Genomic DNA, 46,691 nt, shown 5'->3' with positions numbered 1-46,691 from the left:
AGGTTGCAGTCGATCCCTTCGGCCTGCAGCTGGCGCGCCGCTTCCACGCCTTCCCAGGTTGCCGCGATCTTGATCAGCACCTTGCTGCGCGGCACGCCGGCCGCTTCGTACATGGCGATGAACTGGCGCGCCTTGGCCACCGTGGCCGCAGTGTCATGCGCCTGGTCGGCATCGACCTCGGTCGAGACCCGGCCCGGCACCAGCGTGCTGAGCAGGGTGCCCACGCCCACGGTCAGGCGATCGGCCACCGCGTGCACGATGGTCTCGCGCTCACCCGTCTGCTCGCGGCCCCAGGCCAGCGCGCGCTCGATGAGATCGGCATACACCGGCAGGTCCAGCGCTTTCTTCACCAGGGTGGGGTTGGTCGTGCAGTCGACCGGCTTCAAACGTTTGATCGCCTCGTAGTCGCCGGTATCGGCGACCACCACGGACAGATCACGCAGCTGGGAGAGTTTGGACAGCGAAACGGTGCTCATTGCAACTCCTGGGACGAAACGGTGGAACCTGCGCGGATCGCAGCAGGCAGGGTCAGGCGTGGGGCTGGTGATGGACGGCGGTCACCCGCAGGCGCAGCTTGCGCCCGCCCGGTGCCACCCAATCCATGGTCTGGCCGATCGACAGGCCGAGCAGGGCGGTGCCCACCGGTGCCAGGATCGATACCTTGCCCTGTTCAACATCGGCTTCACGCGGATAGACCAGCGTCAGAACGTGCTTTTCGTTCTGCAGCTCATCTTCGCACTCTACGCGCGAATGCATCATGACGGTGCCCTCGGGAACCTGGTCCGGCGCCACAACGGTCGCGCGGTTGAGTTCCTCGGCCAGGGCAATCCCGGCGGGGGTCTGGCTGACGGCGGGAGACTCGAGCATGGCATCCAGGCGGTCCATGTCGTGGCTTGAAACGATGATCGAAGGGGGCAGTCCGCTGGAAGTGGACATGGTGTAGCTCCTTGCGTTTGTGGAAGACCCATGCAAAAAGGCGGCGCCTGCTGGCACCGCCTCGTTCTATTGTGCTGACAATCGTAGTCGGATGCGACCCGTCCGGCATATCGGCCCCGCCGGCCGGTTCAGCCAGGCTCAGCCGGCGCGTGGAAGCGGCGTGGCCGCGACCGCCGGGACATCGGTCGACTCCAGTGCGAACAGGCCCTGCGGCAGCCGTTTGAACTGCTGGGCCAGTTGCTCCAGGAAGCCGGTCATCGCCGAACTGCGGCGCCAGGCCATCGCGATGCGGCGGCTGGGACGGTCATCGCCACTGAAATCCAGCAGGCGGATGTTGTCCGAGCGCGGCACCGGCGGCTTGACCGAGAGTGTCGGCAGCAGCGTGATACCCACATCGGCGGCCACCATCTGCCGCAGCGTCTCCAGGCTGGTCGCGCGGAACTCCGATTTTTCGTTGGCACCGAACAACCGGCAGACCGCCAGCGCCTGGTCGCGCAGGCAGTGCCCGTCTTCCAGCAGCAACAGCTTCTGCGAGGACAGTTCCTGTACATCCAGATGCTGGCGGCGTGCCAGCGGGTGCTGCTGGGAGACCGCCAGCAGGAAGGGCTCTTCGAACAGGAACTCGGCGTGCAGCTGATCATCATCCAGCGGCAGTGCCAACAGGGCGGCATCCAGCTTGCCCTCGCGCAGGCGGGTCAGCAGCTCGTCGCTTTTTTCCTCGACCAGCAGCAGTTCCAGTTGCGGGAAGCGTTCGCGGATGTTGGGGATCACATGCGGCAGCAGGTACGGCCCCAGCGTGGGGAAGATCCCCAGCCGCACCGTGCCGGCTTCCGGATCGCGACTGCGCCGCGCGGCTTCTTTCATCTGCTCCACCTCGGCCACGATGGTGCGGGCACGCGCGGCCGCTTCCACCCCGGCCGGGGTGAGCATGACCTTGCGCGGTGCACGCTCCACCAGCGGCAACCCCAGCTCGTCCTCGAGCTTGCGGATCTGGGTGGACAGGGTGGGTTGGCTGACGAAGCAGGCGGCGGCCGCCTTGCCGAAATGGCGGTGGTCGGCCAGCGCCACCAGATACTTCAAATCACGTAGGTTCATTTCCTTGGACCTCTAACGGTAATGGACCGGGTGATGGCGTGGCTTACCCAGCAGACAGACAAGGTTCCCGGCGAACCGGGAACCGGACGTTTCAGGCAGCTTCGGCGACAGCGCCGCTGCTCTTGGGAACGGAGGTGCGGATCAGGTGATCAAAGGCGCTCAGTGCCGCAGTGGACCCGGCGCCCATGGCGATGACGATCTGCTTGTACGGAACGGTCGTGCAATCGCCTGCGGCGAAGACACCCGGCACGCTGGTCTGGCCGCGGTCGTCGATCAGGATCTCGCCACGCGGTGACAGGGCCACCGTGTCCTTCAACCATTCGGTATTCGGCAGAAGACCGATCTGCACGAAGATGCCTTCCAGTTCCACCCGGTGCGAATCGCCACCGACGCGGTCCTGGTAGACCAGGCCCGTCACTTTCTGGCCATCGCCCAGCACTTCCTGGGTCAGGGCGCTGGTGATGATGGTGACGTTGCCCAGACTGCGCAGCTTCTTCTGCAGTACTTCATCGGCCCGCAGTTTGTCATCAAATTCCAGAAGGGTCACATGCGTCACAAGACCCGCCAGATCGATCGCCGCTTCCACGCCGGAGTTGCCACCGCCGATCACCGCCACGCGCTTGCCCTTGAACAACGGACCGTCGCAATGCGGGCAGTACGCCACGCCCTTGTTGCGGTACTGATCTTCGCCGGGCACGTTCATCTGGCGCCAGCGCGCACCGGTGGACAAGATGACCGAGCGCGACTTCAGTGACGCGCCATTCTCCAGGGTGATCTCGACCAGGCCGTCATCGCCGGCGGGCACCAGCGCGGTGGCGCGCTGCAGGTTCATGATGTCCACGTCGTACTCGCGCACATGCTGTTCCAGCGCCGCGGCCAGCTTCGGACCTTCGGTTTCCTTGACGGAAATGAAGTTCTCGATCGCCATCGTATCCAGCACCTGGCCACCGAAACGTTCAGCGGCCACACCGGTGCGGATGCCCTTGCGTGCGGCATAGATCGCCGCGGCTGCACCGGCCGGACCACCGCCCACCACCAGCACATCGAACGGGGCCTTGGCGCTCAGCTTTTCGGCATCGCGTTTGCCAGCGCCGGTGTCCAGCTTGGCCACGATCTGCTCCAGCGTCATGCGGCCTTGATCGAACACCTCGCCGTTGAGGTACACGGTCGGCACGGACATGATCTGGCGCGCTTCGACCTCGGCCGGGAACAGGCCGCCATCGATCGCCACGTGCTGGATGCGCGGGTTCAACACCGCTGCCAGGTTCAGTGCCTGGACCACGTCCGGGCAGTTCTGGCAGGACAGCGAGAAATAGGTTTCGAAGCGGTACTCGCCCTCCAGATTGCGCACCTGCTCGATCAGCTCGGCGGTGGCCTTGGACGGGTGACCACCGACCTGCAGCAGCGCCAGCACCAGCGAGGTGAACTCATGGCCCATCGGCAGGCCCGCGAACACCAGATGGATGTCCTGACCCGGCGTGGTCAGTGCGAAGGAGGGCGTGCGCTCGTTGCTGTCGCGACGCACGTCCAGGCGGATCTGCGTGGAGAGCGTGGTCAGCGTGTTCAGCAGCTCGAGCATTTCCTGCGACTTGGCGCCGTCATCCACGTGCGCCGTGATCTGGATCGGACGGGTGACACGTTCCAGATAGGTCTTCAGCTGGGACTGGAGGTTGGCATCCAACATCGAAAAACTCCTTGAATCAGGCAAGGTGGCAGCGTCGACGCACCCCGCGGGTGCATCTGCGCGACATGGGGGTGAACCGAAACCGGCGCGTGGGGCACCGGCTTGGGTTCACCCCCATCCCCGGCGGGCGGGGATGGGGATGAGGAGCGGCTTAGATCTTGCCGACCAGGTCCAGCGACGGGGTCAGGGTCTTTTCGCCTTCCTTCCACTTCGCCGGGCACACCTGGTTCGGGTTGGCGGCGGTGAACTGGGCAGCCTTCAGCTTGCGCAGGGTCTCGGAGACGTCACGGGCGATCTCGTTGGAGTGGATCTCCAGGGTCTTGATCACGCCTTCCGGGTTGATGATGAAGGTGCCGCGCAGGGCCAGGCCTTCTTCCGGAATGTGCACGCCGAAGGCGTTGGTCAGCTGGTGGGTCGGATCGCCGACCAGCGGGAACTGGGCCTTGCCGACGGCCGGCGAGGTTTCGTGCCACACCTTGTGCGAGAAGTGCGTGTCGGTGGTGACGATGTAGACCTCGGCGCCGGCCTTCTGGAACTCGGCGTAATGATCGGCGGCGTCTTCAATCTCGGTCGGGCAGTTGAAGGTGAACGCGGCCGGCATGAAGATCAGCACGGACCAGTGACCCTTCAGGGTGCTGTCGGAGACCTTGATGAACTCGCCGTTCTGGTAGGCGTTGGCTTCGAACGGCTGGATCTGGGTGTTGATGAGCGACATCGTTGTTCCTCTTGGTGAAGGGGGTGGGTGAAGCGACCAACACAGGTTAGCGGCTCCGTTCCCATAAGAACAATCCATTGATTGCATCTATGCGATAGTCATAGGCTATCAAAGTGGTCTGATCCTGCGATGAATGATGAGGGCCAGATCCGTTAGAACCGTTGCAGCGCAATGACCAGGGCGCCGGAACGTGTGATCAGTGCAATAGCTTCTGCATATTCGTTGTGGGGGAAAGCTGAACGATCGCAGGCGACGCGGTGCCGATCCGGCCCGATGTCAGGCGGAAATCGATAGTGCACATGCATGTATATGTGAGTTGCCATGCTTGGATTCAATCAAGCTGCCGGTCGCGGACGGCCGGCGCGCGCACCCGGGGCGCAAGGGCCGGTGCACTACACTGCGCGCCCCGATGTTGCTCCCTCCCGCCATGACCGCCACCCCGCCACCTGTCCGCCAGCTGCTCGCCGACGCCGCCACCCGATTGCCCGGCGTGGAAGGCCGCCATGAGGCCGAACTGTTGCTGCTGCAGGTGCTGGAACGCGAGCGCAGCTGGCTGTTCGCGCATGCCACCGATCCGGTCGAGCCGGCGCAGGTGGCGGCGTTCGAGGCGCTGCTGGCCAAACGCCTGGCCGGTGAGCCGGTGGCGTACCTGCTGGGCCGCCGCGGCTTCTGGACCCTGGATCTTGAGGTCAGCCCGGCCACCCTGATCCCGCGCCCGGAGACCGAGCTGCTGGTCGAGCTGGCGCTGGCACGGTTGCCCGACGCTACCGCCTTGCGGGTCGCCGACCTTGGCACCGGCAGTGGCGCGATCGCGCTGGCGCTGGCCAGCGAACGCCCGCAGGCGCAGGTAGTGGCGACCGACCTCAGCGAGGCGGCCCTGGCGGTGGCGGCACGCAACGCGCAGCGCCACGCACTGGGCAACGTCCAGTTCCGGCAGGGTGCGTGGTACGCGCCGCTGGCGGGTGAGCGTTTCGATCTGATCGCCACTAATCCCCCGTACATCGCCAGCGACGACCCGCACCTGGCCCAGGGCGACCTGCGCTTCGAACCGGCCACCGCGCTGGCCGCCGGTCTTGATGGGCTGGACGACATCCGGCTGATCATCGCCGGTGCAGCAGCACACCTGCTTCCCGGCGGCTGGCTGCTGATCGAACACGGCTGGGACCAGGGCGAGGCGATCCGCGCGCTGCTGCGGGACGCCGGTTTCCAGTCGGTCGCCACTGAGCACGATCTGGAACAGCGTGACCGGGTGAGCCTGGGCTGTCTGCCCGCCTGAGTGCGTGCCGGCCCTGCGGCGACCCCGAGGCTAGAATGGCCTGTCCACCGGGCCGCCGCGCAGCGTGATGCGGCGACTGTCATTCCACATGGAGTTCCTGTCATGCGTACGCTGTATCCCGCCATCACCCCTTACGACGTCGGCACCCTGAAGGTCGATGACCGCCATACGCTGTACTTCGAGCAGTGCGGCAATCCCGACGGCAAGCCGGTGGTGATGCTGCACGGTGGCCCGGGCGGCGGCTGCAGCGACAAAATGCGCCAGTTCCACGACCCGGCCAAGTACCGGATCATCCTGTTCGACCAGCGCGGTGCCGGCCGTTCCACGCCGCACGCGGACCTGGTCGACAACACCACCTGGGACCTGGTCGCCGATATCGAGAAGCTGCGCGAGCACCTCAAGGTGAATCGCTGGCAGGTCTTCGGCGGCAGCTGGGGCTCGACCCTGGCGCTGGCCTACGCGCAGACCCACCCGCAGCGCGTGACCGAACTGGTCCTGCGCGGCATCTTCATGCTGCGCCGCTGGGAGCTGGAGTGGTTCTACCAGGAAGGCGCCAACCGCCTGTTCCCGGATGCGTGGGAGCACTACCTCCAGCCGATCCCGGCCGTGGAGCGCCACGATCTGATCTCGGCCTTCCACCGCCGCCTGACCAGCGACGATGAAGCCACCCGCCTGGCCGCGGCCAAGGCGTGGAGTGTGTGGGAAGGCGCCACCAGCTTCCTGCACGTGGACGACGACTTCGTGAACAGCCATCAGGATCCGCAGTTCGCGCTGGCCTTCGCCCGCATCGAGAACCACTACTTCGTCAACGGTGGCTTCTTCGAGGTGGAAGAACAGCTGCTGCGCGACGCGCACCGCATCGCCGATATCCCGGGCGTGATCGTGCATGGCCGCTACGACGTGGTCTGCCCGCTGCAGAGCGCGTGGGAGCTGCACAAGGCGTGGCCGAACTCGACGCTGGAGATCAGCCCGGCCTCGGGTCACTCTGCCTTCGAAGCGGAGAATGTCGACGCGCTGGTGCGGGCGACGGATCGTTTCGCGGGTTGATGGAGGCGTGCCGACCAACGGTCGGCACCTACCGTGTTACCCCTGACGTCGCGCGGTAGATCACGACCGTTGGTCGTGATGCGGCGGGTTACCAATCCCCGCCCAACAACGCCTCCGCCAGCACCTGCAGCTTCGGCGAGGCCTGCCGCGAGGGGGGATACACCAGTGACAGCACCCGGCTGCGGCCCTCGAAGGGCTGCAGCACCCGCTGCAGCCGCCCGTCGGCCAGCGCATCGGCCACCGCGAAATCCATCACCTGCACGATGCCGATCCCGGCCAGCGCCCCTTCCACCAGCGGGTCGCCGCTGTCGAACACCGTCCGCGCCGGCGGGGTGAACTCGCGCAGCTGGCCCTCTGCCTCGCGGAACTGCCAATCCACCAGCCGCCCGCTGCGCAGATTGCGCACCGCCAGGCAGGCGTGATCGTGCAGCGCATCCACCGTGGCCGGTTCCCCGTGCTGCGCGATGTAAGCCGGGGAGGCGACCGTGACCCAGTTCAACGGCCGCAGGGGGCGGGCCACCATCCGCACGTCGCTGATCGGCCCGGTGCGCAGTGCGGCATCGAAGCCTTCTTCGACCAGATCCACCAGCCGGTCGTTGAGCACCAGCTCGAACTGCAGCTGCGGGTGCGCCGCCATCAACTGCCCGGCCAGCGGCACCAGCACTTTGCGCCCGAACATCGAGGGCGCCGTCAGCTTCAACACGCCCGAGGGTGTGGAGGGGCGATCACCCAGCCGGCGCTCGGCATCCTCCAGCCCACTCAGCAGCGGCGCGCAGTGCTCGACGAACTGGCGGCCATCCGGGGTCAGGCTGACGTTGCGGGTATTGCGGTGAAGCAGCCGCACACCCAGGGCACTCTCCAGCCGGCTGATCGCCCGTGACAGCCCGGATTGGCTGATCCCCAGCTGCCCGGCGGCGACGGTGAAGCTGCGCGCGTCGGCCACCTGCACCAGCATGCGCACGGCATTGAGGTCCATGGATGTCTCCGATTCATGCGGATATGCATGACAGATATCGAAGTATCCGGGTTTATTTCTGCAGCGTCATCAATGAGACTGCCCACCTTCTTACGCAGTACCGAGTCGGCATGACCTCCCCCCTGTCTCCCGCTGGCGCGCCGGCGCCCGCATTTCCTCGCCTGGCCCTGGCGTTGCTGGCCACCGCCCAGCTGATCATCGCGCTGGATTCCACGATCATCTTCGTCGCCCTGCACGAGATGGGCGCGCAGCTGCGCATCAATGCCCAGCAGCTGCAGTGGATCGTCAGCGGCTACACGGTGGCCTTCGGCGGGTGCCTGCTGCTGGGCGGCCGGGCGGCTGATCTGCTCGGTCGCCGCCGGGTCTATCGGCTGGGCATGGCGCTGTTCGCGCTGGCCTCGCTGGTCGGTGGTTTCAGCAACAGTGCGTGGCTGCTGATCGCGGCCCGCGCGGTGCAGGGCATCGGCGCGGCGTTGCTGTTCCCGGCCACGCTGGCGCTGATCAACACGATCTACGCCGAAGGCGCGCCGCGCAATCGCGCGCTGGCGATCTGGTCGATGGCCAGCGCCGGCGGCCTGGCCTTGGGCACGCTGCTCGGCGGCGTGCTGACCCAGAGCTTCGGGTGGGCCTCGGTACTGCTGGTGATCGTGCCGTTCGCCGGTGGCTGCGCGCTGCTGGGCGGCTGGTGGCTGCCGCGCGATCCTGCGCCGCTGGCGAGCCGCTCGTTCGATCTGGCTGGCTGCGTCACCGTGACCCTCGGCGGCAGCCTGCTGGTGACCACCCTGGTGCAGGGCCCGGAATGGGGCTGGTCGGCGCCGCTCACGCTGATCTGCCTGCTCGTGTCGGCAGTGATGCTGGCCGCCTTCGTGCAGATCGAACGCCGCAGCCGCGACCCGCTGATGCAGTTCTCGCTGCTGCGCCTGCGCAGCCTGCGTGCGGCGATGCTGCTGACGATGCTGTTCATGAGCAGCTACGGCGTGCAGTACTACTTCCTGGCGCTGTACTACCAGGATGGCTACGGCTGGAGCGCGCTGCAGGCGGGCCTGGCGTTCCTGCCGCCGACCCTGGTGTGCACCTTCGGCATCCGCATCGCCGAGCGCATGCTCGCGCAGCGTTCGCCGCGCCAGGTGCTGACGGTGGGCATGCTGGCCGGCGCGATCGGCATCGCCGCGGTCGCCGTCGCGCTGCCGTACGGCGCGACCTACTGGGCGCTGCTGCCGGGCATCGTGGTGCTCAGCCTTGGCCAGGGCATCACCTGGACGGCGATGTGGATCGTGGCCGGGCAGGGCGTGCCCGCCGCGCAGCAGGGCGTGGCTTCGGGCATGGCTGCCACGGCGCAGCAGATTGGCGGCGCGCTGGGCCTGGCGCTGCTGGTGATGGTGGCCAATGCCGGTCGTGGCAGTGCCGGCGCCAGCAGTGAGGGGGCGCTGCAGGGCATGATCCATGCGCAGTACGGTGCAGCGTTGTTCGCGCTGCTGGGTGTGGGCGTGGCGCTGTGGCTGCGGCCGCAGCCGGAGGCCGTGCCTGTCAGGCCGTGCCTCGAATGAACCCGCGCGGGTGGGCGCGCAGCCGGCTGACGGCCGGCATCACCCAGGCGGCAAGGCGACCAGCTGCGGCTGCAGGGCGGTGAAGATGCGGGCCAAGCGCTGCGCCCAGGCCAACTGGCCGGCGGCATCGGCAATCAGGTCCTGGCGGATCTCCAGCTCCACGTGCACCAGCCCGCGGCCTTCGCCATGCACCGGCACGGCATAGTCGCTGGTGCTGCTGACCGCGTAGGGCTGGTTGTCGCCCACCACGAGGTCGCCTTCTTCGCGCAGCGCCTGCAGCAGCGCAAGCGCAAAGCGCGTGTCCCGGTGGTACAGCACGCCGGCATGCCAGGGCCGCGCGGCATCATTCATCGCCGGGGTGAAGCTGTGCATCATCACCAGCAGCGTTGGCCGGGCCTGCGCCTGGCGGGTGTCCAGCTCGGCATCGATGCGTGCATGGTAGGGCGCATGGATCGCCTCGATGCGCTGCTGGCGCTGCAGCGCTGACAGGCGCTGGTTGCCGGGTACGACGGTGAGGTCACTGACCGCCGGCATCAGCGTGGGCGACGCCAACGGCCGGTTGCAATCGATCACCAGCCGCGAGTAGGTCTGCGTGATCGCCCACGCATCGAGCAGGCGCGCCAGTTCAACCGTGACCCCGGCGATGCCGATGTCCCAGCCGATGTGGCGGTCCAGCTCGTGCTGCGGCAGGCCGAGGCCGGCCAGTGACGCCGGCACCTGCTGGCCGGCATGGTCGGCGATCAGCAGATAGGGCGAGCGGCCCTGCGCCTGATGCACGGTGAACGGCGCCGGGTCGGCCGGCCCCAGCAGTGATGCCCCGGTGTGCGGAGGGGTGAACGCATCAGCCACGCGGGGTGCCGTCCAGGTGATGTTCGATCATCCACAGGCCGGCCCACAGCTTGGCGTCCAGCTCATAGCCCTGGCCCATCTTCTCGACCAGCCAGGCGGCGGCGCGGGTGCGCGGAATCGCGTGCACGGTGATGTCTTCGCTGGCATCGCCACCGCCCTCGCCGACCTTGCGCAGGCCGGTGGCACGCACGAAGGCGATCTTTTCGCTGCTGGCACCGGAGGAGGTCGGGCCGATCATCAGCACCTCGGCGTGATCGGCGGTCCAGCCGGTTTCTTCCTCCAGCTCGCGCACGGCCGAGACCTCGATCGACTCGCCGGCATCGATGTCGCCGACCAGGCCGGCCGGCATTTCGATGGTCCTGGCCTGCAGCGGCACGCGGAACTGTTCGACGAACAGCACCGTGTCGTCCGGGGTGACTGCGATGATGATCGCGGCCAGGCCGCCGGCGTGGGTGCGCTCGCTGTACTCCCACGTGCCGCGCACCACCATGCGCTGGTACTTGCCTTCAAAAACGACCTTCGGGGCTTGCGTATTGGGGCTCATGCGAACTCGCTGGCAACGGAAGAGGAATCGGACAGGCCGGCGGCGGTGAACAGGCGGCGGCGGGTCAACGGCCCGAACCGCAGTGCATCGCACAGGCCCTGCAGCATCTGTGCATCGGCCACGCCCCGGCTGAAATCGACGGCGGCACCGTCCAGCGGCGCATCCAGCGCGATGGTGGTCAGCTGGCGCCACAGCAGCGCATGCTCGCGCTGTTCGCGCAGCCGCACTGCCATCTGCGCCGCGCCGCGCAGGCGCAGGAAGGGCACTTCATCCAGGCGCTCGTACAGCACGTCCAGGCTGCCGAAATGGGCCAGCAGCACCGCAGCGGATTTAGCCCCCACCCCGGTCACGCCCGGGATGTTGTCGACCGCATCACCGCACAGGGCCAGGTAATCGGCGATCTGGTGCGCATGCACGCCGTGGCGGGCTTTGACACCGGCCATGCCCCAGCGCTGGTTGCGCGCGTAATCCCACTGTTCGTCATGCTCGAACAGCAACTGCGACAGATCCTTGTCGGCGGAGATGATCACCCCGCGCATGCCGGCATCGCGGCGTGCATGCAGGGCGCTGCCGATCAGGTCATCGGCCTCGTACTCGTGGTGGGCCAGCACCGCCAGGCCGAGCGCGGTGCACAACGCCTTGCAGTGGGCGAACTGGCGGCGCAGCGCGTCCGGCGCGGGATCGCGGTTGGCCTTGTAGGCCGCGTAGATCCGGTGCCGGAAGCAGCTGTCCAGGGCTTCATCGAAGGCGATGGCGATGTTGGCGGGGCGTTCGCGGTCGAGCAGGTCGAGCAGGAAGCGCGCGAAGCCGTGCACGGCATTGGTCGGCCAGCCCTGCTGATCCTGGAACTCATCGGGCATCGAATGCCACGCGCGGAACACGTACAGACTGGCATCGACCAGGTACAGCGGCGCACGCAGCGGCGGCGGCGCCATGCCGGGGCCGGCGGGAAGGGCGGACATCTCAGCCCTCCCAGTCCTGCAGCAGCGCGGCCGGGTCGGGGCGCTCGCGTTCGGGGACCGCGGTCTTCGGCGTGCCGATATGGATGAAGCCGGCGATCTGCTCACCCTCGGCCAGGCCCAGGTGGGCGTGCACCGCCGGGTCGAAGGCCATCCAGGCGGTCAGCCACTGCGCGCCGAAGCCAAACGCCTGCGCGGCCTGCAGCAGGGCGAAGCAGACGCAGCCGGCGGTCATCAGCTGCTCGGCCTCCGGCACCTTGGGGTTCGGGCGCGGGCTGGCGATGACGGTGATGATCAGCGGGGCGTGGGAGAAGCGTTGGCGGTCTTTGTCCAACTGGGCCGGTGAGACCTGGGGGTCGCGCTGGACGGCGCGCTGGGCCAGGAAGGCGCCCAGACTGTGACGTGCATCGCCGGCAATCCGCAGGAAGCGGTACGGCACCAGCTTGCCGTGGTCCGGCACGCGTACGGCCGAGCTCAGCATCCGCATCAGGGTCACCGGGTCGGGCCCGGGTTCACCCAGTTGCTTGGCGGGGACCGAACGGCGGGCGTCCAGGGCGTGCAGAGCGGGGGGGACGGACATGGGCTCTCAATCTGGCTTCACGGTGCCCCGATTATAGTCGCGCCCGTTTGTGACACGGCCTTGGGCGATCTCGGTGCAATTTGCGACAAAACGTGATGAACATCACCTAATCAGCGGACTTCCTTCACGTGGCTGTACTCGCTTCCACGGCCTGCTCCGCTTACGATACAAAGCCTGCCGGGCCACCGGTAACGAGGTTTAAAGTGTCGACTGTTTCACTGTCTCTGACCGGTCGGCCGGCCTACCATCCGAACGTGGGCGCATGGGGTGCGCCGGCGTTCGTTGTATCCATGTTGTACTCAGTGCCTGCGAGGGTGGGGAGCCTTTTCGCATGATTGCCACGCCCAATGTAGGGGGGCACCCGGGCCGTGACCCGGCGTTGTTGACGATGGCCCGTGAGGCCGTGCTGCCGGGGCTGGTCGAGTCGTTCTCGACGGTGCTGGCGCGCTTCGATGACGTGCTGTTTGACCGTGCCGGTACCGCCGGCGCGTCGCAGTTGCTGTTCCTGGATGGCATGCGCGAGCTGCGCCGCCGCCGGGACGACATCGTGGCTGGCTTCCGCGCCCACCTGGCCCAGGCCTGGGAGGCGCTGGAGCGGGGCGAGCCGCTGTCTGCCGAGGCCACCCTGGCCGGCCAGATCGAGGATGGCCTGAGCCTGGTGCCCGAACACGTGCTGGAGTCCCGGCTGGCGGTGCGCAATTTCGCCACCGTGCTGCTGCGTGACTTCAAGCCGGTACTGTCGCGTCTGGACCGCCGCCTGGGCATGATCGCCGGGGGGCTGGAACTGCAGGCCGATACCAATCCGATCAGCCCCGAGCACCTCGGTGTGGCGATCCACGAGGCTTTCGCCGATTGTGAATTGGCCCCGGAAGTGCGGCTGGTGCTCATCAAGTTGTGCGAGCGCGATCTGCAGCAGCCGATCGGCAAGCGTTACGAGTACCTGGATGAACAACTGGCCGCAGCGGGCGTGATGCCGCAGATGGCCGCGCGCCGGCCTGCCGCGCGCGCGCCATCGCCGCCGCGCGAGGACCGCGATGCCTTCGAGGGTGTTGAGCCCGAGAGCAGCATGGGATCGGCGGGCGAAGAGGGCCAGGCACCGGCCTGGGCCCGTCGCTTCGCCGACCGCTGGGCCGAGAGCCGTGGCCGCCTCCAGGGCGGACCGCATGCAGCACATGAAGGCCCGGGCGAGGGCGGTGACAGCCTCGGCGGCAACCAGGGCATGCTGCTTGATGCCCTGCACGAATTGCTGCAGCAGACCCGTCATGTACGCGAGGACGCCACCTCGGCGGCCAGCGTCGCGGTCGGCCAGCAACGCCCGCTGAGCCAGCGCGAAATGATGTCGGTGCTGTCGCTGCTGCAGGCCACGCCCAGTGCGACCCTGCGCGCGGCGATCGGTGAAGACGGTGAGTCGCTGGCACAGCGGTTGAAGAGTGAAGTGCTGTCCGGCGCGACCCGGCTCGGGGTCGATCCCGCGCAGGCGCGGCTGGACCCGCAGGATGAAGACGCGATCGATCTGGTCGGCATGCTGTTCGACGTGATGCTCGATGAGCGCGACCTGGAGGGCCGCTCGCGCGAGCTGATCGGCCGGCTGGTGGTACCCTTCGTCAAGGTGGCCATGCTCGACCGCCGCATGTTCGTGCAGAAGACCCACCCGGCGCGCAAGCTGCTCAACTCGCTGGCCGAGGCCTGCGAAGGCAACACCGGCGAAAGCCAGGCCGAGCGCGTGCTGATGGGCAAGGTCGAGGAGATCATCGAGCGCCTGGTGGCCGAGTTCAACGAGAACCTGGCGATCTTCCTGACCCTGGAAGAAGAATTCCGCGAGTTCCTGACCCAGCACCGGCGCCGGATCGAGATCGCCGAGCGCCGTGCCGCCGAGACCCAGCGCGGCCAGGAAAAGCTCGAAATGGCGCGCCAGCGGGCCAGCACCGAGCTGGACCGGCGGATTGGCGACACCACCTTGCCGCAGGCGATCGGTGAATTCCTGCGCCAGCCCTGGCAGCACCACCTGACCCTGACCGTGCTGCGCGAAGGCGAAGACGGCGCCTCGGTCGGTGAGGCACTGGGCCTGGCCGATGGGATGCTGGATGAGGTGGCCGAGGCGCGCCGGCATATCGTCGGCAAGCCGTGGCTGCAGGCCTGGCACCCCGCGCTGCGCAAGGTCTTCGCCAGTGTCGGTGTGCATGCCGACGCGGCCACCAGTGCCATCGACGCGCTGCACGACACCCTGCAGGGCATCGCCGAATCGCGCCCCGAACTGGAACGCGCGCTGCCCGAGCTGCCGCAGGTGGCCTTGCCTTCGCCGCCGGCGCAGGAATCGGCGGCGGTGCAGCTGGGCAGCAAGGTGGATGTCAGCGATTTCGACAATGCCGATGCCGACCGCTTCCGCGGCCTGGAGATCGGCAGTTGGCTGGATTTCGTCGACAAGGACGGCAAGGTCCAGGCCGGCAAGCTGTCCTGGGTGAGCCCGATTTCGCAGCGCCTGCTGTTCGTCAACCGGCGCGGGGTGCGGTTCTGCGTCGCCTCGCCGGAAGAACTGGCCGTGATGGTGCGCCTGGGCCGCCTGCGCGCGCATATCGACGATGGCGCCTTCGACAGTGCCATGCAGGGTGTGATCGATCGCCTGGATACCAAGAACGCCACCGTGCATTGACCCCGGGGGCCACTCTGGCCGGACGATCAGGTTACGATCAGCCCACATTCCGCTGATCGTCGGGGACAGGCATGGCTGTCGAGGTGTTGGTGGTAAAAGAACATGCGCCGGGGGAACGGCGCGTGGCGATGACGCCGGAAACGGCGCGCAAGTTGATCGCGCTGGGGGCGAGCGTCGCATTCGAACCCGGTGCCGGGCTGGCGGCGGGCTTCCCCGACGCGGTGTATCAGGACGTGGGGGCCCAGCCGGCCGATGACAGCCGCCTGGCCCAGGCCGACATCGTGCTGTGCGTGCAGCCACCGTCCAATGACCGCCTTGCCCGGTTGAAGTCCGGTGCCAGCCTGATCGGCATGCTGCACCCGCAGGCCGATGCCGAACGCGCGGGCCTGATCCAGTCACGTGGCCTGCAGGCGTTCCCGCTGGAGCGTCTGCCGCGCACCACGCGCGCCCAATCGATGGATGTCCTCAGTTCGCAGGCCGGCATGGCCGGTTACAAGGCCACCCTGATCGCGGCCCAGCGCGCGCCGCGCTTCTTCCCGATGCTCACCACCGCCGCCGGCACGATCCGTCCTTCCAAGGTGCTGGTGGTCGGTGCCGGCGTGGCCGGCCTGCAGGCAATTGCTACCGCCCGCCGTCTTGGCGCGCAGGTAGAAGGCTTCGACGTGCGCCCGGAAACCCGCGAGCAGATCGAATCGCTGGGCGGCAAATTCCTGGATCTGGGCGTGAGCGCGGTCGGCGAAGGTGGCTACGCGCGGCCGTTGACCGATGAAGAGCGTGCCGAGCAGCAGCGTCGCCTTGGCGAGCACCTGCGCACCGTGGACGTGGTGATCTGCACCGCGGCGGTGCCCGGGCGGCCAGCGCCGAAAATCGTCAGTACCGCGATGGCGCGTGGGATGAAGCCGGGCAGCGTGATCGTCGATCTCGCCGCCGAAACCGGCGGCAACTGCGAAGCCACGCAACCGGGCGAGGTAGTGGATCTGGACGGTGTGCTCATCGATGGCCCGCTCAACCTGGCCAGCCAGGGCGCGGTCCACGCCAGCGAGATGTACGCCCGCAACGTCTACAACTTTGTCGCGCTGTTCCTGAAAGACGGCGCGGTCACCTTCGACTGGGACGACGAACTGCTCGCCAAAACCCGCTGGGTCGCCGCCTGAATTAACAGGGACGGAGGTAGTTAATAATCCCCTCCGTCCCCGTTAACGCCGTTAACGGTCCCCGTTAACGCTCAGCGCTTCGGCGGCGGCGGTGCTGGGTTGGCCTTGAGCCAGGCCTTGCGTTCGTCCGGGGTCATCCGCGCCCAGCGGTCGCGCAGCGCCTGCCGCTGCTCCGGCGTCATGCTGCGCATCTGGCCGAACAGTGCGCGCGCCTGCTCGCGCTGCTCCGGCGTCATGTTCTCGAAGCGATGGCGGCCCCGGTGCGCCTGCGCGCGCTGCTCCGGGGTCATGGTCAGCCAGCGCTGGCCGTGCTGCAGCATGCGCTCGCGTTGCGGCGCCGGCGCGTCGTTCCAGCGGTCACGCACGGGCGCGATCAACGCTTCGCGCTGCTGGGGGCTGAGTGTGTCCCAGTCCGGCAGCGGGGCGGTCTGCGCCCAGCCGGCCGCACTCAGCGTCAGCAACATCAGCCCCAGGGACAGTCGCAGTTTCATCATCACTCCATTGCCAGGTCGGTACTGCCCAGCCACACATACAGATCGGGATTTTCGTCGAGAACGTCGCTGCCGTCATCGGCCGCGCTCGCCACCACCGGTGCCGGCGGGGCGGTCGCTTCGCCGAGGAGGAAACTGTAGCCCAACGCGAGCGCGACCACCGCCGAACAGGCGGTGGCCATCCACCAGGACGGCGCATGCCGCTTGGCCGGCGAGGCCGCATGGCGCGCGCTGCGCAACCGCGCCAGCGTGGCCGGCGAGAGCGTATCCAGCGCCTGCGCATGCAGCTGCCGCAGGGCGGCATCGTCATGCATCGAAGGGGGCAGTGGGCGGTTCACAGGGCGATCTCCAAAGACTGCTGCAGCGCCTGGCGGGCGCGCGAAAGATGGGTTTTGACCGCGCCTTCGCTGCAGCCCATGGCCTTGGCCGTGGTGGCGCCGTCCAGGTCCTGCAGCACGCGCAGGGTGAAGGCCTCGCGCTGGCGCGCGGGCAGCTCCCGCAGCGCCTGCACCAGTTGTGCGTACTGATCGCGCTGCTCATGGGCCTGGGCCGGGCCGGGCGCGTGGTCGGCCCAGTCGATGTCATGCTCGGCGCCGGCCTCGTCGCTGCTGCGCCAGAACTTGAGGCGGAAGCCACGGCGGCGCTGCAGATCCACGACGCGGCGGCGCAGGATGCTCCAGAACAGCGGTGCCCACTCGGCGGCGGGTTTGTCGCGGTAGCCGAGCATCTTCAGCATGCTGTCCTGCACCGCATCCAGCGCGTCCTCGCGCTGGCGCAGGCCGGCCTCGGCGAAGCGGAACGCGCGCGGGCCGATGCCGGCCAGGAAGGCATCCAGCGACACCGGCAGCGCCACCTCGGCAGTGGCGGGCAGGTCGGCATCCGTCGACGGTAGGGGAGAGCTCACCAGCACAGGGTAGCGGTCCGGCAGGGGGATACCGTGAGAACGCCCCAGGGCGGTCGCGGTTGACCGGCCCGCCCGATTGGTTCAGCGCATGGTTATGATGCAGGGGACGGGATGACCGCCTGGGAGAGTGACTGCAATGAGCGACGGGTTCGTGGCGTTGTATATCTTCATGCTGGCCGCCATTGCCGGCCACGTGATCATTTCGCGGGTGCCGGTGATCCTGCATACCCCGTTGATGTCCGGCTCCAACTTCATCCACGGCATCGTGCTGATCGGGGCGATGGTGGTGCTGGGGCATGCGCAGACCCCGCTGGAGAAGATCATCGGCTTCATCGCGGTGGTGCTCGGCGCGGGCAATGCGGCCGGCGGCTACGTGGTGACCGAACGCATGCTCGACATGTTCAAGCCCAGCGCCAAGCGCGACGCCGGGGAGAAGACGCCTTGAACGTGACCACCGCGCAACTGCTGCAGTGGCTGGTCCAGGTGAGCTATCTGGTCGCCGCCACCCTGTTCCTGCTGGGCCTGCAGCGCATGGCCTCGCCGATGACCGCGCGCAGCGGCATCCGCTGGGCCGGGCTGGGCATGCTGATCGCCACGGTGGCGACGTTCTTCCTGCCCGAGCTGCACAACATCCCGCTGATCCTGGCGGCGGTGGCGATCGGCACCGGCGTGGCGTGGTGGTCGGCCAAGCGCGTGGCGATCACCGACATGCCGCAGATGGTGGCGCTCTACAACGGCATGGGCGGCGGCTCGGCGGCGGCGATCGGTGCGGTGGAACTGCTGCGCTTCTCGTTCCTGACCAACCGCGATACCACGCACTGGAGCGAGCAGGCGCTGGCCGACCTCGCCGCGCGCCAGCCGTCGGCGACGGTGCTGGCGCTGGCCGTGATCGGTTCGGCGATCGGCGCGGTGTCGCTGTCCGGCTCGATCATCGCCTGGGCCAAACTCGATGGCCGGCTCGACCGCCGCGTCACCTTCCCGGGGCAGCAGGTGTTCAACCTGCTGGTCGCGCTGGCGATGGTGGTGCTGGGCATCTGGGCTGCGGTCACCCTGAGCCCGGTGGCGATCATCAGCTTCTTCGTGGTCGCACTCGCGCTGGGCGTACTGATGACGCTGCCGATCGGTGGCGCCGACATGCCGGTGGTGATCTCGCTGTACAACGCGTTCACCGGCCTGGCCGTGGCCTTCGAAGGCTATGTGCTCGGCAACGAGGCGCTGATCATCGCCGGCATGATGGTCGGCGCGGCGGGCATCCTGCTGACCCGCCTGATGGCCAAGGCGATGAACCGCCCGATCAGCGGCGTGTTGTTCTCCAACTTCGGCGGCGGCGGTGTCGCGCAGGAAATCAGCGGCGCGCAGAAGCCCATCGAGGCCAGCGATGTGGCGGCGATGCTGGCCTTCGCCGAGCGTGTGGTGATCGTGCCCGGTTACGGCATGGCCGTGGCCCAGGCCCAGCACAAGGTGTGGGAGCTGGCGCAGCGCCTGATCGATCGCGGCATCAAGGTGAAGTTCGCGATCCACCCGGTGGCCGGGCGCATGCCGGGGCACATGAACGTGCTGCTGGCCGAAGCGGGCGTGCCCTACGACCTGATCGCCGACATGGACGACATCAACCCCGAGTTCCCCAACACCGACGTGGTGCTGGTGATCGGCGCCAACGACGTGGTCAATCCGGTCGCGCGCACCGACCCGGCCAGCCCGATCTACGGCATGCCGATCCTGGACGTGGTCAACGCCCGCAACGTGGTGGTGATCAAGCGCGGCAAGGGTACCGGGTTTGCCGGCATCGAGAATGCGCTGTTCTATGCCGACAACGCCCGCATGCTGTACGGCGATGGTGCGGGTGCGGCGAGCGCGCTGGTGAGCGAACTGAAGGCGCTCGACGGCGGGCATTGAGGCGCGGATGCAAGGGTCACGACCAACGGTCGTGACCTACCGGCGACCCCGGATCTACGGCGACACTGGACCTGCGGCGACTCCGGACCTGCGGCGACTCCGGACCTGCGGCGACTCCGGACCTGCGGCGACTCCGGACCTGCGGTAGTGCCGGCCGCTGGCCGGCTCAACGCGATGCCTGAATGCCAGCGCGTTTCCGTTCTGATGTCATGAGGAGCCGGCCAGCGGCCGGCACTACCGATGGCATTCGGCGGCAGCGTGCAGGGGGCGTTACCTCGCCACCCACCAACCCACGACCAGCGCCACGCCCAGCCACAGCCATTCGACCGCGCCGTTGGCCAGGCCGCTGAGGGTCCAGGCCAGATAGGGCCCCATGCGCAACGCTGATTCCCACGGGGTAAGCCCCATCGCGCCGCCGAGGTAGGCCGAAGCGATCCCCCAGTTGGCTGCCAGCGCCACCAGCACGGTGGCCAGCAGGGTCAGCACCACCCGGGCGGTACCGGCGCGCAGGGTGCCCAGACGCAGCATGAAGGCGATCTCCAACGCCGCCAGAACCGCCATCCAGCCGGCCTGGCGGCCGGTGAGCAGGGCGATGAACAACCAGGCCAGCACGGCCGTGACGACACCAAGCAGAAACAGCGGGGGCCAGAGCCAGTGGCGGCTCCGGACAGGCACGGACGTGGGCGACATGCAATCTTCCTGTAAGTCCCCACAGGATACCGGCTTGCGCGGTGACCGGCGCGTGGGCGGCCACTGGGCTAAAATGGTCGCCTTGCGGGAATTGGCCGCGACCCCCATATCGATCCACATGTATTCCCGTAGCAGTGAACCTGTCCACTTCGAACGCGACTGCGAGGCCGTCATGGTCCCGCAGGGCGAAACGGTCACGCTGCCCGCTGGCAGCTATGGCTATATCACCCAGGCCCTGGGTGGCAGCTATACCGTCTTTGTCGAAGGCAATCTGTTCCGCATCGCCGGCAAGGATGGCGATGCCATCGGCAAGGAGGCGCCCCCGGCGCTGGAGCTGCCCGCCGATGCCTCCGACGAGGAGGTCGAAAAACTGGTGTGGCAGCAGCTGCGCACCTGTTTCGATCCGGAAATCCCGTTCAACATCGTCGATCTGGGGCTGGTCTATGAAGTGGACCTCAAGCACCTGGACGATGGCCAGCGCGAGGTCGACATCAAGATGACCCTGACCGCGCCCGGCTGCGGCATGGGCGAGATCCTCGTCGATGACGTGCGCAGCAAGCTGGAAATGATCCCGACGGTGGCCGAGGCCGACGTCGAGCTGGTGTTCGACCCGCCGTGGGGCCGTCACATGATGTCCGAGGCCGCCCGGCTCGAAACCGGCATGCTGTAACCGCCCATCGCCAGCCGGCGTCACGGCGTTCCCCGTAACCAGAACAGGAAATATCCGGTGTCCCAGTCTTCCGTGAGCTTCAACACCACCCGTTCCGCCCAGCCGCGCAGCAGCGAGGAGCGTGAACGCATCCTGGCCGCCCCCGGTTTTGGTCTGCACTTCACCGATCACATGGTGGAAGTGCGTTGGGACAAGGACACCGGCTGGCACGATGCCGTGGTGCGCCCGTACGGCCCGCTGCAGCTGGATCCGGCCGCCGCGGTGCTGCATTACGGCCAGGAAATCTTCGAAGGCATCAAGGCCTACCGCCACGCCGACGGCTCGATCTGGACCTTCCGCCCGGAGGCCAACGGCCGCCGCCTGCAGCGTTCGGCCCAGCGCCTGGCGCTGCCGGAACTGCCGGTGGATATCTTCGTCGAATCGCTCAAGCAGATGATTGCCGTGGACGCCAGCTGGGTGCCGTCGGCCGACGAATCCAGCCTGTATTTCCGTCCCTTCATGATCGGCGATGAAGCCTTCCTCGGCGTGCGTGGCGCGCACAAGGCCGGCTACTACGTGATCGCCAGCCCGGCCGGCCCGTACTTCGCCAAGGGCGTGGCCCCGGTGGCGATCTGGTTGTCCACCGACTACGCACGCGCAGGCAAGGGCGGCACCGGCGCGGCCAAGTGCGGTGGCAACTACGCCGCCTCGCTGCTGCCACAGCAGAAGGCGCAGGCACAGGGCTGCTCGCAGGTGCTGTTCCTGGATCCGGTCGAGGGCAAGTACCTGGAAGAACTGGGTGGCATGAACGTGTTCCTGGTCTACAAGGACGGCACCCTGGTGACGCCGTCGCTGTCGGGCAGCATCCTGGAAGGCATCACCCGCGAAAGCATCCTGCAGCTGGCCCGCGACCGCGGCATGAAGGTCGAAGAGCGCAAGGTCACCCTGGAGGAGTGGAAGGACGGCGTGACCTCCGGCGATATCGTGGAAGCGTTCGCCTGCGGTACCGCTGCGGTGGTCACCCCGATCGGCCAGCTCAAGGGCGAAGGCTTCTCGGTGGGCGACCTCAACGCGCCGGCCGGCGAAGTGACGATGTCACTGCGCAAGGAGCTGACCGACATCCAGTACGGTCGCCTGCCGGACCGTCACGGCTGGCTGGTCCGCCTGGACGCCTGATCCCTGCCGATCCGAGCGCAGCAAAGAAACCCGCCTGGCGACAGGCGGGTTTTTTATTGCCTGTCCTGCGGTGGCAACGTCGCAAGCCATTGATGCGCAAGCGTTGTCCGGGTGTCGGGGACAGTGACAGCCATTTCGGACATTCGTTGACGTAACTCGACCGTTCAAAATGGCCGGCGCGCCTTCACTTTCACAAACCCTCGACCCGGAAAGTCACAGATCCGACATTTCATGTCATGGAAGCACGGCTGAAACATTGTTCATCCGCCAGCAAGCTATTAGCGTCGACTCACTCACCGGGCCGATCCGCGCCATCGCTTCAGCAGCCCCCGGACCGGACCTGGATTCTCAGCCGCGACGACGGCATTCACTGTCTGAAAGGAAATCCGATGTCTCATGTCTCGCAACACCGTTTGCGTCAGCGTGCATTGGTTGTACTGGGCGCCTCTGTTCTGTCGACCCTGCTGCTGGCCACGCCGGCGTTCGCCGGCGATGTGCAGTTGAGCGGCCTGTCCTCGGCGCCGACCCACCAGCGCTTCATCGTGAAATACAAGGATGGCAGCAGCGAGGTCGCCACCCCGACCGCACTGGCCAGTTCGCTGAAGGCCGCCGCCGCCGCCGTGCCGGCGGCCCAGGGCCGCGCGCTGGGCCTGCAGAAGCTGCGCCAGCTGGCGATCGGCCCGACCGTGGTCAAGGCCGACCGGCCACTGGACCGTGCTGAAGCCGAGCTGCTGATGCGTCGCCTGGCCGCCGACCCGGGCGTGGAATACGTCGAAGTCGATCAGCTGATGCAGGCCACCCTGGTGCCCAACGACACCCGCTTCTCCGAGCAGTGGGGCTTCGGCACCAGCAACGCCTCGATCAACGTGCGCCCTGCCTGGGACAAGGCCACCGGCACCGGCGTGGTGGTCGCGGTGATCGACACCGGCATCACCAACCACCCCGACCTCAACGCCAACATCCTGCCCGGCTATGACTTCATCAGCGATGCGGCGATGGCGCGCGACGGCGGTGGCCGCGACAACAACCCCAACGACGAAGGCGACTGGTACGCCGCCAACGAGTGTGGCGCGGGCATTCCGGCCTCCAATTCCAGCTGGCACGGCACGCATGTGGCCGGCACCGTTGCGGCGGTGACCAACAACAGCACCGGCGTGGCCGGCACCGCGTTCAACGCCAAGGTGGTTCCGGTGCGCGTGCTCGGCAAGTGCGGCGGCTACACCTCCGACATCGCCGATGCGATCGTCTGGGCGTCCGGCGGGACCGTCAGTGGCGTCCCGGCCAACGCGAACCCGGCCGAAGTGATCAACATGTCGCTCGGCGGCGGTGGCAGCTGCTCCACCACCTACCAGACCGCGATCAACGGCGCCGTCTCGCGCGGCACTACCGTGGTCGTCGCGGCCGGCAACAGCAATACCAACGTGTCCTCTTCGGTGCCGGCCAACTGCGCCAACGTCATCGCGGTCGCCGCGACGACCTCGGCCGGCGCCCGCGCCAGCTTCTCCAACTACGGCACCGGCATCGACATCTCGGCCCCGGGGCAGGGCATCCTCTCCACCCTCAACAGCGGCACCACGGTGCCGGGCAGCGCATCGTATGCCTCCTACAACGGCACCTCGATGGCGGCCCCGCACGTGGCCGGCGTGGTCGCGCTGATCCAGTCCGTCGCCCCCACCGCGCTGAGCCCGGCGGCCATCGAAAGCCTGCTCAAGAGCACCGCACGGCCGTTGCCGGGCGCCTGCTCCGGCGGCTGCGGCGCGGGCATCGTCGATGCCGATGCGGCGGTGACGGCCGCCCTGGGCGGGACCAACCCCAACCCGGGCACCGGCAACGTGCTGCAGAACAACGTCCCGGTCACCGGCCTCGGCGCCGCCAGCGGTGCGTCGCTGGCCTACACCGTGACCGTGCCGTCCGGCCGCAGCCAGCTGAAGGTCACCCTCGCCGGCGGCAGTGGCGATGCCGATCTCTACGTCCGTTCCGGCAGCGCCCCGACCGACACCGTCTACACCTGCCGCCCCTACCTCAGCGGCAACAACGAAACCTGCACGATCACCTCACCGGCGGCCGGCACCTGGCACGTGCGGGTGAAGGCCTACTCGACCTTCTCCGGGGTCACCCTCACCGCGCAGTACTGATCGCTTTTTGTCGCACCAACGCAGAACGCCCCGGCATGCCGGGGCGTTCGTTCAATCAACAGTGATTACGCCGCTTCGAACCGGTTGGCCGCCACGTTCTTGCGCACCTGTTCCGGATTCCAGATCCGGCCGTTCATCGCGATGTACACACCGCTCGGCAACGACTGCACCGCACCGATCGCACACCCGATGTTGAACTCCGCATCCGAGCCGCGGAAGCGCGCCGGGCTCAATGCACCGGTCATCACGATCGTCTTGTCGGTGATCGACTTCAACACCTGGCCCGTCTGCACCATCGAATCGGTGCCGTGCGTGACCAGCACATGGCGCGTCGGCTGCGCGGCGATCGTCGCCCGGATCAACTCACGGTCATCGTCGGTGATGTGCAGCGAATCCTTGCGCAGGATCGGGATCACATTGAAACGGAAGGTCACGCCCAGTTCGCGCAGGATCATCCCGATCTGCGGATCACCGATCTGATAGTCCGACTTGTCGTCGAAGTAGATCTTGTCGATCGTGCCACCGGTGGTGATGATCAGTAGTTCTTCCATTGCAAGCATCCTGGGTACCAGACAGAAGGGCACGGAACCGCCGCGCCGACCGGTAGATGATACGGCCGCCGACGGCCCGATGCAGGCGCGCGCCGCAGCGGCCTCAGCCGGCCGGCGTCCTGCGCCCGAAACGGCGCCGCAGCCCTGGCGTGCTGGCCACCCCGATCACCGCCAGCGCCAGCCCCAGCTCGAGCCAGGCCCACAGCGCCACCTCCGGATGGCTCCAGGCGCTCATCACCCCGTGGCTGAACCAGAACAGCGCCAGCACGCCGGCCCAGAACATCGCCTTGCCACGCCGCACCAGCACGCCCAGCGCCAGCAGCAGCGGCGGCAGGGTGAACACCAGCTGGGTGGCCAGCCAATGCTTGTCCTGCGCGAACCAGACCGCGAACAGCACCGCCAGCGCCACCAGCAGCAGGGCCAGCACGATCTCCTGGGCGCGCGTACTCACGCCAGCCGCCGTGCGATATCGGCCACCCGCCGCCCCAGCGCCCGCGCCAGGATGCTCTCATCCTCGCTCGGCACCGGGTTGTCGTCCGCCCCGGCCACATGGCTGGCGCCATACGGCGTGCCGCCGGTGGTGGTATGGCTCAGCGCCGGCTCGGTGAACGGGATACCCACGATCAGGCAGCCGTGGTGCAGCAGCGGCACCTGCATCGACAACAGCGTCGACTCCTGCCCACCGTGCAGCGAGGCCGTCGAGGTGAACACGCCCGCCGGCTTGCCGGCCAATGTCCCGTTGACCCATTCCGCGCCCAGGCCGTCCAGGAAGTGCTTCACCGGCGCGGCCATGTTGCCGAAGCGGGTCGGGCTGCCCAGCAGCAGCCCGGTGCATTCGGCCAGGTCGGCCACGCTGACATACGGTGCGCCGTCCTCGGGCACCGGGGGCAGCGCGGTCTGCGTCACCGCCGCCACCGGGGGCACGGTGCGCAGCCGCGCGCTCATGCCCGGCACCTCGCCGATGCCGCGCGCAATCTGGCGGGCAAGCCGTGCCACTGAACCGCCACGGCTGTAGTACAGCACCAGGATCTCCGCCATTTCGCTTTCATCTCATTGCGTCCGATGCGGGCAGTATGGCAACGCAGCCCGCTCAGGGCGAGGTCCGTGCATGCCCCACACCCGTCATCGGGTACCCTTGCGCCGATGGAACCTCTCGATACGATCAACCTGTGGATCGAACGCGTCCGGGACCGCGCGCGCACGATCAGCTTCGGCCGCTTCCTGTGGCGCCGCTTCCTGGATGACCGCCTGTTCCAGGCGGCCGCCTCGCTGGCCTACACCACCGTGTTCGCGCTGGTGCCGCTGGCCATCGTGGTGTTCGGGGTGCTCTCGGCGTTCCCGGTGTTCGACCGCTGGAGCGACACCCTCAGCGACTACGTGTTCTCCAACTTCGTGCCCAACGCCGCGCGCGCCGCCGAAGGCTACCTGCGACAGTTCTCGGCCAGTGCCGGGCAATTGACCGCCGCTGGCTTCATCGCCCTGGTGGTCTCGCTGCTGATCACGCTCAACAGCGTGGAAGAAACCTTCAACCAGATCTGGCGGGTGAGTTCGACCCGGCCGAAGCTGACCCGCTTCCTCGTGTACTGGACCGTGCTCACCCTCGGCGCGATGCTCGCTGCGGCCTCGCTGGCGGTCTCGGCGCGGGTGTTCGCGCTGCCGCTGTTCGGCACCAGCGAAGGCCGCTGGCTGGCCAACGTCTCACTGACGGTCGCGCCGATCCTGATCGAGTTCGTCTGCATCATGCTGGTCTACCGCGTAGTGCCGCACCACACGGTCAAATGGCGCCATGCCGTCCCCGGCGCGATCCTGGCTGCGATCATGCTGGAGCTGGTGAAGTGGGGCATGGGCGCTTACCTGGGGAGCTTCCAGTCCTACCAGAAGCTCTACGGCACCGTCGCCTTCGTGCCGATCCTGCTGCTGTGGATCTACCTGTGCTGGGTCTCGGTGCTGCTCGGTGCATCGCTCGCCTCCTCGATCGCCGCGTTCCGCTACCAGCCAGCCGACCTGCGCCTGCCGGTGGGCTATGAGATCTATGGCCTGCTGCGCCTTATCGGCCGCTTCCACCAGGCGCGTGCCGAAGGGCGCAGCCTGGATGACGACGAGATCCTGCGGCTGGAGCCGATGCTGACCGATTCGCTGCTGCAGACGCTGCTCTGCGACCTGGAAGCGATCCGCGTGGTGCGCCGCGACGAGCAGGGCGAATGGCTGCTCGCGCGCGACCTGGACAAACTCACCCTGGCCGACCTGTACGAGACCACGCAGATGCGGATCCCGATCAAGGAGGCCTACCTGCCGTATCGCGACGACAGCCTGGGCACGGCCTCGGTGGCCGCATTGGACACCTTGCGCCTGCCGCTGCGCGAACTGCTCAAACGCCGCGTCAGCGACATCTACTCGACCCCCGGAGACAAACCATGACCGCCAAGCCCCTGCTGCTGGCCCTTGGCCTGCTGACGCTGGCCGCCTGCAACAAGCCCGCCGCACAGAGCGAGGCCACCGCGCCTGCCGCCCCGGCCCCGATCAACGCGCCCGCCGCCCCGCCGACCGACGCCGTGCCGGCCACCGAGCGCAAGACCGTCGAACAGCCGACGCTGAAAGCCAAGGCGCTGGACGGCACCGACTACGATCTGGCCGCGCACCGCGGCAAGTGGGTGGTGGTGAACTTCTGGGCGACCTGGTGCGCCCCGTGCCGCAAGGAAATGCCCGAGCTCTCCGCGCTGCACGCGATGCGCAATGAAATCGAGGTGGTCGGGCTGGCTTTCGAGGACATCGAACCGGCCGAGATGAAGGCCTTCCTGGAGAAGCGTCCGGTCACCTATCCGATCGTGATCGTGGATACGTACAACCCGCCGGAAGACTTCGCGATCCCGCGCGGCCTGCCGATGACCTACCTGATCGCGCCGGACGGCAAGGTCGCCAAGGAGTTCCTCGGGCCGGTCACCGCGCATGACATCGAAGCGCGGATCAAGGAAGGCTGAGCCTCACGGCAGTGCCGGCTGATACCCGGCATGCCTGTGCCTCGCTGTGCCCGGTAAATCCGCGCCATGCGTGGATCTACCCGACGACGAAGGGTTCGATCGGCTTCAAGACCCCGAAGTGCTCCTTGTGCAGCTTGCCCTTCAACGGCGGCAGCGCCAGTACCGGTTCGTCCACGCGGGTATCGGGCAGACGATCGAGCAGGTTGCGGATCAGGCCCAGCCGCCCGCGCTTCTGGTCGTTGAAGTCCACCAGCGTCCACGGGGCATCATCGTTATGCGTGGCGCGCAGCATCGCTTCGCGGCTCTCGGTATAGGCGCTGTACTTGCTGCGTGATTTCAGGTCCACCGGCGACAGCTTCCAGCCCTTGAGCGGATCGAGGTGGCGCTCGGCAAAGCGCTTTTCCTGCTGTGCCTGGTCCACGCTGAGCCAGTACTTGAACAGCACGATGCCATCGTCGATCAGCAGCTTCTCGAACACCGGCGTCTGCGCCAGGAAGCTGCGGTACTGCGCTTCGGTGCAATAGCCCATGACATGCTCGACGCCCGCGCGGTTGTACCAGCTGCGGTCCATCAGCACGATCTCGCCGGCCGCAGGCAGGTGGGAGACATAGCGCTGGAAATACCACTGCGTGCTTTCGCGGTCGGTCGGCTTGGGCAGCGCGACCACCTTGCACTGGCGCGGATTGAGATGCTCGGCGATCGCCTGGATCGCACCGCCCTTGCCCGCGGTGTCGCGGCCTTCGAACAGCACCAGCACGCGCTGCCCGGTGTGCTGCACCCAGCGCGCCATCGCCGCCAGTTCCAGTTGCATCGGTTCCAGCAGGGCCTGGTAGTCCTTGCGCTTGAGCTTGCCCATCGGCGTGCCTCGGTGATTCACAGGGAAGCCCGAGCCTAGCGCAGCCGATGCTCAGGCGATGTGTGGGCCCTGCCAGCCGCGTTCGCGCGCAAGCGTTTGGATCACCTCGGCGATGTCGCGCGCGAAACCGGCCATGTCGAACAGGCCGCTGTCCTCGCGCCGTTGCGCCAGCGTGGCGCGCGCGGCCTGCAGCGCGGCCGGGTCGTTGCCGAGCCGGATGGCGGCGGCCACGAACGCCGCGTCATCGGCCACGTTGAACGCGTGCATGCCCAGGTGATGATTGAGGCTGCCGGCCACGCGCGAGGCGAACGTCGCGCCCGGGCAGGTGAGCACCGGGCAGCCGGCCCACAGCGCATCGGAGGCGGTGGTGTGGGCGTTGTACGGGTGCGTGTCCAGGAACAGATCGGCGTGCTGGTAACGCGCGAGGTACTGCAGGTGCGGCAGGCGTGGCATGAACACCAGTCGCGCCGGATCCAGCTGTGCCTGGCGTGCCGCGCTGCGCAGCCGTGCATCGGCAGTGCCCGGCCCGGACAGCAGCCACAGCACGCTGCCGGGCACGCCATGCAACACCGCGAACAGCCGCTGCACGCTGCGCGGATTGAGCTTGTAGCTGTTGTTGAAACAGCACAGCACCACGCCCTGCGCAGGCAGGCCGCAGTCCCCGCGCGAGGGCACCGGCTCCAGCACGCGGGTGTTGTCCGAGGGCTGGAACGCGCGCGGCAGGCGCCGCACGTTCTCGCTGAAGGCCGGTGCCAGCGCGTCGGGCAGCACGAAGGCATCGGCCAGCACATGATCGATCCACGGCGCGCCGGAGGTACCCGGGTAGGCCAGCCAGTTGATCTGCACCGGGGCCGGGCGCATCGCCAGTACCTGCGGGGTGCCACCGCCGCCCCAGCCGCGCAGATCGAACAGCACATCGATGCCAGCCTCGCGGATGCGCCGGGCGATCACCTGATGCGGCTGCGCGCTGACATCGTGCAACGTGTGGGCGGCCTGCTGCAGACGCTGGCGGATGCTGCTGCCGTCGTCCGCGCTGAGCGCGAACAGATGCGGTTCCAGCGTGCCCAGCGCGCGCAGCTGTTCGAACAGGGCGACGGTCAGCAGCCCGGTGGGATGCGCGCCGAAACCGTTGGAGAGGAAGCCGACCCGCAGCGTGCCGTGCGGGCGCACGGTGGCCGGCGGCAACCGCGGGATGCCCTCGGCCAGCGCCGCCGCGCGCTGGCGGGCGCAGGCCAGCTGCTCGGCGGCGCTGCTGTCTTCGCTGAGGAAGGCGAACGGCTCGACCACCGCCTGGCCCTGCGCGACGGCCTGGCGCACCAGCACCGACAATCGCTCCAGATCCCGCCAATCGCACAGCCGGCGCTGCCAGTTGAGCAGCTGCGCAGTGATGTAGGGCTCGCCCGGCAGCAGACGGTGCGCATGGCGATACGCATCGGCGGCCGCCTCAGGCTGCCCCGCGTCTTCCAGTGCGTGGCCCAGCCACAGGGTGATGCCGGGGTGCTGGGGCGCGCGGTCCGCCGCCTGGCGCAGCAGTGTCGCGGCCTCGCCATGGCGGCCCTGCATCCAGCGCGCGCGCCCCAGCCGGGCCAGGGCCTCGGGATGGTCGCCGCGCAGCTGCAGTGCACGGGTGGCGGCCTGTTCGCCGGCGCGCACATCGCCGGCTTCCAGCTCCGCATCGGCCAGCATCACCCACGCAATGAAATCGGCCGGTTGCCGCTGCACCGCCTGGCGCAACTGCAGACGCTGCGGATCGACACTCATCGCTGCCGCGCCGGGGCGGGCATGCTCAGTTGCCTTCCGCGAGCCGGGCCAGCTCGTCGGCCTGGTGTTCGTGGGTCAGCCGGCTGACCAGTGCATCAAGATCGCCGGTCAGGATGTTGGGCAGGTCGTACAGGGTCAGCCCTTCCACGCGGTGGTCGGTGATCCGTCCCTGCGGGAAGCTGTAGGTGCGGATGCGCTGGCTGCGGTCGCCGCTGCCGACCTGCAGCCGGCGGCTTTCGGCCTGCGCGGCAGCCTGCTTGCTGCGTTCGGTATCCAGCAGCTGTGCCTTGAGACGCTTCATCGCCTTGTCGCGGTTGGCATGTTGGCTGCGCTCGGTCTGGCATTCCACCACCACGCCGGTGGGCAGATGGGTGATGCGGATCGCCGACTCGGTCTTGTTGACGTGCTGGCCACCGGCGCCGGAGGAGCGGTAGGTGTCCACGCGCAGGTCAGCCGGGTTGATCACCACGTCCTCGACGTCATCCGCCTCGGGAATGATCGCTACCGTCGCGGCCGAGGTATGGATGCGGCCCTGCGACTCGGTCGCCGGCACGCGCTGCACGCGGTGCGTGCCCGATTCGAACTTCAGGCGTGAGAAGGCGCCACGGCCGACCACGCGCGCCACCACTTCCTTGTAGCCGCCATGTTCGCCCGGGTTGTCCGATTCGATCTCGACCTTCCAGCCCTGGCGCTCGGCATAGCGGGCGTACATGCGGAACAGGTCGCCGGCGAAGATCGCTGCCTCGTCACCGCCGGTACCGGCGCGGACTTCCAGGAACAGGTTGCCGTCATCGCGCGGATCGCGCGGCACCAGCAACAGGGCCAGTGCTTCGTCCAGCTGCTGCAGGCGCTGCTGCGCGGCGGTGATTTCCTCCTCGGCCAGCTCGCGCAGGTCAGGGTCCTCGCGCATCGCCTCTGCGGCGGCGAGATCGGCCTTGGCACGGGCCTCGTCGGCCAGCGCCGTGGCGACCGGCTCCAGCTGCGAAAACTCGCGCGAGAGCGCGCGGAAACGGTCGTTGTCGCCGACCACGGCCGGGTCGGACAACAGGCGTTCCAGTTCTTCGCGGCGCTCGGCCAGCGCTTCCAGCTTACGGCGCAGGGTCGGCGTCATCGTTCCTCGCTACATCGGTACGCACGGCAGGGTGCTGGTAACCCGGCTTGGCCGGGAACAGGCGCTCGGCGGCGCGGGTGAGTTCAGTATCGCCGCTGAGCGCGGCCGCGCGCAGGGCGGCGGTCGGCGGGTGCAGCAGGCGGTTGGTCAGGCCGTGCGCGAGCAGCTCGAGCACCTCTTCCGGTGATTTGCCGTGGGCGAGCTGCTGGCGGGCTTTCTCCAGCATCTCAACGCGGGTCGCTTCGCCATAAGCGCGCAGTTGCCGCAGCGGGGCCTGGTGCACGCTGGCCTGCAGCGTTTCCACGAAGCGGGCGACCTGCAGCTCGATGATTGCTTCGGCCTCGGCCGCGGCTTCACGGCGGCTGCGGCGGTTGTCTTCGACCGCGCGCTCCAGATCATCCACGGTGTACAGGAAGGCGTCGGCCAGTTCGCCCACGCCGGCCTCGATATCGCGGGGCACGGCCAGATCGAACAGCAGCATCGGCTTGTGCTTGCGGGTTTTCAGTGCGGCGGCCACGTGCGCGCGGGTGATCACCGGCTCACGCGCGGCGGTGGCCGAGAACACCACGTCAGCCTCGCCCAGATGGCGGTCCAGCTCACTCAGGGGCAGGGCGACGCCGCCATGACGGCTGGCCAGCTCCTGCGCATGGGCCAGGGTGCGGTTGGCGATCAGCAGCCGCCGCACGCGCCCTTCGCTGAGATGGCGCGCGGCCAGCTCGATGGTCTCGCCGGCGCCGACCAGCAGCACGGTGGAATCGTCCAGCCGCGCGAACGAGTTCTGCGCCAGGCGCACCGCGGTGGACGCCACCGACACCGGGTTGGCGCCCACGCGGGTATCGGTGCGGGCGCGCTTGGCCACCGAGAAGGTCTGCTGGAACAGCCGGTCCAGGCGCTGGCCGAGCAGGCCATGATCACGCGCCAGGGCCCAGGCATCCTTCACCTGGCCCAGGATCTGCGGTTCGCCCAGCACCATCGAGTCCAGCCCGGTGGCCACCCGGAACAGGTGGCGCACCGCGTCGGCGTCGGCGTGCTGATAGAGGTACCCATGCAAGGTGCCGGCCTGTGACTCCAGCCACTGCGCCAGCGCGTCACCGGATTCGGCCACCGCGTACAGCTCGGTGCGGTTGCAGGTGGAGAGCAGGACCGCCTCGGCCACCTGTGGCGTATCGCGCAGCGACGCCAATGCCTGGGGCAGGGCGTCGCCGCCAAAGGAGGCGCGTTCGCGCAGTTCCACTGGCGCGGTCTGGTGATTCAGTCCGAGCACCCACAGGGTCATTGTTCAGTTGCTTGCGATAAGCTGCTGGCCATTCAAGTCGTCATTTTAAGGCTCAGATGCCCCCGATGCCCGCATTGATTCGCATCTCCAGCGTTCTGCTGCTGTCTTTGTTCACTGCCAACGCCCTGGCCGCCCCCCCGGCAGCCCCGGCGAAGGCCAAGAACAGCACGGCCGAGGCGGTCCCCCTGGCCCCGGTCATGGCGGGCGAATTCGCCCTGCAGGCAGGCAAACTGGGCGACGCCGCGCGCTGGTACCTGGAGGCGGCCGAGGCCAGTGAAGGCGATGCCGGCCTGGCCGAGCGCGCCTCCCGGATCGCCATGCTGGCCAACGATGACAAGCGCGCCGCCCGCGCGCTGGCCCTGTGGGAGCAGCGTGCGCCGCGCTCACTGGCCATGCGCAGCAGCACCGCCGCGCTGGACATGCGCCAGAACAAGGTGAAGGCCGCCCGCACCGAACTGCAGGCGCTGCTCAAGGACCCGGACCCCACCGCCTGGAAGTTCGCGATCGGCGCCCTGATCAGCGGCGGCAGCGATCCAAAGGTCCCGGCCCAGGTGCTGGGCGAGCTGGTGGATGCCAATGCCATCCCCGACCGCCTGGAGGTCTGGCAGGAGTTCGGCCGTCTGGCCATGCGCATGGAGCAGCCCGAGCTGGCCCGGCGCATGGTCGATGAGGTGGTCAAGCGCTTCCCGGATGAGCCGCGCGTGGCCCTGCTGCACGCCAGTCAGCTCACCCAGGCCGGCAAGTCCGATGAGGCGCTGGCCCTGTTGAAGGGCGTGGAGCCCAAGACCCTGCAGGACCCCGAGCTGCGTAACGCGGTGGCGATCTCCTATGACCTGATGGGTCAGCCGGCTGCGGCCGAGCGCGTGCTGGCGGTCGGCCCGCAGGATGTGCAGACCTACGGCATGCGCGCCTCGCTGCTGGCCAAGCAGAAGGACGACCCGGGCCTGCTGGCCCTGTATACCGAGCTTTCCAGGCAGGCGACCAAGCCGGATCCGGCCCAGCGCCTGCTGCTGGGCAAGATCGCCGAGTACCTCAAGCGCTACGAGGAAGCGGTCAACTGGTATCACAGCGTGCCCGGTGGCCCGGAGCGCGATGAGTCGCGCCTGCGCGCAGCCAATGCGCAGAACGAACTGGGCCGCACCGACAAGGCGCTGGCCGAAGTCCACGCGATCCAGTCCGATGCCACCGTTGATGACGATGCCCGCCGGGATGCCTATCTGTTGGAGGCCGAGCTGCGCCAGCGCGGCAACGACGATGCTGGCGAACTGGACGCCCTGGCCCGTGGCCTGGCCGCGTATCCGGATGAGAACGCGTTGCTGTATGCCCGCGCGCTGGCCTGGGAGCGCCGCGACGACATCCCGCGCGCCGAGGCCGACCTGCGCAAGGTGCTGGTCACCGATCCGGAGAACATCGCCGCGCTCAATGCGCTGGGCTACACCTTGGCCGACCGCACGCAGCGTTATCAGGAAGCCTTGGAACTGATCGACCGCGCGCGCGTGGCCGAGCCGGACAACGCCGCCATCGTCGACAGTTACGGTTGGGTGCTGTATCGCCTGGGCCGCAACGAAGACGCCTTGGTGCAGCTGCGCCGCGCCTGGACGCTGGCCAAGGATGCGGAAATCGCCGCGCATGTGGGCGAGGTGCTGTGGGTGTTGAACAAGAAGGACGAAGCGCGCCACTTCTTTGAAGAGGCCCGCAAGCTGGACCCGGACAACCGCGCCCTGCAGCGCGTGATCGAGAAATACGGCGTATGAATCTGCTGTCCCTGAAGGTCGCGTTTGCCGCGGCCGTGGCGTTGTCGCTCTCCGCGTGCGTGTCCCTTGATGAGCGCAAGGCCCCTTCCGCCCCGACCGTGGTCAGCACCGTCTCTCCCGCTGCGCAGCAGGCCGAGGCCGAGCGCGTCACTGCGGTACGCGCGCAGCCGGCCTGGTCGTTCCAGGGCCGGGTGGCGATCAGCAAGGGCCGCAACGGCGGCAACGGCCGCATTGACTGGCAGCAGCAGGGCCAGGGATATGTGGTGGAACTCAGCGCCCCGGTCACCCGGCAGAGCTGGAAGCTGACCGGCGACAGCCATCATGAAGGCGGCCGCCTGGAAGGTCTGGAAGGCGGCACGCGCGAGGGCGACGATGCCCAGCAGGTCCTGCTGGACGCCACCGGCTGGGATATCCCGGTCAACCAGCTGCCCGATTGGGTGCGCGGCCTGGTCGCCGATGCGGCCCCGGCCGAGCGCATCGAGCGCGACGGTGAAGGCCGCCCGCGTCGCGTGGAGCAGCTGGGCTGGGAGATCCAGTACCTGGATTGGTACCCGGCCGAGGCCGGTCGCCCGGTGCTGCCGCGCAGGATCGAAGCAGTCAATGGCGACGCCAAGGTCCGCCTGGTGGTCGACAGCTGGGTGCTGGGCGGCCCATGAGCATGCTGGAGACGGCCGACGGCGGGTCGACCTGGCCGGCCCCGGCCAAGCTGAACCTGTTCCTGCACATCACCGGGCGGCGTCCGGATGGCTACCACCAGCTGCAGACCGTGTTCCGCCTGCTGGATTGGGGCGATCGGATCCATCTGCGTGTCCGCGACGATGGCCGGATCCGCCGTGAGGGCACCTCCGTGGCCGGCGTTGCCGAGGCGGATGATCTGGCGATCCGCGCCGCGCACCTGTTGAAGGATGCAGCAAACATCGGCCAAGGTGCCGGTATCGGCGTCGAAAAGCGCGTTCCGGCGGGCGGTGGCTTCGGCGGCGGTTCGTCCGATGCCGCCACCGTCCTGGTCGCGCTCAACCGCCTCTGGAACGCCGGCCTGGACGTCGACGCGCTGGCCGCGCTGGGTCTGCAGCTGGGCGCGGATGTGCCGGTCTTCGTGCGCGGGCACAACGCCTGGGCCGAGGGCGTGGGCGAACTGCTGACCCCGATCGCCCTGCCGCCGGCCTGGTTTGTGCTGGTCCATCCCGGCGTTCACGTGCCGACTCCCGCACTTTTCGCATCACCAGATTTGACGCGGGATGCCCCAGTGGCGAAAATAGCGGACTTCGCTTCCGGGTCTTTGCTCGGGAATGCGTTCGAGCCGGTCCTGCGCCGCCGCGAACCTGCCGTAGAGGCAGCGCTCGCAGCGTTGAGCAGTATCGGCCGGGCACGACTCACCGGGTCGGGAAGCGGTTGTTTCGTCGAGTTCGCCACGCGCGCTGCTGCAGAGCAGGGCCTGGCGCAATTGCCGAAGGAACTGCGGGCATGGGTGGCTGCGGGCGTGGAGCGCTCGCCACTGCTTGATGTACTCGAGCGTTACTGATTTTGATGCAGGGGCGTCGCCAAGAGGCCCAAGGCACCAGGTTTTGATCCTGGCATTCGGAGGTTCGAATCCTCCCGCCCCTGCCACTAGCGGATATCTGCCGCGACTCCATGCGCATGTCTGCGCGGGCGCGGTGCATACGCCGCGGTGTTGTCACCGCAGACACCTCCGGGTGCCGGCGGCCCAGTTCTCCGCCAATCGCTCCCGCCCGAGACCGTCATGATGCAAGAACACCCCAACCTGCTGGTATTTTCCGGCAACGCCAACAAGCGCCTTGCGCAGAGCATCTGCAAGGAACTGGGGGTGCGGCCTGGCAAGGCATTGGTGTCGCGCTTCTCCGATGGTGAAGTGCAGGTCGAGATCGAGGAAAACGTCCGTAAGCAGGACGTGTTCGTGATCCAGCCGACCTGTGCGCCCAGCGCAGAGAACCTGATGGAACTGCTGGTCCTGATCGATGCGCTCAAGCGCGCTTCGGTCAACAGTGTCACCGCCGTGGTGCCGTATTTCGGCTACTCGCGCCAGGATCGCCGCATGCGTTCCTCGCGCGTGCCGATCACCGCCAAGGTGGCCGCAAAGATGTTCAGCGCTGTCGGGGCTGACCGGGTACTGACGGTGGATCTGCATGCCGATCAGATCCAGGGTTTCTTCGACATGCCGGTGGACAACGTATACGCCTCGCCGCTGCTGCTCGCCGATATCTGGCGCGCCTACGGCACGGAAAACCTGATCGTGGTGTCCCCGGACGTGGGTGGTGTGGTGCGCGCGCGCGCCGTCGCCAAGCGCCTGGACGATGCCGATCTGGCGATCATCGACAAGCGCCGCCCGCGCGCCAACGTCTCCACCGTGATGAACATCATCGGTGACGTCGAAGGCAAGACCTGCGTAATGGTCGATGACATCGTCGATACCGCCGGCACCCTGTGTGCGGCCGCTGCAGCCCTGAAGGCGCGTGGCGCCCTCAAGGTCGCCGCGTACTGCACCCACGCCGTGCTCTCGGGCCCGGCGGTGGACAACATCAACAACTCCCAGCTCGATGAGCTGGTGGTGACCGACACCATCCCGCTGCGTGAAGAGGCGCGGGTGTGCAGCAAGATCCGCCAGCTCAGCGTGGCGGAAATGCTGGCCGAGACGATGCGCCGCATCGCCTTCGGTGAGTCGGTCAGCTCGCTGTACGTGGATTGATTTTTCCGCCCACCGGCAACGGTGGGTGGTTTCCCGGGGAGATCTGGTCGCGGATCTCCCCTCATCGCCTCGCCATCATGGCGCGGCAAACAACGAAGGTAGTAAATCAGCATGGCCAAGAATCATGAAATCAAGGTCGTCCAGCGCGAACTGCAAGGCAAGGGTGCGAGCCGCCGCCTGCGTGGCGCTGGCCAGATCCCGGCGATCATCTACGGCGGCGACGTCGAGCCGAGCGTCATCCAGCTCAACCACAACGAAATCTGGCTGGCCCAGCAGAACGAGTGGTTCTACTCGTCCATCCTGGACCTGAACCTGGATGGCAAGGTCACCAAGGTGCTGCTGCGTGACATGCAGCGCCACCCGTTCAAGCAGCTGATCCTGCATCTGGATTTCCTGCGCGTGAACGAGAACGAAGCGCTGACCGCCAACGTCCCGCTGCACTTCATCAACGAAGACACCTCGCCGGCTGGCAAGGCTGCCGACGTCGTGGTCACCCACGAACTGAAGGAAGTGAGCATCACCTGCCTGCCGAAGGACCTGCCGGAATCGATCGACGTCGACCTGGCCGACCTGAAGGCTGGTGACGTGATCTACCTGTCGGACATCAAGCTGCCGAAGGGCGTCGAGATCCCGGCGCTGGCCCAGGGCAAGGACCATGACGATGCGATCGTCACCGCCAAGCTCGGCAAGGAAGAAGCTGCCGACGAAGCGCCGGCTGCAGAGTAAGTGATTGCGGCGCCTGTCCTTCGGGGCAGGCGCCGTTTCTGTATGTACCGGCACAGGGCGGGTACCGACGAAAGAAGAGTAATGACAGGATTGCGATTGATCGTTGGTCTGGGCAACCCCGGACCCGAGCACGCCCAGACCCGGCACAATGCCGGGTTTCGTTTCATTGACGCCCTGGTCGAACAGGCCGGTGCGCGCTGGAGCGTGGACAGCAAGTTGTTCGGCGAGACCGCCAAGGTCGACATCGCCGGCCAGCCGGTGTGGCTGCTCAAGCCCGCCACCTTCATGAACCTCAGTGGCAAATCGGTCACCGCGGCGCAGCGCTTCTGGAAGATCGAACCGGAAGAGACGCTGCTGGCGCACGACGAGCTGGACCTGCCGCCCGGCGTGGCACGGCTCAAGTTCGACGGTGGCCACGGCGGCCAGAACGGCCTGCGCGACACCATCCGCCTGCTCGGCCATGGCCGGTTCCACCGCCTGCGCATCGGCATTGGCCATCCCGGCCACAAGGACCGCGTGGTCCCGTGGGTGCTGGGGCGCGCCAGCAAGGACGATGATGTGCTGATCGGCCATGCCGTCAACGATGCGATCGACGTCCTGCCGCTGGCAGTGAAGGGCGATTTCAGCGAAGCGATGAAGCGGCTGCACACCCCGAAGTAACGTGACCGGTGACTGACGTTACCGGTAGGTACCGACCGCGGGTCGGTACGGAAAATGATTGGAAAAGCAGCGCCGAACGTCGCTGTTTCCCCAATCACTTTCACCCCAGAGGTTGTCAAAGATGGGTATCAAATGCGGCATCGTCGGTCTGCCCAACGTCGGCAAATCGACCCTGTTCAATGCGCTGACCAAGGCGGGCATCGCGGCGGCCAACTTCCCGTTCTGCACGATTGAACCGAACGTCGGCATCGTGCCGGTGCCGGATCCGCGCCTGAACGAGCTGGCGGCCATCATCAACCCGCAGAAGGTCATCCCGACCGCCGTGGAGTTCGTGGACATCGCCGGCCTCGTCGCCGGCGCGGCCAGTGGTGAAGGCCTGGGCAACAAGTTCCTGGCCCACATCCGCGAAGTGGATGCGATCACCCACGTGGTGCGCTGCTTCGAGAATGCCGACGTCATCCACGTCAACAACAAGGTCGACCCGCTCTCGGATATCGACACCATCGATACCGAACTGGCCCTGGCCGATCTGGACAGCGTCGAGAAGGCGCTGAACCGCGCCGAGCGCGCTGCCAAGGGGGGCGACAAGGAAGCCGCAGCCCGCAAGCCGGTGCTGGCCAAGCTGCAGGCCGCGCTGGCCGACGGCAAGGCGGGTCGCACCGCCGGCCTGGACGAGGAAGAGAAGGCGCTGGTCCGTGACCTGTTCCTGCTGACCCTCAAGCCGGTGATGTACATCGCCAACGTGCTGGAAGACGGTTTCGAGAACAACCCGCATCTGGATGCCGTGCGCGCCCGTGCCGCCGAAGAGGGCGCGCAGGTGGTGCCGGTCTCGGCTGCGATCGAAGAAGAGCTGTCCCAGCTCGACGACGAAGACCGCGATACCTTCCTGGCCGACCTGGGCCTGTCCGAGCCGGGCTTGAACCGCGTGATCTACGCCGCGTACCAGCTGCTGGGCCTGCAGACCTACTTCACCGCAGGCGTGAAGGAAGTCCGTGCATGGACCGTGCGCAAGGGCGCCACCGCCCCGCAGGCCGCCGCCGTGATCCACACCGACTTCGAGAAGGGCTTCATCCGCGCCGAAACCATCGCGTATGACGACTTCATCAAGTACAAGGGTGAAGCCGGTGCCAAGGAAGCGGGTCGTCTGCGCCTGGAAGGCAAGGAATACCGCGTCCAGGAAGGCGACATCCTGCACTTCCGCTTCAACGTCTGATTCCATCGCACGTTGATGCCCGCAACGCCCCGCCCTGAGCGGGGCGTTTGCGTTCGGGGGGAGCGCATTCCACACCAGAATGGGTTGGATAAAAAATGACCAGGCACCGAAACCCTTGCCTGGTATGCCTCTTCCTCACTTGTCCACAACAAACTCCCACGCCTCTCCACGCACCATGTGGAAAACCCGCGTGCGGTAGTGCCGGCCGCTGGCCGGCAACCCATCTGACCCGCCCCGCAGGCGATGTGGACAATTTCTGACCACCACTGGAAACCGTTGCAGTGCATCGCTCACACAGGGTTGTCCACAGCAAACCCCCATCGCTTTCCACGGTGTGTGTGGAAAACCGCGATGGTGTTTGGACAAAAAACAGCCACGTCCTGAAAGCGTTGCGCTGCATGGCTTGCATGCACTTGTCCACACCAAGCCCCCATGGCTTTCCACGACGCATGTGGAAAACAAAGACAGCGCACCCGGCAACGGGTGACGCAGGCCAGCGGCCGCAGAACAAAAAAAAGACGGAGGCACTGCCTCCGTCTTTGATCCCCTGACCAGCGGAAGCGGCGCTTACAGCGCCGTACCGCCAAACTTGTGGGTGTACTGGAGATTGAGCGTCCGGCCCACGGTGTCGAACCAGGAGACGTCGTAGTACGGATACGGCGTGTACGTCGCGTCCTTCGGCGGCATCTTGTTGCCCACGTTCACCACCGACAGCGACAGGCGCGAATGGTCATCGAAGCGGTACTGCAGCGACACGTTGTAGCGGTACGTCGCCGCGATCCACGGGCTGTCACCGCTGTCCGGATCAAAGCTCTGGTCGTAGCTGTCGTAGGTGGGCAGTTTGCCCAGCCGTGAGCCGTACAGCGTGGCCGACCACGCCGCGTTCTCCCACGTCACACTCGCACTGGTCTTGGTGCGCGGAATGTCGAAACCGCTGTTGATCGCGAACTGGTCCTCGACCACATCGCCGTCAAACTGTTGGAAATCGTGCGTCTTCACCCAGGTGTGGTTGCCGCTGAGGATGAAATCGCCGATCCCGGTGCTCAGGCGGTAGCGCAGGCCCACATCAATGCCGCGGGTCGTTTCGCGCGCGATGTTGATCGGGCTCACGTGCACACCATACAGGCGGCCATCACTGGTGCGGGTAACCCGGCTGATCGCATCCACGCAGGTCGGCGAGGCCGCATCGGCGCCGCCCAGGCGGCAGGCCGCCTCGTCGCGCAGGATGGTGCTCACATCCATGTCCTGCACCTGGTCGCGCATGTCGATATCGAACCAGTCCACCGACAGGTCCAGCCCCGCTGCCGGCGACCACACAAAGCCAGCGCTCCACGAGGTGCTGGTTTCCGGATCCAGCTGGCGATTGCCTTCGCGCGTGCGGATCAGGTTCTCCTCGTAATCCGAGCAGTCATCACCGCCGTCCACCGCGCAGGCGTAGTAGTCGTTGGCACTGGTTTCATCATTGCCCGGGCCGGCATACACGTAGTGCAGGTCTGGCGCGCGGAAGGCGGTGCCGTAGGAGCCACGCACCAGCAGGGTCTCGATCGGGCGCCATTCCAGACCACCGCTCCAGGTCGCCTTGCCGATCGTGTTGCCGGAGTAGCGGTACTGGTCGAAGCGCCCGGCCACGCTGACGTTGAACGTGTCATGCAGCGGCAGGCGCAGCTCGGCCGCGGTCGCCCAGCGGTTGCGGCTGCCGTGGCCGTCCGAATCCTTCCAGCTGTAGTAGTAGTACTGCGTCGCCAGCGGGTCCGGATTCAGTGCGTAGGCCTGATTGCCGAACTCGGCGGTCGCCGCGAAGCCGGCCTTGCCGCCCGGCAGCTCGAACAGCTCGCCGTTGGTCAGGGTCAGCGCGGCGGTATCGGTACGCGACTTCGGGGTATAGGTGGTGCGTGCGGCGATCGAATCGTACTCGCTGCGGCTCAGCGGCCGGTACAGGCGCGCCGGGTCGGCGTTGAACACCGGGAACACGTTGTCGTCGTCATCGGTGTACTCGCCCAGCTGCTCGCCAAGGAACAGCGCATTGGCCTTGGCGGCGATGATCTGCGGCCAGCGGATGCTGGATTGATACTGCGAATGGCTCAGCGAAGCCTCGTATTCCCAGTCCGCACCGAGGGCGCCCTTGAAGCCGGTGGTCACGCTGAAGGTCTTCTGGGTGCTGCGCACCATGCCGTTGTTGAGTCCGCCCATTTCCTCGGGGGAGAACTGGCGTTGCCAGAACTCCACCTGGTCGGTGGCCTGGTTGTAGAAGTAGCCGTCTTCATTGCCGTCGGCGGCCATGCGGCCCCACTGGGTGACATCGCGCATCAGCGCCAGGTCGTGGTAACCCATCTGCACATCGGCGAACCATTCTGCGCCGTTGTCGAAGGCGTAGCGCAGCGCGGCATAGCCGTTGGCACCGCGGCGCTTGCTCAGGATCGTGCCGTAGCCGATCGAGCGGTCGCTGCCGCAGTAGAAGCCATACCGCGCACGCTCGGCGTACTGGGTGCTGCCGTTGTTCTGGCCGGCCAGCGCATCGCAGGTTGCCTGGCCCGGGTCCAGGTAGTCGTCGTTGTAGTCGGTGCGCAGGTAGGCGCGACGCAAGGCGCGGGCGCTCTCGGTCGGTGCATCCAAGGTGGAATCCTGCTGGCTGCGCTCATACGCCCACAGTGGGGTCTGGGACTGCAGTTCCAGGCTGTAGACCGCGCTGAAGCGGCCGGCGTCGAAGCCACTGGCGATGCTCATGTCAAAGGACTCACCGCCGCCTTCGCTGGTGGTGCCCATGCGCATGTCGACCGTGGTGCCATCGACCTGCTTCTTCAGGATGAAGTTGACCACGCCGGCAATGGCGTCCGAGCCGTAGATCGCCGAGGCGCTGCCGGTCAGCACTTCGATGCGCTCGATCATCCCGATCGGGATGTTGGAGACGTCGGTGAAGTTGCTGCGGCCCTGGAAGGGCATCGGGAAATCGGCGATGCGGCGGCCGTTGACCAGCACCAGGGTGTGGTTGGGCCCCAGGCCGCGCAGGTCGACCTGCTGCGCACCGGGCGAGAAGTCCGCGCCGCTGGAGGACTGCTGGCTCTGGGTCTCCCCCCCGTTCTGGGTCATCGAGCGCAGCACGTCCGGCACGCTGGTGAAGCCGCTGGCCTGGATCTGCTCGGCAGTGATGACGGTGACCGGGGCCGGCCCCTCCACCTGCGCGCGCGGAATGCGCGAGCCGGTGACCTGCACCGTATCCAGTTGCTGCACCCCGGGGGCGGGTGTCTGGGCGCCCGCAGTTGCGGCCACACCCATCAACGCCAGCTGGATCGACCACGCCATCGCCTGTTTACGCATGAGAATTCTCGAGAAGAAAGTGTCGGCCTCGAGGGAGGCCTGTCCCCCATTCACATTTCGCGAATGGACGGCGCGCATTTAACGCCTTTTTTACGGGGTTGACCACTGCCAATTTCTCTGGCAAAGAGTGAAAACGCTTACACGCCCTTTTTATTCAGGGAGGTCAACGTGCACAAGGGTTTCCGGCCGATCCATTCCCTCCTGTGGCTGCTGCTCGCCGCGCTCCCGCTCCCCCTCCATGCCCAGGATTCGCGCAGTCTGCAGGACCAGGGCTATCGCTATTACGAGGTGGGCGCCCTGGATGCCCCGCGCGCCACCCATACCGAGCCGGCGATGATGCTGATGGGCGGTGGCGAATGGGTGCCGGCCGCTTTCCAGTGGTGGCTGGCGCGTGCCGGCCATGGCCGGGTGGTGATCCTGCGCGCCTCCGGTGCCGATGAGCTGCAGAACCGGCTCTACCGGGAGATCGGTGGGGCGGCCTCGGTACAGACCCTGGTGTTCAACAGCCGGCGCGCGGCCGACGACCCGGCGGTGCTGGGGGTGATCGCCGCCGCCGATGCGATCTTCATCGCCGGCGGCGACCAGTCGCGCTATATCCGTTTCTGGAAGGGCACGGCGGTGAACGCGGCGCTCAATGCGCACGTCCGCGCCGGGCGGCCGATCGCCGGGACCAGTGCCGGGTTGGCCATCCTGGGGGGCTACAGCTACGGCGCCCTGGATGGCGGCAGCGTGACGTCCCGGCGCGCCCTGCGCGATCCCATGGGCCGGGCGGTGACGCTGGACAGCGATTTCCTGGCCATGCCGTACCTGGCCAACGTGATCACCGATACCCATTTCGGCAAGCGCGACCGGCTCGGCCGCCTGATCGTCTTCGTGGCCCGTGCCGCCCAGCGCAGCGGGCAGCAGGGCATGGTCGGCCTCGGCGTGGATGAAGACACCGCGCTGTGCGTGGAGGCCGACGGCACCGGCCGGGTGTTCAGCCGCGATGGCGGCTATGCGTGGCTGGTGATGCCGCAGCACACCCCCGATCGCCTGCGCGGTGGTAAACCGCTGGATTTTCTCGCCATCCCGGTGACCGGTGTGGGCGAGGGCAGTCGCCTGCACCTGGATGGCTTCCGGGTGGACGACGCGGCGTTCGAGATGACGGCGGATATCCGGGAGGGGCGCCTGCAGCTGCGCCGGTAGATCCACGCCATGCGTGGATGCTGTGGCGTGCGTTTTGAGGTCATGGCCACGCGCGTGGATGGCCCGACGCGCGTGCCATGATGAGGCCTCGTCCCTTGAGAGTGCCTGCCCATGTCGCGTTCTGCTGTGGTGATGTTGTCGCTGTGCCTGTCTCTCCCGCTGGCGGCCACCGCTGCCGAGCCGGTGCTGGTCATCCATGGGGGCGCGGGGGTGGAGCGCGGGGATCTGTCGCCCGCCGAGGAAAAGGCCGCACGCGCGGCCCTGCAGCAGGCGCTGCTCAAAGGGCATGCCGCGCTGGCGGCCGGCAAGCCGGCGCTGGAGGCGGTCACTGCGGCGATCACCGTGCTCGAGGATGATCCCACCTTCAATGCAGGCAAGGGCGCGGTGTTCACGCACGATGGCCGCAACGAACTGGATGCCTCGCTGATGGACGGCGCCACGCTCAAGGCTGGCGCGGTGGCCGGTGTGCAGCGCGTGCGCAACCCGATCCTGCTCGCCGAGGCGGTGATGCAGCACTCTGCGCACGTAATGATGGTGGGGCAGGGCGCGGAGGCCTTCGCCAGCACCCAGGGAATTCCCTTGGTGGATCCGTCGTATTTCCGCACGGACAAGCGCTGGCAGCAGCTGCAGAAGGCGCTGAAGGAAGAGGCCAGCGGCCAGGCCCATGCGGATCTGGAAACGGCGCGCCACTTTGGCACCGTCGGGGCGGTCGCGCTGGACAAGGACGGCAAGCTCGCCGCCGGCACCTCCACCGGGGGGATGACCAACAAGCGCTATGGCCGTGTGGGCGACTCACCGATCATCGGCGCGGGCACCTATGCCGATGCAGGATGCGCGGTATCGGGGACGGGCTGGGGCGAGTACTACATCCGCACTGCAGCCGCGCACGATATCTGTGCGCGCATGCAGTACCTCAAGCAGGGCCCGGTGGACGCGGGGCGTGCGGTGATCAACGAGCGCATTCCCGCCCTCGGTGGCGATGGCGGCGCGATCGTGCTCGCCGCCGACGGTCGCGCGGCGACGCCGTTCAATACCCAGGGCATGTATCGCGGCTGGATCGGTGCCGATGGCGTGCCGCATGTGGCGATCTTCGCCAGCGAAACACTGCCGTTGCCGGGCCAATAGCCCGTTCCGACAAGGCAATTGAACAATCATGTGAAAAAATTCAAAAAGGTTGTTGACAGAACCCCCGTTTATCCCCAAAATTCACGGCTCTTCCACCCCACACCGAAAACGCTTCGGCGCCACGGGACAGGGTGGTAAGGAGGGATACCCAAGCGGCCAACGGGGGCAGACTGTAAATCTGCTGGCTTACGCCTTCGGTGGTTCGAATCCACCTCCCTCCACCAGTTTCATGTTGTGGCAAGAGCTTCCGATGCGGGAGTAGTTCAATGGTAGAACCTCAGCCTTCCAAGCTGATGGTGCGGGTTCGATCCCCGTCTCCCGCTCCATTGAATGAGTTTGAATATATTCAAATTCGTGCCATAATACAAAACTCGCTCACGTAGCTCAGTCGGTAGAGCACCTCCTTGGTAAGGAGGAGGTCGAAGGTTCGATTCCTTTCGTGAGCACCATCTAAGTGCTACCAATTCAGACGATTTCGAGATAAGCAGCCATGGCCAAGGGTAAGCGTGGCATCACGATCTCGACCGCACACGTCGAATACGAATCCACCGAACGTCATTACGCCCACGTCGATTGCCCGGGCCATGCTGACTACGTCAAGAACATGATCACCGGTGCTGCCCAGATGGACGGCGCGATCCTGGTCTGTTCGGCTGCTGACGGCCCGATGCCGCAGACCCGTGAGCACATCCTGCTCTCGCGTCAGGTCGGCGTGCCGTACATCGTCGTCTTCCTGAACAAGGCAGACATGGTCGATGACGCCGAGCTGCTGGAACTGGTCGAGATGGAAGTCCGCGAGCTGCTGAGCAAGTACGACTTCCCGGGCGATGACACCCCGATCATCTCGGGTTCGGCCCGCCTGGCGCTGGAAGGCGACCAGAGCGAGATCGGYGTGCCGGCCGTGATCAAGCTGGTCGAAGCTCTCGACAGCTGGATCCCGACCCCGGAACGCGACATCGACAAGCCCTTCCTGATGCCGGTCGAAGACGTGTTCTCGATCTCGGGCCGCGGCACCGTCGTGACCGGTCGTATCGAGCGCGGCGTGATCAAGGTCGGCGAAGAAATCGAAATCGTCGGTATCCGTCCGGTCCAGAAGACCACCGTCACCGGCGTGGAAATGTTCCGCAAGCTGCTCGACCAGGGTCAGGCAGGCGACAACGCCGGTCTGCTGCTGCGCGGCACCAAGCGTGACGACGTCGAGCGTGGCCAGGTCCTGGCCAAGCCGGGTTCGATCAAGCCGCACACCACCTTCGACGCCGAAGTGTACGTGCTGTCCAAGGACGAAGGTGGCCGTCACACCCCGTTCTTCAAGGGCTACCGTCCGCAGTTCTACTTCCGTACCACCGACATCACCGGCGCTTGCGAACTGCCGGAAGGTGTGGAAATGGTGATGCCGGGCGACAACGTGAAGATGGTTGTCACCCTGATCAACCCGGTCGCCATGGATGAAGGCCTGCGCTTCGCGATTCGCGAAGGCGGCCGTACCGTCGGCGCCGGCGTGGTCTCCAAGATCATCGCGTAAT

Annotated in this window: 43 protein-coding genes, 4 tRNA genes and 1 pseudogene; 26 read left to right on the top strand and 22 right to left on the bottom strand. The window is 67.1% G+C overall.

The genetic code is table 11. The features are described 5' to 3' along the window. The 5 genes from AC1DIQ_RS18415 to ahpC all read right to left on the bottom strand — a co-directional run. On the bottom strand, positions 1–476 hold a 476-nt coding region (locus AC1DIQ_RS18415), incomplete at its 3' end, for a transaldolase family protein (RefSeq protein WP_478050563.1). A 52-nt stretch (positions 477–528) separates the two neighbouring features. After that, positions 529–936: a nucleoside diphosphate kinase regulator gene (gene rnk / locus AC1DIQ_RS18410; RefSeq protein WP_019182413.1), complete on the bottom strand. Its 408-nt coding sequence runs from the start codon at positions 934–936 to the stop codon at positions 529–531. A 138-nt stretch (positions 937–1,074) separates the two neighbouring features. Further along, positions 1,075–2,031 (bottom strand): DNA-binding transcriptional regulator OxyR, encoded by a 957-nt coding sequence (gene oxyR, locus AC1DIQ_RS18405; protein ID WP_152153882.1) that lies wholly within the window; start codon positions 2,029–2,031, stop codon positions 1,075–1,077. Positions 2,032–2,122: 91 nt separating this feature from the next. Next, positions 2,123–3,715: an alkyl hydroperoxide reductase subunit F gene (ahpF, locus tag AC1DIQ_RS18400; RefSeq protein ID WP_478050562.1), complete on the bottom strand. Its 1,593-nt coding sequence runs from the start codon at positions 3,713–3,715 to the stop codon at positions 2,123–2,125. 151 nt (positions 3,716–3,866) lie between these two features. Then, positions 3,867–4,430, bottom strand: a complete 564-nt coding sequence (gene ahpC / locus AC1DIQ_RS18395; protein WP_121044636.1) for an alkyl hydroperoxide reductase subunit C — start codon at positions 4,428–4,430, stop codon at positions 3,867–3,869. Between the two features lie 427 nt (positions 4,431–4,857). Between ahpC and prmC the strand changes: the two genes are divergently transcribed. Further along, a complete protein-coding gene (gene prmC, locus AC1DIQ_RS18390) occupies positions 4,858–5,706 on the top strand; it encodes a peptide chain release factor N(5)-glutamine methyltransferase (protein WP_478050564.1) in 849 nt (282 codons plus the stop codon). Positions 5,707–5,808: 102 nt separating this feature from the next. Further along, a complete protein-coding gene (gene pip / locus AC1DIQ_RS18385) occupies positions 5,809–6,753 on the top strand; it encodes a prolyl aminopeptidase (protein ID WP_478050561.1) in 945 nt (314 codons plus the stop codon). An 88-nt stretch (positions 6,754–6,841) separates the two neighbouring features. Here pip and AC1DIQ_RS18380 read toward each other — a convergent pair whose 3' ends face one another. Continuing rightward, positions 6,842–7,729: a LysR family transcriptional regulator gene (locus AC1DIQ_RS18380; protein ID WP_121044627.1), complete on the bottom strand. Its 888-nt coding sequence runs from the start codon at positions 7,727–7,729 to the stop codon at positions 6,842–6,844. Between the two features lie 110 nt (positions 7,730–7,839). On the opposite strand from AC1DIQ_RS18380, the gene AC1DIQ_RS18375 reads away from it, so the two are divergent. Continuing rightward, positions 7,840–9,276 carry an MFS transporter gene (locus tag AC1DIQ_RS18375; protein WP_478050560.1) on the top strand — a complete coding sequence of 479 codons (1,437 nt, stop codon included), beginning with the start codon at positions 7,840–7,842 and terminating at the stop codon, positions 9,274–9,276. Between the two features lie 39 nt (positions 9,277–9,315). On the opposite strand, the gene AC1DIQ_RS18370 is transcribed toward AC1DIQ_RS18375, so the two are convergent. From AC1DIQ_RS18370 to AC1DIQ_RS18355, 4 genes are read right to left on the bottom strand one after another with little or no spacing between them, the layout of a single operon-like run. Continuing rightward, on the bottom strand, positions 9,316–10,125 hold the full coding sequence (locus AC1DIQ_RS18370; RefSeq protein WP_478050559.1) for an N-formylglutamate amidohydrolase: 810 nt from the start codon (positions 10,123–10,125) through the stop codon (positions 9,316–9,318). Beyond that, the gene (locus AC1DIQ_RS18365; protein WP_121044619.1) at positions 10,118–10,669 is read right to left on the bottom strand and encodes an NUDIX hydrolase; all 552 of its coding nucleotides are present in this window, start codon (positions 10,667–10,669) and stop codon (positions 10,118–10,120) included. The genes AC1DIQ_RS18370 and AC1DIQ_RS18365 overlap by 8 nt, the downstream gene beginning before the upstream one ends. Continuing rightward, on the bottom strand, positions 10,666–11,631 hold the full coding sequence (locus AC1DIQ_RS18360) for a 5'-3' exonuclease (protein WP_478050558.1): 966 nt from the start codon (positions 11,629–11,631) through the stop codon (positions 10,666–10,668). The genes AC1DIQ_RS18365 and AC1DIQ_RS18360 overlap by 4 nt, the downstream gene beginning before the upstream one ends. A 1-nt stretch (position 11,632) precedes the next feature. After that, a complete protein-coding gene (locus AC1DIQ_RS18355; protein ID WP_282262592.1) occupies positions 11,633–12,208 on the bottom strand; it encodes a nitroreductase family protein in 576 nt (191 codons plus the stop codon). A gap of 331 nt (positions 12,209–12,539) precedes the next feature. Between AC1DIQ_RS18355 and AC1DIQ_RS18350 the strand changes: the two genes are divergently transcribed. Beyond that, a complete protein-coding gene (locus tag AC1DIQ_RS18350; protein ID WP_478050557.1) occupies positions 12,540–14,858 on the top strand; it encodes a DUF1631 domain-containing protein in 2,319 nt (772 codons plus the stop codon). Between the two features lie 71 nt (positions 14,859–14,929). Then, positions 14,930–16,012 (top strand): NAD(P) transhydrogenase subunit alpha, encoded by a 1,083-nt coding sequence (locus tag AC1DIQ_RS18345; RefSeq protein ID WP_478050556.1) that lies wholly within the window; start codon positions 14,930–14,932, stop codon positions 16,010–16,012. Between the two features lie 71 nt (positions 16,013–16,083). Here the strand turns inward: AC1DIQ_RS18345 and AC1DIQ_RS18340 are convergent, their stop codons facing one another. The 3 genes from AC1DIQ_RS18340 to AC1DIQ_RS18330 are packed head-to-tail and all read right to left on the bottom strand — an operon-like array spanning position 16,084 to position 17,413. Next, positions 16,084–16,506 carry a DUF3106 domain-containing protein gene (locus AC1DIQ_RS18340; RefSeq protein ID WP_152153910.1) on the bottom strand — a complete coding sequence of 141 codons (423 nt, stop codon included), beginning with the start codon at positions 16,504–16,506 and terminating at the stop codon, positions 16,084–16,086. Continuing rightward, on the bottom strand, positions 16,506–16,841 hold the full coding sequence (locus tag AC1DIQ_RS18335; protein ID WP_428999845.1) for a hypothetical protein: 336 nt from the start codon (positions 16,839–16,841) through the stop codon (positions 16,506–16,508). Before AC1DIQ_RS18335 ends, AC1DIQ_RS18340 begins: the two co-directional genes overlap by 1 nt. Next, positions 16,838–17,413 carry an RNA polymerase sigma factor gene (locus tag AC1DIQ_RS18330; protein ID WP_282262585.1) on the bottom strand — a complete coding sequence of 192 codons (576 nt, stop codon included), beginning with the start codon at positions 17,411–17,413 and terminating at the stop codon, positions 16,838–16,840. Before AC1DIQ_RS18330 ends, AC1DIQ_RS18335 begins: the two co-directional genes overlap by 4 nt. 130 nt (positions 17,414–17,543) lie before the next feature. Between AC1DIQ_RS18330 and AC1DIQ_RS18325 the strand changes: the two genes are divergently transcribed. Beyond that, positions 17,544–17,852, top strand: coding sequence for an NAD(P) transhydrogenase subunit alpha part 2 (locus AC1DIQ_RS18325; RefSeq protein ID WP_121044596.1), 309 nt, complete (start codon positions 17,544–17,546; stop codon positions 17,850–17,852). Further along, a complete protein-coding gene (locus AC1DIQ_RS18320) occupies positions 17,849–19,303 on the top strand; it encodes an NAD(P)(+) transhydrogenase (Re/Si-specific) subunit beta (protein ID WP_282262583.1) in 1,455 nt (484 codons plus the stop codon). The genes AC1DIQ_RS18325 and AC1DIQ_RS18320 overlap by 4 nt, the downstream gene beginning before the upstream one ends. 270 nt (positions 19,304–19,573) lie before the next feature. Here the strand turns inward: AC1DIQ_RS18320 and AC1DIQ_RS18315 are convergent, their stop codons facing one another. Then, positions 19,574–19,993 (bottom strand): hypothetical protein, encoded by a 420-nt coding sequence (locus tag AC1DIQ_RS18315; protein ID WP_121044590.1) that lies wholly within the window; start codon positions 19,991–19,993, stop codon positions 19,574–19,576. Between the two features lie 118 nt (positions 19,994–20,111). On the opposite strand from AC1DIQ_RS18315, the gene sufT reads away from it, so the two are divergent. From sufT to AC1DIQ_RS18300, 3 genes are all read left to right on the top strand, one after another. Continuing rightward, positions 20,112–20,663 (top strand): putative Fe-S cluster assembly protein SufT, encoded by a 552-nt coding sequence (sufT, locus tag AC1DIQ_RS18310; protein ID WP_019182393.1) that lies wholly within the window; start codon positions 20,112–20,114, stop codon positions 20,661–20,663. A gap of 57 nt (positions 20,664–20,720) precedes the next feature. Continuing rightward, a complete protein-coding gene (locus AC1DIQ_RS18305) occupies positions 20,721–21,818 on the top strand; it encodes a branched-chain amino acid aminotransferase (RefSeq protein ID WP_478050555.1) in 1,098 nt (365 codons plus the stop codon). A 389-nt stretch (positions 21,819–22,207) separates the two neighbouring features. Next, positions 22,208–23,953: a S8 family peptidase gene (locus AC1DIQ_RS18300; protein WP_478050554.1), complete on the top strand. Its 1,746-nt coding sequence runs from the start codon at positions 22,208–22,210 to the stop codon at positions 23,951–23,953. Between the two features lie 65 nt (positions 23,954–24,018). On the opposite strand, the gene AC1DIQ_RS18295 is transcribed toward AC1DIQ_RS18300, so the two are convergent. From AC1DIQ_RS18295 to wrbA, 3 genes are all read right to left on the bottom strand, one after another. Further along, entirely contained in the window at positions 24,019–24,504 is a 486-nt protein-coding gene (locus AC1DIQ_RS18295; protein WP_121044584.1) for an asparaginase domain-containing protein, read from the bottom strand. Between the two features lie 103 nt (positions 24,505–24,607). After that, a complete protein-coding gene (locus tag AC1DIQ_RS18290; protein WP_121044581.1) occupies positions 24,608–24,955 on the bottom strand; it encodes a DUF2069 domain-containing protein in 348 nt (115 codons plus the stop codon). After that, a complete protein-coding gene (gene wrbA, locus AC1DIQ_RS18285) occupies positions 24,952–25,542 on the bottom strand; it encodes an NAD(P)H:quinone oxidoreductase (RefSeq protein ID WP_019186096.1) in 591 nt (196 codons plus the stop codon). Before wrbA ends, AC1DIQ_RS18290 begins: the two co-directional genes overlap by 4 nt. 105 nt (positions 25,543–25,647) lie before the next feature. On the opposite strand from wrbA, the gene AC1DIQ_RS18280 reads away from it, so the two are divergent. Further along, on the top strand, positions 25,648–26,922 hold the full coding sequence (locus AC1DIQ_RS18280) for a YihY family inner membrane protein (protein WP_121044578.1): 1,275 nt from the start codon (positions 25,648–25,650) through the stop codon (positions 26,920–26,922). Continuing rightward, complete coding sequence (locus AC1DIQ_RS18275) at positions 26,919–27,482, top strand: TlpA family protein disulfide reductase (RefSeq protein WP_478050553.1); 564 nt, start codon at positions 26,919–26,921, stop codon at positions 27,480–27,482. Before AC1DIQ_RS18280 ends, AC1DIQ_RS18275 begins: the two co-directional genes overlap by 4 nt. Before the next feature lie 76 nt (positions 27,483–27,558). Here AC1DIQ_RS18275 and ppk2 read toward each other — a convergent pair whose 3' ends face one another. Genes ppk2 through hemA form a run of 4 tightly spaced genes read right to left on the bottom strand, consistent with a single transcriptional unit; the run spans position 27,559 to position 32,486 of the window. Beyond that, positions 27,559–28,338 (bottom strand): polyphosphate kinase 2, encoded by a 780-nt coding sequence (gene ppk2 / locus AC1DIQ_RS18270; RefSeq protein ID WP_121044572.1) that lies wholly within the window; start codon positions 28,336–28,338, stop codon positions 27,559–27,561. A 51-nt stretch (positions 28,339–28,389) separates the two neighbouring features. Beyond that, positions 28,390–30,099 (bottom strand): O-linked N-acetylglucosamine transferase, SPINDLY family protein, encoded by a 1,710-nt coding sequence (locus AC1DIQ_RS18265; RefSeq protein WP_478050552.1) that lies wholly within the window; start codon positions 30,097–30,099, stop codon positions 28,390–28,392. A gap of 25 nt (positions 30,100–30,124) precedes the next feature. Then, entirely contained in the window at positions 30,125–31,210 is a 1,086-nt protein-coding gene (gene prfA, locus AC1DIQ_RS18260; protein WP_461770603.1) for a peptide chain release factor 1, read from the bottom strand. Beyond that, positions 31,188–32,486 carry a glutamyl-tRNA reductase gene (hemA, locus tag AC1DIQ_RS18255; protein ID WP_152153920.1) on the bottom strand — a complete coding sequence of 433 codons (1,299 nt, stop codon included), beginning with the start codon at positions 32,484–32,486 and terminating at the stop codon, positions 31,188–31,190. Before hemA ends, prfA begins: the two co-directional genes overlap by 23 nt. Before the next feature lie 65 nt (positions 32,487–32,551). On the opposite strand from hemA, the gene AC1DIQ_RS18250 reads away from it, so the two are divergent. The 8 genes from AC1DIQ_RS18250 (at position 32,552) to ychF (ending at position 39,543) form a co-directional block, all read left to right on the top strand. Continuing rightward, complete coding sequence (locus tag AC1DIQ_RS18250) at positions 32,552–34,240, top strand: tetratricopeptide repeat protein (protein WP_478050551.1); 1,689 nt, start codon at positions 32,552–32,554, stop codon at positions 34,238–34,240. After that, positions 34,237–34,896: a lipoprotein insertase outer membrane protein LolB gene (gene lolB, locus AC1DIQ_RS18245; protein ID WP_121044557.1), complete on the top strand. Its 660-nt coding sequence runs from the start codon at positions 34,237–34,239 to the stop codon at positions 34,894–34,896. The genes AC1DIQ_RS18250 and lolB overlap by 4 nt, the downstream gene beginning before the upstream one ends. Further along, positions 34,893–35,762 (top strand): 4-(cytidine 5'-diphospho)-2-C-methyl-D-erythritol kinase, encoded by an 870-nt coding sequence (ispE, locus tag AC1DIQ_RS18240; protein WP_478050550.1) that lies wholly within the window; start codon positions 34,893–34,895, stop codon positions 35,760–35,762. The genes lolB and ispE overlap by 4 nt, the downstream gene beginning before the upstream one ends. A gap of 9 nt (positions 35,763–35,771) precedes the next feature. After that, a tRNA-Gln gene (locus tag AC1DIQ_RS18235) sits at positions 35,772–35,848 on the top strand. 136 nt (positions 35,849–35,984) lie between these two features. Continuing rightward, positions 35,985–36,944 carry a ribose-phosphate diphosphokinase gene (locus AC1DIQ_RS18230; RefSeq protein ID WP_026070235.1) on the top strand — a complete coding sequence of 320 codons (960 nt, stop codon included), beginning with the start codon at positions 35,985–35,987 and terminating at the stop codon, positions 36,942–36,944. A 111-nt stretch (positions 36,945–37,055) separates the two neighbouring features. Further along, positions 37,056–37,670, top strand: a complete 615-nt coding sequence (locus tag AC1DIQ_RS18225) for a 50S ribosomal protein L25/general stress protein Ctc (protein ID WP_102789571.1) — start codon at positions 37,056–37,058, stop codon at positions 37,668–37,670. Between the two features lie 81 nt (positions 37,671–37,751). After that, the gene (pth, locus tag AC1DIQ_RS18220; protein ID WP_121044551.1) at positions 37,752–38,330 is read left to right on the top strand and encodes an aminoacyl-tRNA hydrolase; all 579 of its coding nucleotides are present in this window, start codon (positions 37,752–37,754) and stop codon (positions 38,328–38,330) included. A 121-nt stretch (positions 38,331–38,451) separates the two neighbouring features. Next, complete coding sequence (ychF, locus tag AC1DIQ_RS18215) at positions 38,452–39,543, top strand: redox-regulated ATPase YchF (protein ID WP_088434937.1); 1,092 nt, start codon at positions 38,452–38,454, stop codon at positions 39,541–39,543. A gap of 567 nt (positions 39,544–40,110) precedes the next feature. Here the strand turns inward: ychF and AC1DIQ_RS18210 are convergent. Then, complete coding sequence (locus AC1DIQ_RS18210) at positions 40,111–42,858, bottom strand: TonB-dependent receptor plug domain-containing protein (RefSeq protein ID WP_282263270.1); 2,748 nt, start codon at positions 42,856–42,858, stop codon at positions 40,111–40,113. Between the two features lie 168 nt (positions 42,859–43,026). Between AC1DIQ_RS18210 and AC1DIQ_RS18205 the strand changes: the two genes are divergently transcribed. From AC1DIQ_RS18205 to tuf, 6 genes and pseudogenes are all read left to right on the top strand, one after another. Beyond that, positions 43,027–44,043 (top strand): cyanophycinase, encoded by a 1,017-nt coding sequence (locus AC1DIQ_RS18205; protein ID WP_152153930.1) that lies wholly within the window; start codon positions 43,027–43,029, stop codon positions 44,041–44,043. A 111-nt stretch (positions 44,044–44,154) separates the two neighbouring features. Further along, on the top strand, positions 44,155–45,168 hold the full coding sequence (locus AC1DIQ_RS18200) for an isoaspartyl peptidase/L-asparaginase family protein (RefSeq protein ID WP_183073842.1): 1,014 nt from the start codon (positions 44,155–44,157) through the stop codon (positions 45,166–45,168). A gap of 138 nt (positions 45,169–45,306) precedes the next feature. Beyond that, positions 45,307–45,392 (top strand) — tRNA-Tyr (locus tag AC1DIQ_RS18195). Between the two features lie 28 nt (positions 45,393–45,420). Then, a tRNA-Gly gene (locus tag AC1DIQ_RS18190) sits at positions 45,421–45,494 on the top strand. Positions 45,495–45,541: 47 nt separating this feature from the next. Beyond that, positions 45,542–45,617, top strand: a tRNA-Thr gene (locus AC1DIQ_RS18185). Positions 45,618–45,670: 53 nt separating this feature from the next. After that, positions 45,671–46,690: pseudogene (gene tuf / locus AC1DIQ_RS18180) on the top strand (elongation factor Tu); the annotation flags it as partial. Position 46,691 lies beyond the last annotated feature (1 nt).

This window comes from Stenotrophomonas sp. 05L413 (genome assembly GCF_056397945.1).
The sequence above is the reverse complement of the archived record's forward strand: the minus strand, read 5'-3'. Positions and strand labels throughout refer to the sequence as shown.

Excerpts from the sequence above, each read along its gene's own strand:
- AC1DIQ_RS18250 (WP_478050551.1), top strand. The coding sequence starts at position 32,552 with ATGCCCGCATTGATTCGCATCTCCAGCGTTCTGCTGCTGTCTTTGTTC.
- rnk (WP_019182413.1), bottom strand. The coding sequence starts at position 936 with ATGTCCACTTCCAGCGGACTGCCCCCTTCGATCATCGTTTCAAGCCAC.
- AC1DIQ_RS18300 (WP_478050554.1), top strand. The coding sequence starts at position 22,208 with ATGTCTCATGTCTCGCAACACCGTTTGCGTCAGCGTGCATTGGTTGTA.
- AC1DIQ_RS18225 (WP_102789571.1), top strand. The coding sequence starts at position 37,056 with ATGGCCAAGAATCATGAAATCAAGGTCGTCCAGCGCGAACTGCAAGGC.
- prfA (WP_461770603.1), bottom strand. The coding sequence starts at position 31,210 with ATGACGCCGACCCTGCGCCGTAAGCTGGAAGCGCTGGCCGAGCGCCGC.
- ppk2 (WP_121044572.1), bottom strand. The coding sequence starts at position 28,338 with ATGGGCAAGCTCAAGCGCAAGGACTACCAGGCCCTGCTGGAACCGATG.
- ispE (WP_478050550.1), top strand. The coding sequence starts at position 34,893 with ATGAGCATGCTGGAGACGGCCGACGGCGGGTCGACCTGGCCGGCCCCG.
- AC1DIQ_RS18345 (WP_478050556.1), top strand. The coding sequence starts at position 14,930 with ATGGCTGTCGAGGTGTTGGTGGTAAAAGAACATGCGCCGGGGGAACGG.
- AC1DIQ_RS18365 (WP_121044619.1), bottom strand. The coding sequence starts at position 10,669 with ATGAGCCCCAATACGCAAGCCCCGAAGGTCGTTTTTGAAGGCAAGTAC.
- AC1DIQ_RS18265 (WP_478050552.1), bottom strand. The coding sequence starts at position 30,099 with ATGAGTGTCGATCCGCAGCGTCTGCAGTTGCGCCAGGCGGTGCAGCGG.
- AC1DIQ_RS18280 (WP_121044578.1), top strand. The coding sequence starts at position 25,648 with ATGGAACCTCTCGATACGATCAACCTGTGGATCGAACGCGTCCGGGAC.
- AC1DIQ_RS18315 (WP_121044590.1), bottom strand. The coding sequence starts at position 19,993 with ATGTCGCCCACGTCCGTGCCTGTCCGGAGCCGCCACTGGCTCTGGCCC.
- pip (WP_478050561.1), top strand. The coding sequence starts at position 5,809 with ATGCGTACGCTGTATCCCGCCATCACCCCTTACGACGTCGGCACCCTG.
- oxyR (WP_152153882.1), bottom strand. The coding sequence starts at position 2,031 with ATGAACCTACGTGATTTGAAGTATCTGGTGGCGCTGGCCGACCACCGC.
- ahpF (WP_478050562.1), bottom strand. The coding sequence starts at position 3,715 with ATGTTGGATGCCAACCTCCAGTCCCAGCTGAAGACCTATCTGGAACGT.
- AC1DIQ_RS18375 (WP_478050560.1), top strand. The coding sequence starts at position 7,840 with ATGACCTCCCCCCTGTCTCCCGCTGGCGCGCCGGCGCCCGCATTTCCT.
- AC1DIQ_RS18275 (WP_478050553.1), top strand. The coding sequence starts at position 26,919 with ATGACCGCCAAGCCCCTGCTGCTGGCCCTTGGCCTGCTGACGCTGGCC.
- AC1DIQ_RS18340 (WP_152153910.1), bottom strand. The coding sequence starts at position 16,506 with ATGATGAAACTGCGACTGTCCCTGGGGCTGATGTTGCTGACGCTGAGT.
- pth (WP_121044551.1), top strand. The coding sequence starts at position 37,752 with ATGACAGGATTGCGATTGATCGTTGGTCTGGGCAACCCCGGACCCGAG.
- wrbA (WP_019186096.1), bottom strand. The coding sequence starts at position 25,542 with ATGGCGGAGATCCTGGTGCTGTACTACAGCCGTGGCGGTTCAGTGGCA.
- lolB (WP_121044557.1), top strand. The coding sequence starts at position 34,237 with ATGAATCTGCTGTCCCTGAAGGTCGCGTTTGCCGCGGCCGTGGCGTTG.
- AC1DIQ_RS18295 (WP_121044584.1), bottom strand. The coding sequence starts at position 24,504 with ATGGAAGAACTACTGATCATCACCACCGGTGGCACGATCGACAAGATC.
- ahpC (WP_121044636.1), bottom strand. The coding sequence starts at position 4,430 with ATGTCGCTCATCAACACCCAGATCCAGCCGTTCGAAGCCAACGCCTAC.
- AC1DIQ_RS18325 (WP_121044596.1), top strand. The coding sequence starts at position 17,544 with ATGAGCGACGGGTTCGTGGCGTTGTATATCTTCATGCTGGCCGCCATT.
- AC1DIQ_RS18200 (WP_183073842.1), top strand. The coding sequence starts at position 44,155 with ATGTCGCGTTCTGCTGTGGTGATGTTGTCGCTGTGCCTGTCTCTCCCG.
- prmC (WP_478050564.1), top strand. The coding sequence starts at position 4,858 with ATGACCGCCACCCCGCCACCTGTCCGCCAGCTGCTCGCCGACGCCGCC.
- AC1DIQ_RS18380 (WP_121044627.1), bottom strand. The coding sequence starts at position 7,729 with ATGGACCTCAATGCCGTGCGCATGCTGGTGCAGGTGGCCGACGCGCGC.
- AC1DIQ_RS18360 (WP_478050558.1), bottom strand. The coding sequence starts at position 11,631 with ATGTCCGCCCTTCCCGCCGGCCCCGGCATGGCGCCGCCGCCGCTGCGT.
- AC1DIQ_RS18210 (WP_282263270.1), bottom strand. The coding sequence starts at position 42,858 with ATGCGTAAACAGGCGATGGCGTGGTCGATCCAGCTGGCGTTGATGGGT.
- AC1DIQ_RS18355 (WP_282262592.1), bottom strand. The coding sequence starts at position 12,208 with ATGTCCGTCCCCCCCGCTCTGCACGCCCTGGACGCCCGCCGTTCGGTC.
- AC1DIQ_RS18350 (WP_478050557.1), top strand. The coding sequence starts at position 12,540 with ATGATTGCCACGCCCAATGTAGGGGGGCACCCGGGCCGTGACCCGGCG.
- AC1DIQ_RS18230 (WP_026070235.1), top strand. The coding sequence starts at position 35,985 with ATGCAAGAACACCCCAACCTGCTGGTATTTTCCGGCAACGCCAACAAG.
- hemA (WP_152153920.1), bottom strand. The coding sequence starts at position 32,486 with ATGACCCTGTGGGTGCTCGGACTGAATCACCAGACCGCGCCAGTGGAA.
- sufT (WP_019182393.1), top strand. The coding sequence starts at position 20,112 with ATGTATTCCCGTAGCAGTGAACCTGTCCACTTCGAACGCGACTGCGAG.
- ychF (WP_088434937.1), top strand. The coding sequence starts at position 38,452 with ATGGGTATCAAATGCGGCATCGTCGGTCTGCCCAACGTCGGCAAATCG.